We start from the raw sequence: 56,052 nt of genomic DNA, 5'->3' as shown, positions 1-56,052 counted from the left end.
GCATTCGTTGCCGTTATAGGGACAGTACCATCAGGCGAATGCGCTCAGATCGGTGGTGCCAGAAAAATTCTGAATAGGTACTGATATGAACCGCTAAATGAAACGCCCCGGAAACGCGTGATTTGAAAGGACTAAACAGTATCGCAAAAATCAATTGGAACGAACAGGCCGATCCGATTGTTTTAGCGGCCTCACAGACACGCGCAGTTTTGCAAAGGCCATTCGGGTAGAGCCGGTCATTCTAACGTACCTTCCAACACAACAGAGCGTGCGTTCCTGCCCGAGCCATCAAACCACATGGTCGGGACAACATTGTCGATGTCCCGCCGCCCCCGGGCTTCATACTGAAATTGGGCGTATGTTTTGCTGCCTTTGCCGTGATTTCTGTTTGGCTTGGACGGCAACCAATTGGTGTAACGCACCGGTTCACCGCTAAACCAACGCCAACCGGAAATCGCGCTGTCTTCTTTAGGGTCTTTTCTGAACCCAAAATAAGGTCCTGCCTTGTAGCTGGTTCTTGTTTTGCTGTCGTACCCGACCTCGAAGAAGGCCGGGTCACTTGCGATCATTCGAACGACGAACGCGTTCTCTGCGGAAGATGTGATTGCGGCCAGATCCAAGCCGCATTGCTGCGCTTCTCTGCGCGCATTCTGGACCGTACCGGAATACATCAGCACAACGTAAAGGCTCCCACCAAAGGTTCCATAGACGCTTTTTCGAAGCCCAAGGCACTTGAGGATCTGAGTAATTTCTTCGGATTCACCCAGCTGTTCAAGCTCGGGTATGCTGTGCCGGACCGCAAAGGAGTTGCTTATGAAACTCTCATCTGTTTCGATCTGGGGCCTGAGCCCTAGGCCGAAAAGAACTGCGACATCCGCATATCCAGATTGTTCCAACCCATAGTTTGCCTGAAACGCCCTGATGCCAGCTCGAGTCCGCGGCCCGAATACACCATCAGGAACACCTACTTCAAAGCCATTGTCATTTAGGCTTTGTTGCAACTTCCTTTTCTGCGCGAGATCCGGCAAAAGCGCAGCCTCTATCGCACCCAAATGCCCGCTGTTTTTGATCCAGGCAGGTGTGATTTCAACCATTCTTTGAAGTGTTTCATAAGCCGTCGCGGCCGCGATGGGCTGGGATCTTGAAACCAAGTCCCAGCCCCTGATTGTGTTTACCTTCATTGCGGCAGCCAGCGCGCTTTCCTGTGTTACCGGCGGCTGTGAAGCCGGAGCAACAGACCCTTGTAAATCCGGCGCAGGCAACGCAACTTTTTCGATCTTTGGAACCAAAAAAATGTCTTTGCCTGGCAACGAACCGTAGACAAAGGGTTCCTGGTATCCGTCAGTGAGAGAAATTACGCGGTCGCGAACTTTGCGAAACAGTTTTCCAAGTTCCAGACCAGGTTGTTCAATGTATTCCAAAAGAGCCTGGGCATAGGGGCTATTTCGGCCGTCGCCATCCTGCGCCAGTGTTCCGCCACGGGCTGCATAACCGACTACGACACCGCCCGGCTCGACAGCAGCCAATCCGCTCCCGATCGACCGGGTAATCGAGCCCTGTTTCATATTTGCGAGAAAGGGGTTGTTGCGGCATGCGTCAACAATCACGATATTCAGAGCGGATGAACCAGCAATAGATTTTACAATAGCGTCCAGACGAATGGCTTCGAATTCCACGTCGCGGTCGCTACGCAATGCTGCATTCACTGGAATCAAATAGTTTGTGTTTTCGATTTCAATACCGTGGCCCGCGAAATACACCAATGCGACTTCTGCATCTGCTGCGGCTTTTGTGAAGTTGCGCAATGCAATTCTCATATCTGTGTAGTTCAAGTCTTTTTGCAGCGTGACCGTAAATCCAATTCGCTTCAATGCATTGGAGATATCTTGGGCATCGTTGGCTGGGTTACGCAGGTTTGGGACGTATTGATAGGCAGAATTGCCAACTACAAGCGCTACGCGCTTCCCGTTGGCTTCTGCCGCAAGTGGCGCGATCAAGATCAAACCAATCGCCAACAGGTACCAGATGTGACGGCGCCATTTGCACATAGAGATCATAATTATTGACTCAACTTTGAAACGATTAACGCCTCACCTTAGCACGAAATAAAGCCGCAACCGAAGTCAGGGTCACTTAATGCAAAGCTGATCAGAAGCTGCTATCTATTTAGATGCGCGACTTCGCTTAGGTTTACGGTTTCCGGGCAAACTGAGACTGGTTCGAATTCGTCTGACAGCAAGCTTTATTGCACAAACCCCGATCTGTTGGTCGGGCGCTGAGGTCAGACAGTTGGTTTGGTCCGAGCTCAGAGCCCTAGGGGTAGAAGGCACCCAAGGCGTTTCTCTGATGTCAAGCGGATCTGCCTTTCGCGAGGGAGCGGTAGAAATCTTCAAAAATCGCATCCCGCGCCACGTCATAGGCCTCGAGCATCAGGTGGCGCGACGGGTCATTCTGCCAATAGAGTTCGGCGTTCAGATGTGGCGAGTTTGTCAGATGGGTCGGCACATAAGCAGCATCGAGCATCCAGGCCACATTGATGATGTCCCAGATCACCCATGTTTTCGTGTCCGGCTCGGATATCGCGTATTTCACATGCAAGGGGTTGTTGGTGTAAAGATGCCATAAGTAATCGCCGATTGCTCCGCGACCTTTGACAAAAGCCTCCATTTCCGGCTTGGAAATCGTCAGCTGTGCGCCGACATGGTAGCCTGGTAAGTACACATGCGGCACGCCACACTCGAACAGCAATCGCGACGACAGCTGATCTTGCACGAGGTTCAATGACGGTTCATTGCAAAACGGCGCATAGCTGGGAAAGCCTGAGGTCCAGACCACAACGATATTGTCGATGATGTCCGGCGCCATTAGCAGGGCGGAGCCGATGTTTGGCAATGCTCCCATGGCGAGGACATAGACCGGCCCGTCTTCGCGGTTACGTGCCTGTTTGATGATGAATTGGGCCGCATCCGAATCCACCGGCGCGTCATAGGACGGCAAATGCTGTGTCGAGCCATGGAACACTCGGCCTTCGGAGGCGACACCACAGGCGTCAAAAACGCGTAGGATTTCATCATAAGAACGCGCTTCGCCTACATCCGGCGTTACAAATTCAATGTCATCCGCCGTGCGTCCATCAGCCAGCAATCGCTGCGCCCATCCTGCGAAGGGGCCTACAAATTTGCTGTCATGGTCTGTCCCACTTCCCTGTTGCAAGGCAGCGACAGCATCATAAAGACCATCGCGATGGTGCAGGAATGAATAGGGCGCGGCTGTGACACCTTCGAGGTTCAGGCGATCTTGCGACAACAGCGCCCAGGCCACGGCGTATTGATCATCGATCTCGTTGGCGGTGTCGGTGTCGATGATAACGCGTGGCATCGCACCCGGTCGATCCAGCCGGGTTTTCATCAACTCGGGGTCCAGAGGGGTGAACCGTTCTACGGCCTCATTCAAAGTCATCATGTCTTTGCCTTTCTAGTTGCCGAAGCCTTTGCCAAATGCCTCTTCTTTGATGAACCGCTCGGTCACGACCAAAAGAATGATGCCGGGGACGGTCACAACCAATGTGATGCCAGCTGCGGACGCATCCAACGTCCCGCCCGCGATCTTTGAGAAAAGCAATGTGGGCAAGGTAATGATTTTGCCCTGACCCATGAAAAAGGTCAGAAGGAAGATGTTTGTAGATACCAGAAACGTGAACAGCGCACCGGCAACAACGCCCGGCAACAGCATGGGCAGTGTCACCATGCGCAGGATCTGCCAGCGCGATGCGCCCAAGATCATTGCCTGTTCCTCGAAGTCACGGCCCAGCCCCTGATAAACAGCGGTGAGCATGCGGATCATATAAGGGATGGTCGGGATCAGGTGGACAATGATGATCCCCGTATAGGTCCCGGCCAGTCCGATCTGGATAAAGATCATCAGCAGCGCGATGCCAATGGCCGCCTCGGGCACGATGAGAGGCATGGAGAGGAAGAACTCAAAAGCTGGTTTGCCGCGGAAGCTTTCACGTGCCAAAACGCGCGCTGCGGGCAGGCAGATGATCAGACAGATTACCGTTACCGCGCATCCGATGAAGACGGTGTTCAGCGTAGCTTCCCACACCTGGCTATAGGGCGAGATCACGTAATCCCAGGCCAGGGGCAGCACGGATTTCTCACGTTGCTCCAGCCACCATGTGCTTGGCAGCAGATCAGGCCAGGCCCAGCGGAACGCAAAGCTTTGGATGATCAGCGGGATGAACGGGCCCAGTATGAACCCCGCTACCAACCATAAATAGACCTTCTGAAACGGTGAAAGCCGTTCGCTAAGCGCAGTGGCATTTGCGTTCCGACGCGCCATCTTCACTGCCTCCCGATGCGGCGTTCATAGCGCCGGTAGATCGCAAGATAGCTATAGAGGATGCCACCTGCGATCAGGGCGATGGACACAACTGTAGCCATCCCCTGCAACTGCAGTGTGTAATCCGCGTCGTTAAAGTATCGCCAGGCGACCACCGGCAACGTGTCAGGAAAGCCGCCGCCAAGAATGAACGGCGCTTCAAAGGCCCCGATGTTGAAGGCAAAGATGATGAGCGTTGATGAAATGATGCCTGGCAGGATTTGCGGCAGCGTCACCAAGAAGAAGATCTGCCGCTTGTTGGCACCCAGGATCGCTGCGGCCTCTTCCGTCTCGCGCCCGACGCCCAACAGAACGGCGTAGATGGTCAGGGCAACGAACGGTGTCTGTTTCCAGACATAGACGGCGATAATACCCCACCCCATATGCGTCTTCAGGATCTGCGGAAACTGCGCCGGGTCGTCGATCAGACCTGCAAAAGCCATCAACCGCGACAGCATCCCGCCGTTGCCCAACATGATCACAGCTAGAGCAATGCCGACAGTGTAGGGGATCATCAGCGGGAGTTTATAGAGGTATTTATACAGCGTTTTGGACGGAAAGGTTCGCACCAGCGCAAGCGCCAGCAGAATGCCCAGGATCAGCGAAAGAATGGTCGCCGCAACGGCATAGTAAAGCGTCAGCCAGAGAGATTGCCAAAACGAGGCCTGACTCCAAAGTGCGCCGAAATAGGAAAAATCCGGAAAGGTGTTCACACCAAACCAGGGCGCAAAGCCCAGCGATTGCATCACGCCAAGCACAAGGGCGCCGCAAAACAGCACCGTCAGGACAAGCACAACCGGCAGCAATTGCAACAGCATCAGCCGCCGTTCCCGACGCAGCCGTGCCAGCTCATTTGGTGCGGAATCACCCATTCTCAAATCCTTGTTCGAGCCCCCCGCTTGCGAAGGGGGCTCTGTTTGGGTGTTCTTAGTTCAGGTTTGCAACTGCGCGTTCCACGATCACGTCGATCGGGTCGGTGCTTTTGCGCTCGATGTATTCCAGCCAAGTGGCTTCGATAACATCAACCAGCGTTGCGTTGGTGTCGGGCGCGGTGTTTGCGTCCAACTCTTGCTGAGTGATGCCGACAAAACCCGGTGACGCCGCGGTCAGTTTGGCAACGTCCTCTTCGGACAGACGCCACGGATCGATACCAGGTGGCATACCGGCAACTTCAAGCTTGGAGGCCTGAGCTTCGACCGAGGCCATGTAGTTGGCCATGACCAGCGCGGCGGCGGGGTTCGGCGCGTTCGCGGGAATGACAAGATAGTTCTTGTTCTTGATCATATTGCCCTCGGGGAAGATGAACTGCTCCGCCCCTTCAGGGTAGGTTCCATCCCGCAAACCGATTGCGACACCGTAAAGGCCGAACTGGCACGAGAAATCAATCTCACCGTTCAGGAACAAGCCATTCAGGGCCGACGGGTCTTCGGGATATCTTGCACCGCTTCCTGACGCGCCCAGTAGCAATCCGTCCAGCTCTTTCAGGTACTCCATGCCCGGTGTGATCAACCGCGCCAATTCTGCAGCGCCGAGATCGTCAATCGAGTTCTGGAACGGAACCGCGCCATTGCCGTCCGGGTTATGGGCATAGATCGCGGCCTGAACGAAGGTGTTGCCGATGAAATGGGGCGGTTTGACATAGGCGAACTTGCCAGGATTGGCTTCAAGATAGCCTTTCAGATCCGCAAACGTGCTCGGTATGTCTTCTTTCGCGACCCGCGCAGTATTGACCGAGCACACATATTGCTGGCCTGACCAGGGCATCTCGGATGCGTTGGTTTCGACACCAAAGTCGCGCAGGTTCAGCAATGCACGTGGATCATCGGCATTCCATTCGATGTTCGCGCTGTTGGGAAGCTTGTCGGCAAAAGCGCCAAACAGAGCGTTCTGGCGTTTGAGCGTGGCAAAGTTTTCACCGTTCACCCAGATCGCGTCAACGCTGCCTTCGCCCAGACCTTTGCCAGAGCCGAGCTCGGCCAGAACCAAATCAACAGCGTCCTTGGTGCCGGTTATGCGAACAGGGTTGAGCTTGACACCCTCTGCCTCAAGCCCCGGCGCGGCAAAGCGATCCATCCAGATGTTGATCTGATCGCTGCCACCCCAATAGTAGAGGTTGATTTCGCCCTCTTCCTTGGCGCGGGCCTGAATTTCCTCCCAGGTCGCTGAGCCGGATGTCACGGCATCACGGAAAGCCTCGACATCCTGCGCATAAGACGCACTCGTCACCAACCCTCCAAGCAGGGATAACGTAAGAAGTGTTTTCTTCATGGTCTCCTCCTCTGATTTCTTTCCACTAGTCGTTTTTCTGAATGACCCAGATCCGCTCGGGCGGGATGGTCAGCCAGACGTCTTGCCCGACGTCGATAACGCGGCGGGATTGTTCTGTGACCTGAACCGTCTCGTGGCCGCAGGTGACCCCGTAGGTGATGTTGGCGCCAAAGAAATCTCGGGTCGCGATGGTGCCCCGAAAAACGTTTTGCACATCCGTTGGTTCGTCCAGATGCAGGTCGATCGCCTCGCTTCGTAGCATCACCGAGCGCGTGCCATTCTGCGACGGGGCGTCAAAGGTCAACGCGCCAAAATCCAGCGTTGCGGTCTTGTCGTTGATCTGCGCCGAAAAGACGTTTGTGGCCCCCATGAAATCGGCAACCTCAACGCTTTTGGGGTGTTTGTACAAGGTATCTGGCTCGTCAAACTGGGCGAGATTGCCGTTGAAGATCACGGCCACCCGGTCAGCAAGTTCCATAGCTTCTATCTGATCGTGGGTTACAAAGATCGTGGTGATTCCCAGCCTCTGCTGCAGGTTTCGAATAAAGCGTCGCATCTCGCCGCGCAGTTTGGTGTCGAGATTTGCCAGCGGTTCGTCCATCATCAGGACAGAGGGGTTGGTGATCAACGTACGCGCGATGGCCACGCGCTGCATCTGTCCGCCCGATAGCTGCGCGGGAAACCGATGGCGAAATTGTTGAAGTTGTACGACATCGAGAATTTGCTCCAGCCGGTCTTCGGCCTCGGCCTTGTCGGTACCGCGTACCTTGAGCCCGAAAAGAATGTTCTTTTCCACGGACATATGAGGGAACAGCGCATAGCGCTGGAAAACCATGCCGACATTGCGGTTTTGCACCGGCACTTCTGAAACGTCCTTGCCGTCAAAGCAAATCTGGCCGCTTGTCGGAATTTCCAGCCCGGCAATCATCCGCAGCGTTGTGGTCTTGCCGCAGCCTGACGGGCCTAACAGGGCCACAAGCTCTCCGGACGCGATGTCGAGATCGATATGGGAGATCGCGGTGAAATTGCCATAGTCCTTGCGGACTCCTTTGAGGTGAACAGCCGTCACAGGCCAGCTCCTTGTGGCAGCCCGTCATGGGACGGTATGATCGGCAACAAGGACATCCCGCACCATTGGGCAAACTCCTCGAAAACGGCGCGGTGGCGACCGGGAACAAGGATAAAGTGATGTTCCAGTCCGTGTTCCATAACCGTTGTCACGATGTCACGCGCTGACCAGGCGCCCTTTGCGTCAGAAAAATCTCCGATCCAACCGCGACACCCGGTAAAGCCCGGGGATGGGCCTTCGGCAACTGCACCTTCCAGCACAAAACGCGCCGTGCCGTGGCGCGAGACGCGCAGGATCGTACAATCGCCATGGGCAAACTCGTAATCCGCGATAGCACCGTGAATTGGCCCGGCCTCGGTGCCGCGTCCGATCATCGGATGGTTGATCCACGCAACCGCTTTGTCCGCCATATACAGCGGCCCACCGCCGCCATGCCACATCAAGATCTGATCGCGGTCGAAATCGGGTGAGGTCATGTCCAGCAAACAGCCCACGCGACCAGTCAGAGACTTGGCCACCAGCTGCGTGACAGCGCCCAGAACATCGCCCTCTGACGCGATTGGCAGCGCATCGTTTTCCTCAAGCCAACTGAATGCCGCACCGGGATGCATTCCGGGATGATCCTGCAAGGCGGGCCAGTCGGACACCGTCAACGCATCATAGCCACCCTCTACCGCGATCTGCCGCAAGGCCAGAACCGCGCGGGCAGTCAGGACCATCTGGTCATCAGAAACGCCGCGCACCTCTGCGGCTCTGGTCATGGCTGACAGCTCGGCGGCCACATCCACATCGGATTGAGTGGCCATCAGGTCGGTCATGCGGTGGATATCCACATGCTCGGTCCAGACGCCAAGCTGACGGAGCAATGTGTCGGATGACACCTCCATATTGTAGAAGGTCATGGCCAGTCCTCCGACGACCCCGATCCGCACACCGTCCAGCGCCTTGCGCGCGGTAAGCGCGCGGATGGTTTGGCTCATCCGCTGTCCCAGGTGTTCTTCGTCGGGCGCGCCCAGATACCACTGCACCGGGAATTGGCGGGTGTCCCGCACACCGCGCAGGATCGACATCGACATGTTCAGCGATACAAAATTGTTAAGCTGTATATCCTCGGTCAGCGTTGGTTCGGGCGTGGCCCAGACACCCATGGGCAGGTTTTCCCGCGCCACTTCTCGCACTACGTCACCCATGGTGAAACCACCGTGCAAAAGCAGCAGAAAATCCGCGCCTTTTGCACGCAACTCATCCACCGCACCGCGGGCTTCGACCCCATTCATCGGAACTGTTTCGGCAACCACGACTGAGGCGTCGTAGGAGGCGGCAAGTCTACTTAGCCAATCAGAGCAAGCCTCGAACACACCGTGCTTGACGGGGAAGTAGCTTGGTAGAGACGCGTTGATTAATCCAATCGTCAGCGACATGAGTATCGCCCTTCCTACGCGGTCTGGCGCGGGGCGGCCCCGGCCAGATCAAAACTGATGGGTCCCTGACGGAACACCTGATCAAAGAAAACCGGCGCCCCGTCGGCGTCAAAGGCAGTGCAGGCCTGCGACAGAATTGGGGTACCGGCGGGTATGTTCAGAAGTTCGGCAATTTCCGGTTCGGCAAGCAGGCTGTCCAACGTCTCGCACGCGCTGGTCCAGGCCAGTTCGAACACTTGCTGCAAAATTCTGAGAATGGATTGGCTCTGCCCGGTTTCCGGAAAATGATCGGCTGAGATATGCGGCACCAACCGGCTGGGGATCCATGTCTGGGTCAGCATACCGGGCACATCATCGATGGTGCGTAGCCGTTCAACCAGGACCAGCGGTTCATTGAAGAACTCGTTGACGGCGGCTGGCACTGTCTTAGCCTGGACCTCAAGGCGCAGCAGCCGTGCCCCAGGCACACGGCCTTCGCGCAGAACCTTGTCGGTAAAAGACACAAGGCAGGTCGAGGTCGGTGGCGACAAGGTCGCTACGTTGTATCCGCTGCCTTGGCGCGATGTGAGATAGCCGTCGCGCACCAGAATTTCCAAAGCCTTGCGGATAGTGACCCGGCTGACGCCAAAGGCAGTTGACAGCTCGCTTTCGGTGGGCAGACGCATTCCAATTGCATATTGCCCGGTCTGAAGCCGGTTCAGAATTTCATGATGAACCTGCTTGTATTTGGCCACCTCCATCATGTCAGCGCATCCTTCAAGGCATCCAACCGTTCGCGGCCGGTTGACTGCATCCATCGGGCCATCGCAGCAGGGCCTTCAGCGCCAAAAATGTCGATTGCATCGCTCCAGATAGCGCGCCCGCACATAAAGCCGTTTGCATTGACCCCCGCTTTGCGTGACAGGGCCAATGCATCGCGGAATTGTTCGAACGTGACCCCGGCGCTGAGGTAAAGGAGCGGGATGTCGCCCGCCGCCCCAGCGGCTTCGCGGAAGGCAGTCATGGCTTCGGCTTCGGACATGGTGGAGCCGACTTTGGCGATGTTGATGGGAATTTCGACCTTCAGGACATCAATATTGAATTCTGGAGCGGCAAAAGTGCGGGTGGCCGATCCGACTAGCGCCGGTTTGGCGATCGCATATTCGGCAGAGCTGCTGTCGGGAATGGCGCGATCATAGACGAGCGGTTCGAACAGAAATGTCACCCCGTGTTCGCGACATGCGGCCCCGATCTGCGCCACCAGCTCCTGCTTGCGCTGATTCAGCTCCGCCGGATCGTTCGGCCCGTAGTAGAGAAAAAACTTCAGTATCTCGGCACCCAGAACCGGATAGTCGGCAACGCTCAGATTGTCCGGCAGTTTGGTCATCCGGTCGTCGTCTGAGATGTGGTACACGTCCGCCTCATAGGCCAGCATTCTGATGCAGTTTGTGTCAAAGGACGGCAACAGCTCTCGGCCCAGCGAGGCATCAACCAGCATGGTGGTGGCAAACGGGCTGAGCGTTTCAACTGTGATACGTTTGAAATCCAGCAAATCATCCGGACGCGCTTGTGAACCGCGCGCCTTGCGCAGGGCGGCCTCGAGCCCGCTGCCCTGATCAACGGCAACACCATAAACAGGACCATCAAAGATGCTCATGTGGCCTCCATCCTGATCTGCGGGAAAAACGGCGTGTCGGAGGGTGCCAGCCAGTACCGCAACATATCCTCAGTGGGTTCCAAGAAGGAAATCGAGAACCCGCCCATTTCCTGGGTTGTGACATAGCTGCCGATCATCGGCGCAATCGCGCGGATGCCGTGTTCGGCCAGCGCGGTGCGGGTTTCCTCCCAAACGGTCAGCTGCTCCATCATTGTGGTGCCACCCATTCCGTTGACGATCACGCAAACCTTTGCGCCCCTTTGCATGGGGCGGTCGGCCAGCAGAGCGTCAACCATCTGCCGGACCAGATCGCGCACGGGGCCTGTTTTGACACGCCCAACCCCCGGTTCACCGTGAACACCCATACCGAGGAAAATTTCGTCGTCAGGCAGTTCGAACATGGGTTTCCCCGTCAGGGGTGACACCGGCGGTGTGATCGCCGCTGCAAGCGTCACAAGCCGCTCGCGCACGGCTTTGCCCAGGGTCATCAATGCCTCAAGCGACTGGCCTTCCTCGGCCGCTGCCCCAAGGATCTTGTAGATGAACATCGTCCCCGGCGCACCGCGCCGGTCCTGTTTGCGCTCTGGCGGTGCGGCGGAAATGTCGTCATACATTGGTAGGGGAAGGGTCTGGACGCCCAAATCCTGTGCCATCATCGTGGCTGCGCGCCCGTTGATCATGTCACCGGAATGCTGCGATATCAGGAGGATCGAGCCCGCCGCGCCGGTCACTTCGGAAATCCCGTCAAGGATCAGATCTGCCGAAGGCGCTGCAAAAACATCTCCAACGATATTGGCGTCCAGCAGCCCGGCGCCGACAAAGCCCATGGCAATCGGCTCATGTCCCGAGCCGTTGCCGATCAACAACGTGACTTTCTCATCGGCGTTCTTGCGGTTCGCAGATCCGCGAATGATCACGCGGGGATCGCTCTGGCCGCGTTGCACTTGGGGAAATGCGCTGACAAAGCCGTCCAGCATATCCTCGACCATCGTCTCTGGGGTGTTGAACAGCTTTTTCATGGCGACACCTCCGCAAGGGTCTCCAGAAAAATCACCACCGAGGCAGCGCCGGGATCCATATGCCCGCGCCCTGCATTCTCGACATATTGCGCGCGGCCCCTACGGGCGGACATGTCCACGGTTGCGTCGCGCCCCTTCGTCGCGGCAGAGATCATGGCTGCCACTCCGCTGTGCTGCGCGGCAAGCGCCGGGGACAGGGCGTCGACCATGCTTTTGTCGCCCGGTGCCACGTCCCCCAAATCGCAGATACGGTCGCATGCTCGTGTCAGGTTCAGGGGTGCACCTGTGTCCAGGTGCGTTTCTATTTCAAGCAAGATCAGACCGAACAAAGTGCCCGATGCCCCGCCCGAGGCGCGCATGAAGGCTTTTGCGCGTTTGCCATCTTCTGCCGTCGTTGCCTTTGTCAGGCCACGCAGCATGGTTGTCCCGTGATCGCCATCCCCTATGGCAGCGTCCAGCGTGTTGAGATGGTCGGCTTCACGGGTATAGCGGGCCTGCAGCAGTTGAACGAAACGGTCAGCTGACATCGCCAAAGACCTTCTTCAAATAGGCCAACGTTTCCACGGCAGCGCGTGTTGGGTCGGGCTCGATATCGCGCCAGATGTTGAGATCGCGGCTTGACGCATGTCCGGCCATCACGAACATCTCGGCCACGATACAGCCTTTGTAACCGATATCTTTCAATGCCTTGGCATCAGCGGGGAAATCATAGCGGCCCAAGCCCGGCTGCCCCCGGTCATTGTCCGACACATGATAGTGCACCAGCGTATCACCGGCCGCGCGGATTGCTGCAGGTGGGTCTTTCTCTTCGATATTCATGTGGAAACTGTCGAGCAGCACACCGATGTGATCCGATCCTGTCGCGCGAGCAATTGCGCAGGTCTCTGCCGCTGTCGAGGTCAGGTCGCTTTCGAACCGGTTGAGCGCTTCGATCCCAAGGTAAACGCCCTCGGCTTCCAGAACCGGAGCGACACGCGCCAAAGTCTCCGCTGACCGAGACGCGCGGGCGGGTTTGTTGGCGGGGTCGAAAACACCCCAAGGTGCGGCGACCACGCCGGCGAGGCTTTTGGATCCCAATCGCGCGGTTGTCCGGATCGCATCGCTCAGCACAGCTACTGCGTTTTCACGGATGGCCGGATCTTCTGAGGTCGGGTCCGTATCGGGCCCGAGGCCGGTTGAACATGTTACGGTCAACCCACACTCGATGGCCTTTGACCGGATCTTGTCAGCCCGATCAAGCCCGACGCCAAGCAGCGAGAGTTCGACAATGTCATAGCCGATTTGAGCAACAGTTTCGAAGATCGGGTCCGGATCGTCGGTCCAGGCCTTCATCCACAATCCCGAATGGATACCGAACTTCACGCCAACTCCCCCCAACCGTTGCAATCACATTAGTAGTAACAAATTGATTATGTCAACAGATCGCTAGCCTGGATCTGTTGCGGGCAGCCGTGTGATCAGCAGAAGGCTGAGAAACAAAAAACCGATGCAGGCCTGAAGGGTCAGCCGCATATCACCGCTCTGGTCGTACAGCCATCCCGCGCCCCATGGCCCCAGCAAGCCGGCAACGCCCCATCCGGTAAAAACCCAGCCAAACGCGCTCGAAAACGCCGGGGCTGGAACGCGTGCGGATACCAACAACGGTGTTTGTGCGGCGATCTGGCCATATGACAGCGCCACCAGAAAAATCAGCACCGTCATCATCATCTCTGACACGCCAGGCACCAGTAATGCGGACAATGCCGCCATCGAAAGCAGCACGGCACCGACAAAGCCGTGCAACGGTCCAAAACGGGTTGCCACACCGGCAGCCGAAAGACGCCCCAGAGTATTGCCTGCGGCAACACCGAAAACTGCCATTCCCGCAGTATGTGTGCCGGAAGGCAGCAGTTTCGGGGCAAGGCCCAGAACAATCAGGCCAGCGCAGGAACCGGTGGCGAAGATAGCCCAAAGCAAAAGGATCACGCGGTTTGGTTTGATGACCTCTGACCGCACGGTTGTGCGGATCGCGTTGGTGTCCAATGCGGGTTTCGTCACTGACGAAACCGCAGCGATTAGAACCATGCACCCCAATACAGGCAATAGCGCGCCGAGCGACCAGCCAAGCCCGATCAGCCAGACACTCATCGGGCCAAAGACAACTCCGCCCAATCCGAACGCGGCGACGCTGACGGGAACAAGGAGCGTTGGCAGGCGCGAAGCTGCAGCAACACCCAGTGCGTGATTGTAAAGCGCCCCCGCAGCAAACCCAAAGCCGATGCCATAACCCAGCACAAACACCTCAAAAGCCTGCGCCCGCGCAGACAGCAGCAGACTTGCAACTGCCAGGCCCGAAATAGCAGGCAGGCATGCACGTGCTGGCAGTTTGGCTAACAGGGCAGGGCCAATCAGAACACCAAACGTAAAGCTGACCAGCGCAAACGAGAACACCATGGATGCGGAGGCGTTGCCGACGTCAAACGCGTTTTGAACAGCGGGCAAAAGGCCGGACCAGCCGTAAAGACTGCCACCGCCAAAACATCCCAATACCGGCAGGGCCTGGCTAAGCCAATGGACATTCCGAGTCGTCAACGCTCGGCCCTTTCAACAATTTGCTATTACAGACTTGTATGAACAAATTTACTGAGTCAATCTCCCTCCGGGGAGGATCGCCTATTGGTACTGGTCATCGGTGCAGCATTGACGCCTTTCAACCGGCGGCGCGACGGGTCTGGCTTTCGGGATTGGGCTGCGCAGGCGTTCAGCGATGCACTTGTGATGGCCGGTTTGGAGCCCGGCGATATTGACGCGCTGATTGTTTCTTCGGAAAGCGATTTTTTTACGCTTCAACTTAACCCGGCTTCTGTGATTGCCCAGGATATTGGTCTTTGCGGTGCAGAGACGTTGCGGGTTGAAGGTGGGGGCGGTTCGGGTCAATACGCGGTTCATGTAGGTGTCGAACGCATCCTGTCTGGACGGGCGCAGAGGGTTGCTGTCATGGGCGTAGATCCGTCAGCCAGTGTGCTGGACGGTGACAGCATTCGCGAGCTCTATGGCTATTCTTTCGATTTCTGGACCGATGGCCTTTCGGGTATCACCGCAACTGGCCTTTATGCCCTGTCCTGGCAGGCCTTTGCGGCCGAATATGGTGCAGCAGGGACCGATCTGGACCGCGTCGCCACCAAAAACCGTTGCAACGCCTGTGAGAATCCCGGCGCGCATCTTCCTAGAAAGCATACGGCGGAGGAATTTGAAGCCTCTCGAGTGATTGCATCCCCGTACAAACGCCTGCATTGCTCGCCCCTTAGCGACGGGGCGGCTGCGCTGATCCTGTCCGCGCGCGAAGCAGCACCTGCCGTGCGACAAACCCGTGCGCCTGCGATCACCGGCATTGGTGCGGCATCCGATCTGCCCGGCTTGGGTCATCGCAAATCTCTGTGTCGTTTCGAAGCCAAATCACTCGCGGCGAAGCGCGCCTATGAAATGGCGGGTATCAGCGCCTCGGCGATTGACCTTGCAGAGGTTTATGACGCCTATGCAGGTGCTGAGTTACAAGCGATTGCGGCGCTCGGCCTGTCCGCTGATCCGGTTGCCGCTTTGCGGGAAGGTCGGTTTGATGCGGATGGCGCCTGTCCCATCAATCTGTCCGGTGGTCTGATCGGGCAAGGTGCGCCGGTTGGGGCAACGGGGGTCGGACAAGCCGCCACCTGTGCGTTGCTGCTGGAAGGCCGATACCACAAGGGTCTGCAGCCAGAACGTCCGCTCGGCCACGCGTTGGCCGATACACATGGCGGCGTCGGTACAAGCTGCGCCGTAACTGTGCTGCGGGCAGGGGGGCAGGCATGAAGCATCAGGTTTCACTTGATTATTCCCTGGCCGAAGGATGGCTTGCGCCGTGGATCGAAGGGTTGCGGCAGGGCAAAGCCATCGCATCGCATTGCAAAACATGCGGCGGCGCACAATTTCCGCCTCTTCGTGTTTGCCCCGATTGCCGAACACCTTCGGACGGCTGGGTCACACTGTCCGGCCGGGCTGCGATCCAATGGCGCACCACGGGCGCGGATGGCGACTTTGCCGTGGCCAAATTTGAGGGCGCACATGGTGCAACGGTGCTGCGCAGTGCGCACCTACCGCCCGATGCGACGCACGGGCGTCTGCGCGCGTGCCCAGAAGGCCCGCCCATCCTGCAGCTTGAACCGGAGCCGGACCTATGAGCGACTATCTTGAATCCCTTGATCCGGAGCAGTTGGCTGCCCTTCATCTGGCACCAACCAAAGATGGTGGATACAAGATCACCTGGCCGGCGGATTACAACATATATCGCGCGACAGTTGGCCGTTTTCTGGGGCCCAGAGACCGGGACCGGACTGCGATCATTTACGAAGCCCCCGATGGCACGACCTCAAGAATGAGCTTTGCCGAGGTCGACGCGGCCGCTACGGGCCTCGCTGCCGCGCTAAGCGACCTGGGGTATGGCAAGGACGACCCGGTAGCGTTGCACACGGGTCAGCACCCAGACACAGCGATTGGACATATGGCAATTGCCAAAATCGGCGCGATCGCGGTGACGTTATCTCAGCTTTACGGGCCGGATACATTGGCCCATGCGCTGAATGATTGCCGGGCCGGCGTGATCCTGACCAGCCGATCCGCGTGGGAGCCTTTGCGCGATGAATCCTTTCCGCATCTGACCCATGTGTTCATGCGAGATCCGGGCGCTAACGACATTGATCTGGATGAAGCAATGCACGATGTGCCCGATACGTTTGAACCGGATTTCGGCGGCGCGGATGATCCTGCGTTGCTGATGTACACCTCCGGTTCGACCGGCAAACCCAAGGGGATCATGCACGGTCACCGGGTTCTTGCTGCCTATACCCCGTCGATCAACCTCTTCTTCAACCTCTCTCTGGACGACCCTGATGCCGTTTTCTGGTCGCCCTCTGATTGGGCCTGGGTTGGCGGTCTTCTGGATATGCTGTTTCCTGCCTGGATGGCCGGGCGTCCTGTGGCCACGTCACTAGAACGGTTTACGGCCAAATACGCTTATGAATTCATGGCCCGCCATAAAGTCACGCATACATTTCTGGCCCCGACAGCAATCAAACGGCTGGCGCAGCATCCAACGCCCAGAGAAGAATATGAACTGGCCCTGCGCGTGATCTGCACCGGTGGCGAAGCGCTGGCGTCAGAGACCCTCGCCTGGGCGGAAACCCGGCTGGGAGTGGTCTGTAACGAGTTCTATGGCATGACCGAGGTCAATCATCTGATCGGAAATTGCGCTGCGCTTTTTGAGCGCAAGCCGGGGTCGATGGGCCGCGCCTATCCCGGCCATCATGTCCTGCTTGTGGACGGCGACGGACAGGCAGTGGCGGATGGCGAGCCCGGCGAAGTTGTAACCCCGCTTGGTTCACCGACCCAGTTTCTTGGCTATTTCAACAACATGGAAAAGACCCAGGAGATGAAGCTTGGGGCTTACTGGCGCGCACATGATCTCGCCGTGCGCGATGCCGAGGGCTATTTCTGGTACAAGGGGCGTTCAGACGATTTGATTAAGTCTTCGGGCTTTCGGATCGGACCCGCCGAAATCGAAGAATGCCTTCTTTCTCATCCCGGCGTGGCCGAGGTTGCTGTGATCGCCAAACCTGACCCCGACCGCGGGTCCATTGTCAAAGCAGTGGTAAAGCCCCGTGCGAATGTCACGGCCGATGAGGGGCTGGCAGAGGCGTTGAAAGAGCACGTGAAAACCCGCCTTGCGGGTTACAAAGCGCCTCGCGAGGTTGAGTTTGTCGACGAATTCAAGATGACATCTTCTGGTAAAATTAGCCGTCGCGCTTTGCGCGAGGCTGAACAGGCGTCAGCAAAAACCAACCGCCTTGATACGGAATAGCACCCAGCGGTGTTTCTCTATTGCGGGGCTTCCTGCGCGATCTCTAAGGCAAGCTGCAGCGCTACCTCAAAAGTAGCAGTGTTTGCGCGGGCAAGCTCTGCCTGACTGTGATCGGGCAGCGGATCCAGGAAGGTGCGCCCGTCTGCCAGCAAATCCCACGTGCAAAGCAAGGCAAGGCTGGCGCACCCATATCGCGTGGCAACGGCGGCCACGGCGCTGGCTTCCATATCCACCGTTTGCAAACCTTCTTTTGCCCAAGCGGAACAGATCTCGTCGCTTTGCGCAAACAGGCTGGGCCAGGTGACGTGTGAGGTGTTCAGCGCTGTGCAACCGGCCGCGCGCAGCAGCGTTTCCGCCCGCGCGCACCACTTGGCATCGAAATCGACTTCGTTCCCGGCGCCGTAGTACTGAGAGACACCATCGCGTGCCGCCGCGCTGCGAGGAACCGTCACAGCGCCCGCTGGAATTCCGGGGGTCATTACTCCGCAGGTTCCAATCTGAATGATCAGGGCTGTGCCAAGTTGCGCAAAAATCTGGCTGGGCTCGACGGCCCGAGCTGCACCATATGCACAGCAATACGCCACGCGCGCCTCTCCGAAACTACCAGTGAAAATATCAGGAAACGGTAGCTCCTGAACGTCGTTAAGCCGTGCTAGTCGAGTCTCGCATGCCTGAGCGCGCCACCAGGTCCCCTCAAGGATTAAAACATGTGGAACATCCTCGGCTGAGAGACCCAAAGCGTTTTCCCAAACTGACCTGTCAAAATCCAAAATCGCCAAATTTCGGAACCTCGCTGTCAAACTTGTTCGATTTTTTCAAAAGAGCTTTACCGCGAAATGGTAACGACACAACCAATATCCGATTTCGAAGTATTGCTGGTCAAATGCACAAGCAGGTTGTCCAAGCAAGAGCGGCCACACATTCGTGCCATGTGGTGTTGTCGGCGTAAAAACCGATCCAGATTGCTTCTGGGATCCCGTGGAGCCGATTTCAGAACCTTCGATCCTGCTCAGAATGGAAATGACACTTGGATGAGGTTTCCGTTGATGGATCAGACGATACCAACCTTGCTAACCCATGAATGGAAACTCAGGTCATCCAACTGACACCAAAGGGAAAAATCGCCACCGCTGATGAAAGGGCTTTTTAAAGCTTTTCTCGGTCAGCTCGTCAGCTTGAATGCAAAGTCTTCCGTCAGCGAAAAGACATTTTCGTCAACTCCATGCTCTTTTTAGTGCCTTTGACGAAAGTCCTTTGGGCTAACTCCGAAGCGTTGCTTGAAAGAGCGGCTGAAATGGGCAGCACTGGAAAATCCGTGAGCAAATGCGACCTGTGTGAGAGTTGTTTCGCTGGTAGGTGATTTAATAAGTACGTTTGAAACTGCATCAAGCCTTTTGGCCATCAGCCTTGTCCGAAAGGTGTCAGGTTCCTCGGCAAAAAGGTGGTGAAGATAGCGAACTGATATCCCAACGATGCCCGCAATGTCAGAGGGACCCAGATCTGGATTGTGCAGGTGCCGGTTCATCACGCTGTCGATCCTTGCCAGCAGCGCCTCACGTGGCGAAGGTGCACTGCGACCGTTTTGGGCGAGCAGACCTACTTCCTCGACAAGCGTTGTTCCGAGCCGGGAAAATGTCGCTTCGTCCAAGCCGTCGAGCAGCGAAGCCAGCGACAGGATCCTGTCGCGTAGCAGCGTCCCCATCCGCCAGACACATCCATAGCACCAATTTCCAGCGCGTCTGATCCTGTGACGTCGCGGAGCAGTTCCCTTTTGATGAACAGCGTGGTTTTGCTGATCGGGCCTTCTGCCGAAAACCGGCAGGGTAATGACGCGTCCCAAATCATCATATCCCCGGCCGCCAAAGTGACAGTCTTGTCAGCTTGCTCAACGTGTTCGCGGCCATGTCTTAGTGCCAGCAGACCGAAATAAGCGTCATCACCCTTTCCGATCTCGCGACGATTGCGGCTGCCGTGACATGGGTCACAGGCGCAATCTACAATCGAAAAACCCGTGCCCATAGTCGAACCACATTGGATCTCGGCATTGGGCAGTCCAGTGCCGAAGACCACAACAATGCGACTTCTGCTGAGCTTTGTGGGTCTACCAGCGTCCAGGTTCGATAAGCGAACGCTGAAAAGGCAAATCGGGAATCAAGGATAACCCATGTCCTCGACCATCTGCGAAATGCTCGACCAGGGCTCGGTCTCCGCGCCTTTTCCCAGGGACTGCCTTATCATTGATGCGCTGAACATCGGCAACGTCTCTTTTGCGCGCTCAATCAGCTTTTGCGCAGTGGCATGGTCTCCGCGCCGCGCCGCCGAAAGCGCAGCTACTGCGGGAGGATGCCATACCTTGTCGTTTGCGAGCATCGCTTCACGTGATCTCTCTTCTGCGGCCTCGAGGTCGCCTTCACCACCACGGCAAACCAGCCCGGCTGCTTCAGTTGTCAGAAAGGCCCAAATCACCGGATCGTGCGGGCTCAAGCGTCGGGCTTTTTCCTCATGTGCAATCGTTGCATCCCAATCTGCCAAACCCAGCGATGCGATGCCCCGGGCGTGATGCAACACCGCATGATTGTCGTTCAGCGCAAGGCCGTTATCCGCCGCGATCACGGCTTCTTTCATGCGCCCTGTCGCGCCATGTAAGAGAGCGATTGCGCAGTAAGCCTCTTCCTCGCGTCGATCAATGTCGAGCGCTGACTGGGCCAATTCCAGCCCCTCGGCCATCGTAGCGGCTGGGTCTTTTACGACACCAAGCCGAAGCAAGAAATACCTTTGTCGCGCCAAAAGTGCCTTTGGCAGGGCGAAGCCCGGATCTGCTTTGATGGCCGCTTCAAATATCGGGTCCGACTCCGTCATTGCCTCGGGTGTGGCACGCGCAAATATCGCGTAGGCGCGTTGACAGAGTTCCCACGCTGAAAGGCTGTGGGTCGGTGCGCGCCGGGCGAGCATACGCTCATGGGCACCGATCTCGGGTTCGACGCCTGTAACGATGGCACCGGTGAGTTGATCGAGAATGTCGAACAGATCGTCTGCGGGCCGGTCCCAGTGGTTGGCCCAAACCTGTTCTTCGTCGCTCGCGCCGATCAATCGCGCGGACACGCGCAAACGGTTCCCGCCGCGGCGAACCGACCCCTCGACAACGTATTTTGCACCAAGTTTTTTCCCGAGTTCCGAGCCGTTCTGGTCTTTAGAATACACAGCGCGAACCGAGCTTGGAGAAATAACGACCAGCCGTCGAAAACGCCCCAGCGCAGCAGTGACGTCCTCGACCAATGCTGATGCAAGAAATTGTTGATCCGGGTCGTCAGTGTTGATTTCGAAAGGCAGCACGGCAACGCTGGGGACGTCGCGGCTGGTCTGTGAGGCGGGCAGGGGGTCGGCACCATCTACATTTACGCACCAGACTTCTACGGGATTTGGAATATTCTTAACGGATTGCAGCCCCAGCGACGTGATGGCAGTATCTATGCGTCCTTCGACCTGATCCCGCACTTGGCGCGAGATACAAATGCCACCAACCGGTGACAAACTCTCAAGCCGGGCTGCTATGTTCACGGCGTCACCCAGCACGTCGTCGCCATCGATCACCACATCGCCAAGGTTTATGCCAACACGAAACCTCAGGCGGTGCTCTTCTGGTTCCACGGCTTGCCGTGTTCGCATACCATCCTGCACTTTGAGGGCAGCACGTAGTGCGGCCACTGGCGAGGCAAATTCGACCAGAAACCCGTCACCCATTGTCTTCACGACCCGCCCTTGGTGTTCAGAAATTGCGGGATCTATCACCTCGGCTCTGGCGTCCCTCAACCGTTGAATCACGCCCTCTTCGTCTTCCGCCATAAGGCGCGAATATCCAGCGATATCCGCGGCCAATATTGTCGTTAATCGTCGTTTCATCGGAATTCTGACGCGACCTCGGTTCCGTGATTGTCGAAGCGTAGCTTAGGATGCAGATCAAGAACAAGAGGCTGCGCCTGGCTCGATCCAAGAGGTCTTGTCGGAAGGTCTTCGCTCAAGCGGGGCAGGCGGTGACGTGGCGTTTGCCAATGGCAAGACCCACCTCATTTGAATGGATCAATACCAGCCCTGAGATCATCTGCCTGACGGCGATGCGCTATACCCGGTTTCCGCTTTCATTTCGGAACATGGCAGATCAGTTCCATGAATGCGGTTTCGATGCCAGCTACGAAGCAGTCTGGTATCGGTCGAACAGGTTCGGCTCGATGTGTATTTCGGAGTCAGAAGGCAGCGGTTGCAATAAGTAAGCACCTCTTCGAAATGGAAGCGGCATGTTGATAAGGACTTGGTGAAGGCGAATAGCTGGCGACACTTTCTTTGGCGCGGTCGATCACCAGAATATCGACCTGGCCAAGGCGGTTTCAATCTTCTCGAAAGCCACCGCAACGGAGCCGGGTTCGGAAACATCCAATTGCGCGGCTTGGACGCCATATCCTATCTCATCAGCCGCTTCCCGCCCCTTTGCCAGATCGCGCGCACATCAGTACCGTTGATCCGTGGTCTTGGGCCAATTGGTGTGAAACCTCTTTTCCAATTCCGCGGTTGGCTTCGGTCACGAGTGCGATGCGCTGACCGGTGATGCTCCTTCCTTTAATTCGCCTCGGTGGCGCGCTGGCCAGCAAGAGCGACCAGACTACGATCTCCAGTCTCCCAAAGTGTGGTCATGGTCATCGACGTGACGCGCCAGCGGTCATCTGATTTCACAAGCTCATAGTCATAACGACCACCCAGCACCCACAATCCATCGTCAAGACGATGGGTTGCCGTGAAATCAGCCTGCGCTCTGGCCGATGAATCGGACAATGATGTGACCGTATGATTGGTTACCATATGATGGTTCGAGTCGAACCCGGGCAGAAAAGCAGACCATCCCGCCACAAGCTCGTCAGCGGGCTGCTTGACCGGGTCACCGCCCCATAGGCTGGTGTAATCCGTCGTGACAGTATCGGCAAACGCACCGCGCACTCGGGTCCAGTCGTGGCGGTCTGCGCCTGCTGCGATATCGGTGATCGCAGTCGAAATACTTGCGGGTTGTTCAGCGAAGGCAGCGGTTCCGATCACGGATACAGCAGCAAGTGTGGAAGTAAGCTCTTTGCGCATGAGGTTGCTCCGAATATGTCAGGGGGGACGCCGAATGATCATTCGGCGTCCAAATGGGGCTTAGTTATTCAAGCCGACGCGGAAGTGGTCGGCGATGGTATCTGCTGCGCGAGCGACATCCTCGGGGTTGTCGTAGAAATCGAACTGCGTGACGTCTTCCAGCCATTGCGCTGTCGCCTCGCCTGCGAAGCCAGCAAGGAAGGTCTGAACGCCTTGCGGGATCGCCGCGCTTTCCGAGTGCACGATAGCAAGCGGTTTGTCCAAACGCTGCGGATTGTCGGCAGGGTGATAGGTCAGCCAACCCTCCCAGCCCGCATTGTTCCACTTGTCATCATATTCCGGGATCGCCCCACGGTCGGCCTCATAGTAATATCCACCGATCGGCATCAGCACACCTTCGGCACCTTCGGGACCTGCGGCAGGGATGATCTGACCCCCTGCGGCTTCGGCCGCGTGGGACACCTCGATCAACCCGGCGACACCTTCTGCGCCGCCATAGACGGCCTCGACGATCTCTTGATTCTGCAGCCAGGGCGCAATCAGACCCAACCGCTGGACTAACGGGTTGCCGGAAACTGCATCGACCATGTACCCGGCCGAGGCGCAAATCCCCAGACCGTTGATGTGATCAGCGTCCACTTCGGGCAGGGTCGCAATAAATGCGATTGCCGCTTTGATGTCAGATGTCTTTGCTTCGGGGCTTTCAACAAATCGCACTTTGTTTGGCAAATCGCCTGATTTGCCCCAGCCGCGGAAATCAAAGGTGAAGGCGGCAAAGCCGCGTTCGGCCATCTCGCGCGCGTAGTTGGCGGGCATCTGTTCCTGAACCGATGTCCAGGCGCCTGTCACAACAACCGTGGGCAGCGGTTCTGATCCGCGCTCTTCGGGCAAGTACAACGTGCCGGACAACGTGGCGCCTTTGTTTTCGAAGGTTACGGTGCGGGTTTCAACCTGCGCAACAGCAGCTGTGGAGGCCATCAACGCTGCGGCGGTGTTCAGGGCGAGGGTGTTCATAGCGGTATCTCCCAAAGTTCTGTCTGGATGGGCACGAGCCCGATGACATCTGAGATACGCTGTCGGCGGCAGGGATACTTGCACCGGACTGCTGCGTTTTTGAAAGATCCTGCTTTACCCAGCTTTTGCAGCGCGGAATGCGCGCGGGGTCTGGCCCACCACCTGTTTGAAACTGCGCGTGAAATGCGCCTGGTCCGAAAATCCGCATGCCAGGGCGATATCGCCCAGTGGGCGGGCGGGATCATCCATCATCTTCATCGCCTGTTCGACCCGGTAAGCCATAACATATTGCATGGGGGTCGAGCCCAGCGTCTCTTTGAAAACGCGCGCAAAATGCGAGGGGCTCATGCCCGCCTCAGAGGCCAGTTGATCGACAGTGACAGTTTGATCCAAATGGTTCTGAACATAGGCTAGCACCCGTTGATAGTGCTGAGCCGTAAAGCGCGCAGACAGCTCAACCTCTTCAGCTCGGCGTTTGCCGTATTTCTGCAGAAGTTTGACCAAAAACACCCGGCTCATGGCTTCGAACATCACCGCTGAGGACATATCGTCCGTTGCCAGCGCATCGCGAAGGATAACGCCTGCGGCACATAAGTCGGGATCGGAAAACTGCGGCTGATCGTGAAACTGCTCCGGAGCTAGGAGCATGCCAAGTTCAGACTGCGCGAAGTGTCGGACTTTGTCCGGATGCAATGTAATCACGATCACGTCGGATCGCCCGTACCAGCGCCAACCGGACCGCATGCCTGCCGGGGTCACGATGACCTCGTCCTTGCAAAAGGTGAAATCCCGCAGTGTCCCATCCCGCCAATTCTGAACGCGATGTCCCTTTTCCTGCAGGTTCAGAAGAACATGATGTTCCGTAAACACCTCTTCCGGCATCCGGTCAGGTTCGGCCCGAAAATACCGCACCGACATCAGGCCCGCCGCTGAAGGGCGCTGCATCGCATCACTGTTCAGCAACGGTTCCGAAGGATAGATATCAGCATATCTTAGGGGCAATGAGCGGCTCCGGCTGGCAACATAGACAGATTTGCAGGTCTTGGCTGTGCAGACAACATTGGATACTGGTGCCAACAGATACCGGGTCAAACACCTTGCTGGCGTTTTAGGTGGTCGATATCCAACGTGGCTGGTCGAACGCCAATGGCAGTTAAAGTATCGTCGCGGATCAAGAATGTGAGACTACAGTGACCGAGACTGATCACCTGAACCACTGGTTGATTTCCGATGGTCGCCTGCTGGGCGACGAGAGGCTGATTGTCAAAGGCTATTGCGAAGGATTGACCGCTCTGGGCGTGCCCTTGGCCCGCGCACGGATCGCTCAGAACTACTCCAACCCTTTGCTCAGCGCATGGGGGATCATATGGACCCCAGAAGAAACCCGCCGATACACGGTGCCGACCACGGTTTTGTCGACCGGTGCCTGGCACGGCAGCCCTTTCGAATATGTGGTCACGCAGCGGCGACCGTTGCGCAAACGTTTGATTGATCTGGACCTTCGGACAGAACATCCCATCTACACCGAGCTGGTCGAAACCGGTGCCACCGATTTTCTGGCCATCCCGCTGGAACACGGCAACGGGTCGGTTCAGGGCACCAGTTTCACCTCGAATGCGGATGCAGGGTTTTCGGATGAGCACATCGGATTCATTGAAAACACGCGATACGCACTTGCTGCTGCTTTGGAACCCATTGCGATGCGTCATTCGCAAAAGAGCCTTCTTCAAACCTATCTGGGCCACGGTCCTGCCGAAGAAGTCGGCCAGGGGCATATCAAGCGCGGAGAGCACAGAACAGTTTCCGCCGCTATCCTATTTGCAGATTTGCGTGGCTTTACTGAGAAAGCCTCTTCCTGGTCCGAAGACGACTTGCTTAGCATGATGGGAGAGTACTTTGAGATGGTGGTAACACCCATCCAGAATAACGGGGGTGACGTTCTCAAATTCATGGGAGACGGCATACTTGCTGTTTTCAATGTCGATGATAACGCGGAAGCCTCATGCAGATCTGCGGTGCAGGCGGCAGAACAAGCTCTGGCCAACCTAAGCGATTACAATGAAACCGCCGCAGACAAGGGAACCGAGGCAATAGAATTTGTAATCGGCATCGATTTCGGCCGAGTTACCTTTGGCAACATCGGCAGCCCTGATCGCTTGGACTTCACCGTCGTCGGTCAAGCTGTGAACGTGGCAAGTCGTATTCAGGACCTGTGTAAGAAACTCGACGAAAAGATACTGGTAACACAGAGCGTTGCAGAGCGGATGACACGAAAAATGCAGTCAGCCGGCTATCATTCCATTCGCGGATTGTCCCATGAGATCGAGGCTTTCAAGCTCCAAGACTGACTGTTCCGAAGTTAGTTGCTCGGCGAACCGGGTTGGTTTTGTTTTGCCAATCACAAGGCTTCATCCTTTGCTCTGTCAGGCAGCGATGTTTGCGCGTTCCTTGATTTGACCAGACATCAGGGCAGTGATACGCATCAACTTCGAAATGTAGAACTCTGATTTCGCAAGCGTTTTTTTGGTTTCAATGTCCTTCCGTGTCGGCGTCTATTTCGGACGCGACAAAGCCATTTTGCTGGCGTGGGTATGGACTGGAGAAAGGCATTCGCAACGCCGCTTGCGTTACAGCCAACGCGCCACGGAATCGAACAATAAGATGAGGCTAACTCTCTCGTGGTTTGTTTGGAAACTGATCATAAGCCTCAGAAGATGAACAGTTTTCAATGATGCTCAAGACTTGCCCAGTTTCTCGAGAAGCTTTTCCGAGAGTGCTTCTCCAACGAGCCGAGCGGCGCGGGACAAGGGGCGACGCGCATCAACCGAAACGCTGATGGATTGCGGACGAAGAGCGGTATCCCATATGATGCTGCCGCTATGGCTCAGGCGCTGCGCGATGCGGCCGAGCACTCGGACGGTGTTATTTTCGTCGGTGGGCAGGGCAATCGGGTCACACCAAACGTCGCGGATACCTTTCCCGAACGCGCCTTCGCGATCGTGCAGGGTAATGTCGCAGGGTTGAACATTGCCAGTTATGACGTGCTGCAAGAGCAATCCGCCTTCCTCGCCGGGGTATTCGCCGCAGGCATGACGCGGACAGGAACCGTTGGCCATTTGTCCGGGCACCGCGTCGTGCCTGGCCTGAAGGGGCGCGCTGCGTTTGCGGCAGGTGTTCGCTTTGCCGACAAAAACGTCCGGCTTGTAAGCGGTTTTTGTGGCACACAGGATGACAGCGCGGTGACTGAGGCGTGGACAGCTGCCATTGCAGGCGAGGGGGCCGACATAATCTTCACAATGCTCAACGCGGCGCGGGATGGTGCAACCCGAGCGTGCCGCATGACCGGGATGCATCAGATCGGAAACGCCGCAGATTGGTGCCGAGCCGACCCCGAAGTGTTCGTGGCCTCGGCCATGGCCAGGATTGACCTGGGTGTGATGCGCGCCATTTCCGATATGCAAAGCGGGTTCCGCCCGAACGAGATCGTGCACCTCGGGATCCGTGAAGAAGCGGTTTCCCTGCCGATGGGACAGGATGTACCGCAGCCCGTCCGGTGGGAAATCGCGGCGCTTGCAAGGAAAATCGCCGAAGGTACCGTTCCCGTCGCGACAAGCTATGACGGCCCTGAATTCGAGTTTGCCGCATGACCGAAAATGCTATCAAGCCCGGTGGGATATCAATCCATGCTGTAGATGTGGCGCACGGGGTGCCTGCGGCCAACCTTTCCGTTCTGCTTATCCGCTGCGATCCTGACAAGACAGAGATTGCGCGTGGACAATGTGCAGAAAGCGGCCATTTTTCGCATCCGGTTTCCGACGGGGTCGGAGTGACCCGAGGCCTATACGAGATCACATTCGGTGTCGGAGCGTATTATCGAACGAATGGTATCGTGTTGCCCGAGCCTGCCTTCGTCGAAGATGCGGTTTTTCGTTTCGGGATCGACAGAATCTCCGAGCATTTCCACATCCCGTTCAAGTTTACACCCTGGGGGTTTTCTCTTTTTCGCGGAGGGGCATGAAACCCGATCTGTTTTTCGGACAGGCGCGAAACGCAGCTAAGCGGCAGCGTGTACTCGCACACTCGAATTTTATCAGTTTTGATGATGGGACCCGAAACGTGCAACTGCCTCGAATATCGAAAATCCGGAATGCGGGATGCAAGGCGTGCATCCGTGCGCAAGGTCTGCCTTGAGCCCCTTCGAATGGTGCTACCACCCAGATGGCAATGTTTTTAGCGGATGCCAAAGCATACTCGAGTTCCGGCAAGGGTTTTGAAACCGGCGGTCCAGTTCCTGACTATTGCGCGTCGTGAAAGATAATCCCAAGAGTGTGGCGCGTTCCGCTTTTGATGCGGCTGACACCGTGGCGCATTTTTACACGATAATCTCTCTTGGCACCCGAAACCGGTCGATCTCGCACTGCAAAAACGACTGCATCCCCTTGTTGTAGGGGCACGACCTCGGCACGGCTTTGCATGCGAGGGCGCTGTTCGGTCAAGACAAACTCACCTCCATCGAAGTCCAAACCGGGCCGCGACAGCAACACGGCAACCTGAAGCGGAAATACCAACGCGCCATAGACATCCTGGTGCAGACAATTGAAGTCACCGGGGACGTATTGCAGCAACAATGGCGTCGGGCGGACTTGCCCGGCCTCGTGGCATTGTTCGAGATATTCATCATGGTTTTCGGGGAACCGGGCTTCGAACCCCATCCGCGCGTTCCACGCATTGGCCACGGGAACCAGTAGGGGATATAGCTGCGCGCGCAAATCCTGGACCATTTGCGGCAAAGGGTAGGTGAAATACTTGTACTCTCCTTTACCGAACCCGTGGCGTGCCATTTGGATATGGCTGCGAAACGGAGTTTCTGAGGCATAAAGCGCGGCCAGATCAGCGCATTCGCCCGGTGCGAGCAAACCCGGTAGCTTTGCACAGCCATATGCGTTCAGATCCGCCGCCACTTCATTGGCTGTAGAAGATATCTTCATGCCACTGCTTCCCGTTTCAACAGAGAACGTTTGCGCGCGATGCCCCAGCGGTATCCCGACAGGCCGCCATCTGTATGCACAACCCGGTGACAAGGCACAGCGACAGCGATGTTATTCGCCCCGCACGCTTGGGCCACTGCGCGAAAGGAATTGGGCGCCCCGATCTTTGCGGCAATGTCACGATAGCTTGCAGTGGTGCCAGCGGGAATGTCGCGCAGCGCCTCCCACACCCTTTGCTGAAATGCGGTTCCGCGAATATCGAGAGGCAGATCAAAGCCGCGCGACGGATCATCGACAAAGCGGATCACATGGCCGATGACCTGTTGATAGTTCTGATCATCCCCAATCAGATCGGCATTCGGGAAGCGCGACTGCAGGTCTTCCAGAACCTGCTCTGGCGTGTCGCCGAACAATAGTGCACAGACGCCTTTTTCCGTGCTGGCAACGAGAACCGAACCGAGAGAGCTTTCTCCTATGGCAAACAGGATCCGGACATCTTTGCCACCGTTTCGAAAGCGGGTTGGTGTCATACCCAGCGTTTTGGTTGCGGTCTCATAGACTCGGCTGCTGGAATTGTAGCCCGCGTCATAGATCGCACTTGTGATAGAGCCCTCGTTGCGCGCCAGGTTCGCGCGGAAGTTTTCGATGCGATGGGCCTTGGCGTAGGCTTTTGGCGTCACCCCCAAGGTCGCTTTGAACTTGCGCTGAAAGTGAAACGGGCTGACGTGAAAGCGATTGGCCAGCTCCGACAGGCTTGGCTCTTCTTCTGCCTCTTCGATCACGCGGCAGGCTTGTGCGATCAAACCGACCCATTTGTCTTCGAGGCTATGGTGATCGGGTTTGCATCGCTGGCAAGCACGAAACCCGTGTTCTTCTGCGTCTTGCCCTGTTTCGAAAAATTGAACGTTTTTGCGTTTGGGCCGCCGGGACGGGCAATCTGTACGGCAATAGATTCCAGTCGACGAAACCGCGTAGTAGAAATGAGGTATGGGATTGGACACCCGGTTCAGGACATCGTCCCACATTTGTTCTGTATTCTGCATGATATCCTCCTTGAAAAAGCGTCGTTGAATGGTCGCCGGAACACTCGGCTCAGAAACTCCGATTTTTGCGATCAATGTGAGCGGCGGAATGTAAGGTTGATGCGTTGTGCACCCAGATCGGGATGCACACCTGCGCGAAGTGTCCGCACCCCGTGGTAGAACAACCGTGATGGCCCGCCCCAAACCAGCACGTCGCCATGCTGGACCGAGATCAATCGCACGGGATCTCGACGTTTCTTCCCTCCAAATTCGAATGTTGCAGGAAGACCCAGCGACACCGATACGATGGGGTGTGAAAAGTCGTGCTCGTTCTTGTCCTGATGCAAGGAAAGCCGCGAGCCCGGCTCGTAGCGGTTGATCAGACAGGCGTCTGGTGCAAAGAACGGATAACCCGCTTTCGCCGCCGCATCGAGCGCCAGCGCCATGAAAACGTCCGGAATAGATGGCCAAGGATGTCCCGTTACCGGATCTTGGCCAAGGTATTCATAACCGTTCCGGCTGCTGATCCAGCCGAAGTCACCGCAGTTGGTCATCGCAACGGACATTTGATGGCCGCCCGGCGTGATCATTTTACGAAAGGGTGCCTGTTGGGTGATTTGTTCCAAGGCGCGGGCCAATTCCCCAACACAGGGGAGCGCAAAACCGGGCAAAAACGACGCCCCCGCTGGAAGCTGTTGTGCGTCACTCAATTCGGCAAACAAATCCGCGAGCATTGTCCATCTCCTTTTTGTTCTTTCAGAGATGCGGTGAAACGGACCGCCAAGCAGCCCGTTTCTTGCGCATTAAGCTCACTCAGACTTTGTTGATCGAATTGCCGCCATCCACGATCATCGCGCTGCCGGTAACAAAGCTCGAGTCGTCCGAAGCCAGGAATAACGCGGCTTTGGCAATCTCATCGGGTTCGGCCATGCGTTTGAGCGCGTGGATTGACTCGTAAAAGCCCTTAAGCTCTTCGTTCGTGTCCCAGTCACCCGCCATCGCGGTTTTGGTACCCCCGGGCAGGAGCGTATTGGCCCGAATGCCTTCGGATCCATGTTCCGTCGCCAAGACCTGTGCCAGACCGATCAGCCCGGATTTGCTGGCTGCATAGGCCCCCATACCGGGAAAGGCCGCTGTGTGACCTACAAAGCTTGAGGTAAAGATGATCGACCCACCTCCGCTGCGCTTCATGGCCGGGATCTGGTGTTTGGCGGCGTAGAAGGCGCTGGTGAGGTTGGTTTTCAAAACCGCATCCCAGTTGCCCGAACTCATGTCGGGGATGGGCACAGCGTCTCCCATAGCTCCAGCATTATTCAAAGCCGCGTGGAGATCGCCATAAGTGTTCTCGGCCATTTCGACCAGTATTTTTGCGTAGCTTTCGTCGCCGACATCACCGGCAAGGCAAATTGCGCGCCCTCCGCTTTGATTGATCTGACCCATTATCGACATCAGCTCTTTTTCGCGCCGCGCACCCAGCACGAGGTTTGCCCCTTCCTTGGCAAACAAAAGGGCGGCGGCCGCGCCGATACCGCTGCTGGCTCCGGCGATGATTACGGTCTTGTCTTTGAGTTGCATTTCTTTTTGCTCCACATTGTTCATGTGCGAGCAAAAAACACGGTCCTTCAGCTCGGAAATATCCGGTTCTTGTGGTCAAAGTGAATTGGGCGGAATCTTTGCCTCAAAGCATGATGGCTTCGTCCTTTACTGCTGCAATTCAGGTCCATACCGTCACCGACAACAGGATTTCAGCTGAGCATTGCCGCCACAACAGTCGTTCATCAGGAATGACAGCAGCGACCCGATGGCTTCGAAGTCAACAAAGTAACGGATGCTTCGGCTTTGCCTTTCGCTTTGCACAAATCCCGCTTCGGCCAGTGCCGATAGGTGAAAGGATGCACGCGACGGGCTTGCCCCGACATTTTCTGCGATTTCCCCGGCACTCATCCCGCCAGGACCCGCGATCACCAGAGCTTTGATAACCTTCAGCCGATCTGCGTTGGACAACGCCTGAAACATCGTTGCCGCCGTATTCTCATCCATATTTCAAAGCCTCTTGAAATGATAGCGCTCAAGGTGCAATATACTTCAAGAATCATTGAAATGAAAGGCTCTGAAATGAACTTCTCTACCTTGCTGTCTGCTCTGAAATCCTGCGACCCCGACGCCAAACTCGTTTTCATGTCCGACGGTCGCGAAATAGGGGCAGGCTATCACGTAACCGAGCTTCGCCATTCCTCGTCAAAAGGGATCGACTGTGGCGGCAACATTGAAACTTGGGACGAAGCTCGGCTTCAGCTTCTGGATGGGGCCGGTGACAGCCATATGAGTGTTGGGAAATTCAGCACCATCGTTTCGAAAAGCCTTAAGAGCATTCCTGAACTCTCTCATGCCTCTTTGCAGGTTGAGTTTTCCCCCGACAATATCGGTTTGAATCTCAAGACGATCGATGCCCCAGAACCTTATGGAAACGCCGTCGTAATCCAACTTCATGACGCACGAGCGCTATGTAAGCCAGCGCAACGTAGCGCTTTGGTGCCGTCGGCGACCTCGGGTTGTTGCGGTTCGACCAAGGCTGCTGCAACATGCTGTGCCTAAAGCCATAATCTGTTCTTCGGCAGCGCCGTTCGCACCGATTGGCGCGAACTTGGCGCTGCCTAACGGGCAACTATTCTGACTCGGTCGAGACCGGTTCGAATTCGTCTGACAGCTGCTGATGTGCTCTTGCTGTCGTCAAGCAAAAGCCGCCATCACACCGCGCAGCTCGGCCAGCCCGCGCATCCGGCCAATGAGCGGGTAACCCGGCGTGCTATGCCCCCCCAGATCTCCCAGCAGTTCTTGCCCATGATCCGGGCGCATAGGGATTTGCCAGTCGTCACGTCCCTGGGCCTTTCGGCGGTTCTGCTCGGCCATCAGCGCGCGGATGGTACCGACCATATCGGTATCGCCTTCAAGATGCGCGGCTTCGAAGAAATCGGGTTTCTGCCTGTCTGCCCCTTCAATGCGTTTGGTATTGCGCAGATGCACAAAGTGGATGCGGTTGCCATGCCTGCGCACAAATTCCGGGCCGTCGAAATCGGCTGCAACCCCAAGCGATCCGGTGCACAGCGTCGCGCCGTTCGCAGGCAGGTCAACCGCCTCAAGCACCGCGGCATAGTCGTCGCTGCTTGACATGACGCGCGGCAGACCGAGCAGGGAGAAGGGCGGGTCGTCAGGGTGACAGCACAGGCGGAGGCCAAGCTCTTGCGCAAGGGGTGCGACCTCAGACAGGAAATCGATCAGGTTGGCGCGCAACCGGTTGGCATCTATGTGGGAATAGGTGCTCAGCAATGCGCGGACGTCCTCGACGCTCCATTGATCATTGGCGCCGGGCAGCCCGGCGGTGATATTATGTTGGAGCTGCGCTTTCGACGTGTCCGACATGGCCGAAAATCGTGTTTTGGCAGTGGCTTGTACCGCATTCGAATAGTCTTCGGCCGCGCCCGCGCGCTGTAGAATATGGATGTCGAAAACCGCGAAATCGGTCAGGTCAAACAACATGGCCGCACCACCATGGGGCTGTGGTGCGCGCAGGGCCGTCCGTGTCCAATCCAAGATCGGCATGAAGTTGTAGCACACCACCTTGATCCCGCATGCGGCCAGAGCTCTGAGACTGGATCTGTAGGCGTCGATATGCGCAGCCATATCAGCGGATTGCGTCTTGATGGCCTCGGACACAGGCAAGCTTTCAACGACATCCCAACCATAGCCCTCGGCGGAGAGCAGCGATTGCCGTTCCGCGATTGAGCCTTCGTCCCAGGCCTGACCCGGTGGGATGTGATGAAGGGCCGTAACGATACCTTCAACCCCGACTTGACGCAGATCGGCCAGGGCTATGGGGTCCTGAGGCCCGAACCAGCGCCAGCATTGTTTCATGGCTGCCATCCTTCGTACAGTGGGTGGTCGGGTTTGATGGGCAGGTCCAAGCGCTGACCCGTTCGGGCGGCGTGATAGATTGCCGTGACCAGACCAACTGAGGCTGCCCCGTCGGCAAGGCTGACCGCCGCGTTTGGCTCGGATTGCAGGGCTTTGCCGAGCTCGGTGAAAAACCCTTCAAAGCCAACAGGTTCTGGCGGGGCGCTTGCTAAAGCTGCGTCTATCTTGCCCTGATCTTCGGGGTTCCGGGCGACAAAGCTCCAGGGCGGTTGCCCCGGCGCATAGGGTTCGGTGCCGGATGTGGCTGTCAGATGTTCGAAAACGATCCGCAAGCGGGTCTCGTCCTTGGCGGCCCCCAGGGTGATGTTGCTGGTGCACAATGCGCCAGAGGCCATCTGAAAGCAAATGGCGGCGCAGTCCTCGGTTTCGATCGGGTTCACGCGCGTGGTGGTCATCGCCGAAAGCGACGCAACTTCGCCTGCGATATGGGTCAGCAAATCATGGTTGTGGATCGCGTGCCCCAGCACCGCGCCGCCGCGTTCGCCTGCCCATGTTCCACGCCATGGTACGGCATAATAGTCGGCCCCCCGGGACCAGTGCGTTTCAAGCGCGGCGGTCTGAACGGCACCCGTAAGACCCGTGCTTTGCAGGTGTCTCAGCTGCGCGAAGGACGGCCCCCAACGGTATTGAAACACAGGGAAAACGTGCCTGCGCGCCTTTCCCGAGGCGTCGATGATCTGCTGCACCTCGCGCATCGAGGTGGCCAGAGGTTTCTCGCAGACGACGTGTTTGCCAGCAGCAAGCGCCGCCAGAGTGATCGGGACGTGCAGATGGGGTGGCAGGCAGATATCGATAAGGTCGATGGTCGGATCATCAAGGACATCCTGAATGTCGGACACGGCCCGAAAACCTGAAACTCCTCGGATCTCTTCAATGCGCGCTGTGTCTTTGTCGACCACCGCACTCACCCGAAACGTGTCGCTCAGCCGTTCCAGGGCGTCCAGATGCTGCGTCCCGATCCCGGCGCCGAGGATGGCGACGTTGATCATCGGGCTTCCGCCATTTCCTGCGCCCGCAAGGCCAGTTCCATGACGGTAAAGCAATGGGTTTGGCTCATCGCCGTTTCGGTGCGGTTGCGGATATCGTCGGCGAGACGCGCGAAATAGGGCAGGCCCGCATCCGAGGCGTCGATCTTTTGGCAGACGTCACCATTGACCAGGATCAGATGGTCGGTACCCTCAGCGCCGCCCACATCGACGTATTTCCGCAGCTCGACATAGCCTTCGGTGCCCAATATCGTCAGCCGCCCATCCCCCCAGTTGGGCAGAGCATCCGGCGTATACCAATCCACGCGGATGTATCCGGTGCCCTGATCACTGCGCAGACTGACCTCACCAAAATCCTGCAAGCCGGGATCGCCCGGATTGGCATAGTTCGCGACAAATGCATTCGTGATCTGGGCGCTGTCAGATCCGGTGTAATGCAGGAACTGGTCGATCTGATGCGAGGCGATATCCGCCAAAATGCCCCCATATCGTTCGCGCTGAAAAAACCACTCGGGCCGGGTCGCGCGGTTCAGGCGATGAGGGCCCATGCCGATGGTTTGAACGACCTTGCCAATGGCCCCGGCCGCCACCAATTCACTTGCACGCGTGCTGACAGGTGTTTCAAATCGTTCGGAAAAATTCACTGACCAGATCCGGCCCGTGTCGGCAACCGCTGTCTTGATCTGGTCGAGTTGGGCAAGCGTGGTGCAGCCCGGTTTGTCGCTCATGACATCCATGCCGTGTTGCATGGCCTGCACCGTCAATCCGGCCCGATCCGCCGGAATCGCAGAGATCAAGGCAAGGTCCGCACCGCTGTTCAGAGCGTCCTCCAAAGTGTCGAGGCGCGGGATATCGGGAAAGCGCTTCACATATCCCGGCAGCGTTTCCGGCGTGCCCTCTGTCCAATAGCCGACGCAATCGACGCCCACTTTGCGCATGTTTTCGGTCATGCCATAGATGTGGCGGTGGTCCAGTCCGATGGCGACGCAGGTCAAACTCATTGGGTAACTCGTGTTATCTGGCCGCTTTGATTGGCGGATTGCATTGCATCGATCACCTCATGGGTGCGCAGGGCACTGCGACCGGTGGCCATGGGCGGTGTGCCAGAGCGTATGGCTGCGGCAAAATCCTCGATGACCGACTGATGCCACGCATGTGTAAACGCCATAGGGTCGGCGCCCCCGCCGGTTGAGGCGGTTTCGCCGGTTTTGGTTTCGGTGCCATCCAGAGAGGTCACCGTGAGAACGCCCGATCCCAGATGGGCCTTGGCGCGTGTGCCCTGAATGGTGATGGTTTCGGCGGCACCGGGAAAGTCAGCAGTTGTGGCCATCAACGTCCCGACCGCTCCGTTTTCCATCTCAAACAGGGCACCGGCCCAGTCTTCGGCCTCAAGATCATGCAAGGGCGTTGTCCGCATTATTGCCTGGAGGTTTGTTATGGGCCCCAGCAGCCACATCGCAAGATCCAGCGTATGTATGGCTTGCGAGATCATGACCCCACCACCATCGCGAGCATAGGTGCCGCGCCCCGGTTCGTCATAGTAACTTTGATCCCGCCACCACGGGACACGGATATCGACCGTGGCAATCGTGCCCAAAGCGCCTGTCTCCAGCACCTGCTTCAACGCTTGCGAGGCAGCGCGGGCGCGATGTTGAAACACGATCCCCAGCAGAACGCCTGATACTTCGCAGGTTTCAACGATTTCTGTTGCTGCCTTCAGTGTCCGTTCAACGGGTTTTTCCATAAGAATTGGTTTTCCGGCAGCGGACAGAACCCGGACCAATCCTTTGCGCTGATCTGGGGGCGTTGCGACGATGGCGAAATCGATGTCAGGGTCGTTTGCGATATCCTCAACTGAGCCGAATGCCCGCGTGCCATTCCGGCGGGCGAACTCTGCGGTGCGCTCGGGATTGCGCCCCAAAACGCCCGCAAGAGAAAGGCCTTGATCGGACGCTTTTATCGCAGCGACATGCGTGCCTGCGACCATTCCCAAGCCGATCAATGCGATGTTCATAGAGCCCCCCAAAAACTTGGTTTCAATGTGGGGTTTTGTTGGTGAAAGATGCAACCAAAAAAACTATGCTGGCAGGTGAGAATTTCTGTTTAGGAGGCTGAATTGACAGGTAATTTGGGGGAGGTAGCGGAAAACCTGTACCTCGGCATCAAGGATATGCCGATTGTTTCGCCTCATGGCCATTGCGACCCGGCGTGGTTTGCCTCTGACGCACCGTTTCCAAACCCGGCCGAGCTGCTGGTTGTGCCCGATCACTACGTGTTTCGAATGCTGTATTCGCAAGGTGTCCCGCTGCACGAGCTTGGGGTGGGACCAAAGGGGCGTAACACCGATCCGCGCGATGTGTTTCGTACCTTTGCCCGGCATTGGAATCTGTTTCTGGGAACACCGTCGCGGGTCTGGATCAGCTATGTCCTGCGTGAAACGTTGGGGATCTCCGAGGCGTTGTCCGAGGCGTCTGCTGACGCAATCTATGACCAGATTTCCGACCAACTGGCCCGCCCTGCGTTTCGTCCAAGGGCATTGTTTGACCAGTTCGGGCTTGAGGTTCTGGCCACCACGGATTCCGCGTTGGATGACCTGTCTCACCACGCCGAAATCCGCCGCAGTGAATGGGGCGGGCGGGTGATCCCAACCTTTCGACCAGATGGAGTTCTGGACGGCGCCGACCCCGGTTTTGTGCAGAACCTTGCGGCGCTTGAAACGCTCACAGATTGTGATCTGGGGAGCTACGACGGATATCTGCAAGCCCTTCGCAAGCGGCGTGCGTTTTTCATCGAAATGGGGTGCACCGCAACGGATCATGGTATCGAGCGCGTGCATACCGAGTGGCTGGATGAACCCGATGAACTCTATCAGCGGCTCAAGACGCAAAAAGCCTCGACCCAGGACGCGCGCCGGTTTTACGGGCATATGCTGATTGAAATGGCGCAAATGTCGGTCGAGGATGGGCTGACCATGCAAATCCACGCGGGCAGCAAGCGCAACACGAACCATGATTTGATGCGCGATTTCGGGCGTGACATGGGCGCGGATATTCCGATCGCAATGAACTGGGTGAACGGGTTGGAGGCGCTGTTGAACCGGGTCGGGAACATCCCCGACTTGCGCATCATCCTGTTCACTTTGGATGAGGCCACCTATGCCCGCGAGCTGGCCCCCATGGCCGGGCACTGGCCTTGCCTGCGGATCGGTCCTCCGTGGTGGTTTCACGACAGCCCTGCAGGCATCGCGCGTTACTTCGATCAAGTGGTGGAGACAGCGGGATACTTTAATCTGGCAGGGTTCAACGATGACACGCGCGCCTTTCTGTCGATCCCCGCGCGACATGATCTGTGGCGGCGTGGGGTTGCGGATCATTTGGCCCGGCAGATTGCGCGCGGCCATTTCGGGCAAAGTGACGCCGAAAGACTGGCCGGGCTGCTGACCACGGATCTGGCGCGTCAGGTATATGGGTTGCAAAACTGATGGGCAGAATTCTTCACTTCGGGCTTGGAAATTTCGCCCGCGCACATCTGCTGGACTATACGGCGCAGGCCGGGGGATGGGATGTGATCGGCGTTAGTTTGCGGTCATCTACGATTCGCGACGGGCTGGCCAAGCAGGGCTTTGCCTATGACTTGTGTGTACAAGGGCAGGGTGTAAAGCGCATCGAGGTGATAAGCGATGTCTTGGTTGTGCCCGAAGATCGCGCGGCGGTTTTTGAGGTGATCCAGACCGCAGATATCATTTCGGCGACGGTGACCGAAAAGGGGTATCATCTGGATGCAAGTGGCAAGCTGAACCTGCAAGACCCGGCGATTCAGTCGGATCTGTCAGGGCAGGCGGTTTCGACTCTGATCGGGTTCCTGGGTCATGGTTTGGCGCAAAGACAATCGCCGGTAACTGTGCTGAGCTGCGACAACCGGTTCGAGAATGGGGCGGTCCTGAAATCAGCGGTGTACGATTTTGCACAGGCTGCCGGGTTGGATTTGAACTGGGACATCCTGAGTTTTCCCAATTCGATGGTCGACCGTATCACCCCGGCCACGACAGACGCGGTGCGCGCGATCAGTGGTGACCCGATGGCCGTTCCGACCGAGGCGTTCTCTGAATGGGTCATCGAAGACCGCTTTGCAGGTGCGCGCCCGGATTGGCCGGGTGTGCAACTGACCGATGATGTGGCACCACATGAAAAGCGCAAACTGCGCATGTTGAACGGTGCGCATTCGCTCTTGGCCTATGGTGGACTCGGGCGGGGCCTGACCTATGTGCATGAAGCGGTGGCCGATCCGGTCTTGCGCCCTCTGGTGACCCGGTTGATGGCGGATGCAGGCAGCACTCTGCCTGCTGAGCTTCAAGAACAGGTTCCGGCCTATGCGCAAGCTTTGATCCACCGGTTCGAAAATCCAGAGCTGGCACACCGCCTCGATCAGATCGCGATGGATGGCAGTCAGAAACTACCCTACCGGTTCTTGCCGACCCTGCGTGAGACGGGGTCAGAAGCCGTTCGGGACGGGCTGCGGTTTTGGATCGCGTTTTGTCTTTCGGAAACGGCGCAGGGCAGGGCATTGAACGACCCACTGGCAGATGAGATCGCGACGGCCGCAAGACTGACGGATCCAGTGCCTGCATTGTTGAAACTGATCGGTGCCGAGGATCTTGCGCCTGCCATTCGGCAGAAATGAGTTGGCCCCATGGTGTGGACGAACTGCTAGGCTTTTTCTCGTTTCCAGATGATCAGCCCTGCGCTCATGATCAGGGCAGCACCGGTCAGGGTGCGGGCGTCCGGAACAGTGCCAAAGACCAGATACCCCCAAATCGCCATATAGATCAGGTAGGAGTAGGTGAACGGCATCAACTGGTTGGCTGTGCCGAACCGATGCGCATTGGTCAGCAATTGGTGGCCAACCCACCCGAAGACGCCCAAAGCGATCAGAATAAGCACTCCGCCGATATTATCAGGTTGAACCCAGAACCAAAGGGCGAAGGGCAGCAGAACAACCGTGCCAGTCAAACCCAGATAAAACTGCATCGTGTCAACGGCGACGACACCTGACAACTTGCGCGTCATGATGGAATACAGTGCCAGCGCTGTGGCATTGTAGACGATCAACAGCATCGCCGGATGAAAGACAGTGCCGAACGGGCGCAGGATGATCAGAACACCCAGAAACCCCAGTATGATTGCGCCGATGCGCCAAGGCCCAACTTTCTCTTTCAGCACAAAAACGGTCAGAAAACACACGATCACCGGGCTTGAGAACATGATCGCTGAAACGACTGCCAGCGACAGAAACTGAAGCACGTAAAAATTGAAGACGGTGGCTGAGACCAACAGTAACGCGCGGCTGATCACCTGCCACGGGTGATCGGTCTGAAAGCGGCGCAGCCCCAATCCACCTTTTGCAACAACGCCCAGAGAGATCACGAAGTGGCCCGCATAGCGCATGAAGGCCAGTTGAAACGCAGGAATTCCGGCCACGGCCAGCCACTTGGCGCCCAGATCGACGATTGAAAAGGCCAACCATGCCAACAGCATCATCAGAATGCCGAGGCGCGGAAGATCCGCTGTTGAACTGGCCGTGACAGGCATCACTCAGCTTTTGAAGCGATTGACATAATAGTCCACCATCTGACTGACCATATCGTCTGCTTGTCCGCTGTCACGCGCATCATTGAGTGCAGACAACGTGCCCTGTGACATCACGCTTGTAACGCCGGCCTCTTTGGCCATGCGGTCGTAATAGCCGAGATCTTTCGCCGCGTTCTTGATTGCAAAGGCCAGTTGGTTCGGGTCGCCCTCGACTCCGTAGGCCGCGACAAAATCCATCATACCGGAATGCAGCGGGCCTGCAGCCATCACCTCATGAAGCTGTTTGCGGTCAACGCCCGCCACATCCGCCATCGCCAAAGCTTCGGCCATAGCGTTGGCCACTGTCATGCCAAAGAAGTTGTTGATCAGTTTGATTGTATGCCCCGAGCCGACCTCCCCGAGGTAAAAGACGTTTTCGCCCAGATCGTTTAATACCGGTTCGGCCTTGTCATAGGCCGCTTTGTTGCCCGAGGTCATGATGTTCAGCTTGCCTTCCAGCGCATGCGCCGGGGTGCGGCCAAGCGGAGCGTCAAGATAGCTGCCTCCGGCGGCTGCAACCTCAGCCGCAAGGGTGCGCGTGCTGCCTGGAAGCGAGGTGCCGAAATCGATGATAATTGCACCGTCTTTCAATCCGGCGATCACCCCATCCGCACCGCGCATACGGCCTTCAACTTGATCCGAGGTGCCCATGCACAGCATGACGATATCGCTGGCCTTGGCCAGTTCGCAGGCATTTGCGGCCTCAGCCGCGCCCCTGGCAATCGCAGCATCCAGATGGGTGCGGTCACGGTTTCCCAGAACGGTGACGGAATAGCCTTTGTCCAAAAGGCGGCTGACCATGGCGCCGCCCATCAGGCCCAGACCAATAAATCCAATTGATGGTTTGCTCATTGGGTGTCCTTTCCATCCAAGACCTTGCGGTCAGCTATATCCTGCCCCGGCGGGTTGCGCGCGGAGCGTTTCTTCTATCATCGTGGCAATTTCGAGCGTGCGCGCGGCATCGGCGACATCGATCAACGGTGCCGCTCCATCGATCACTTCCAAAAAGTGATCCAGTTGCGCCGCCAAAGGGGGCTGATCTTGGATCGGAGTTTCCAGCGGTTGTCGCGTCGCAGCCGTGCCCCAATCCTGCCCCTGCCACAGCGTCATCGAGGGGTAACTGATGGCACCTCGGGTGCCTGTGATCCACATCATGTCTTGCCCGGTTGTGCCGATATTTGGGTTCTCACCGGTTCCCGCCTCAAACCCCCATGGGCTTGGGGCGGCGTCTGTGAAGCTGATGGTTCCGGTGGCACCCGTGTCAAAGGCCAACGCGATGGCGCCGCTTTCAATGCGTTCAGACCCGCGCAAAGATGCGCCGCGCAGGGCCGCGATCTGGGTAATCTCGCCGATGACAAAGCGCAGTACATCTATGTCATGCACAAGGTTGATCATCACGGGGCTGCCATCCGATGTGCGCCAGTTCTGTTGGAAATAGCTATCGGGTTTACGCATGGCCCACAGCAATGAGACATTGATGACCCGGCCAATTGCCCCTTCGGCGATCTTACCCCTCAGTTGTTGCAAGCTGCGGTGATAGCGCCGGTGATGACCCACCAGGCTTTGAACGCCCGCGCCTTGCAGTGCCGCTTGCAGTCGGTGGGCGTCCCCGACTGAACCGGCCACCGGTTTTTCGATCAGCACATGCCATCCGCGCTGGGCCGCCTCGATCCCGTGATCTGCGTGCAGATGGGTGGGCGTGGCAATGATGGCGCCATCGACATCTGCTTCGACCGTGCCCATGCAGGAAAACCGCGGGGCGTCGATCTGGATGGTGGGGTCGGGATCGGCCAGCCCCACCAGCGCGCAGTCAGGATGGTGCATCACAGCCTGCGCGTGGCGCATACCGATCAACCCGCCTCCGACCACCAGGATCCGCTTCACGTTACCGCTCCGATCTGCTGTGGCAGGGCCTCATAGCAGCAGCGCGATGATACCGGGCCAAATCAGCAGCACCGAAAGCGCCAGCAGCTGAATTCCGATAAAGGGCAGGAAGCCACGGAAGATATCTGTAAGGCTGATATGGGGCGGGGCCACCGACTTCAGATAGAACGCTGCAGGGCCAAAGGGTGGAGACAGGAAGCTGACCTGCATGTTCATACAGAACACAACGCCAAACCAGATTGCCACATGGCTTGGGTCAAGTTGACCAATAAGCCCGATCTCTTCGATGGGCAGGCGCAGCACGATGGGAAGGAACACCGGAATGATCAGCAGCACAATACCGACCCAATCCATGAAAGCCCCCATGAAAAGAAGGATCAGCATCATCACCAGAATGACCAACATCGTGGGCAGGTCCTGTCCGACAATCAGATCGGCCACATATTGCGGCCCACCCGCGATGGTATAGGCACCCGCCAGCGCCGCAGCACCAATGGTGACCCAGATGATCGTACCAGTGGATTTGAGTGTACGCATAAGGCTGTCCCAAACCAGTTCAAATGATCCTTCGCCCCTGAGAATGGCGATGATCAGAACGGCAAACGCGCCCATGCCCGCCGCTTCGGTGATCCCGGTGATGCCACCATAGATCGAGCCAAGCACAACACCGATGACGACAAGCGGCGCGACCAGACCTTTGCCCATCTCCCATCCGATCTTCGCGCGTTCACGCCCGAAGACGAAAAAGATCAACAACAGAGAGACGATGGTGATGCCTGCGAACCAGGGCAGGTATTCTACCGTTCCCAGCCGCGCAGGTTCACCTTGGCTTGCCGCGTTCGAGCCCGAAAGCTCGAAAAAGGCGGCGCGGATGAACAGGACGGTCGAAAAGCCAGCGACGACAATGCTCATGAACGCGGCAAAGAGTTTGCGCTTTTCGCCAGGTTCGGGGTCGTTGGGATCCGGTTCCGGCAAAGGTGCATGGTCCGGGTTCAGCTGGGTGCGAATGATGATGTAGAGAATGATCATCGAGGCCAGCATGAAACCGGGGATGAACGACGCGGTGAACAGCGACTTGATCGAGGTTTCCGTGATCAGCCCGTAGATGATCAGTACAATCGAAGGCGGGATCATGGTGCCCAGCGACCCCGAGGCACAGATCACCCCAATCGCGAGGTTCTGGTTATATCCCAACCGCAGCATCTGGGGCAGGGCGATCAGGCCCAGCAGGACCACTTCACCCCCAATAATGCCGGACATGGCGGCCATGATGACGGCCATGATCGAGGTCACGATGGCAATCCCACCGCGAGTCCGCGACAACCAGACATTCAGCGAGGAATACATGTCCTTGGCGATCCCGGACCGTTCCAGCAGCGAGGCCATGAAGATGAACAAGGGTACGGATATGAGCACGTAGTCCGTTAAGAGCCCGTATATTTTCTGGGCCAGGATATATAAGGGCCCGGTGCCCGGGCGCCCGGTGAGAATGCCGTCTCCGAAAGAGAACGGGTTCAAAAGCAGGGTAGGCTCGAACTTCAACACCAGAACCAGAACGGCCAGCGAAGCCGATGCCAGACCCAGGGGCATACCGATGGCCAAAAGCGCGATCAGCGCGACCATCAGGATGAGAGAGATTGTTCCAATGTCCATCAGTCTTGCCCCACCGCTTTCTTGATCATTTCTATTTCGTCTTCGTCTGGTTCATCGGTGTGGATTTCTGGCTCTTTGTTCCAATCTGCGATCAGGTTCAAAATCGCCTGCATCGCCACAAGCGTGATCACGATCAGCACCATAGGCTGCAAGGTCGCTGGTATCGGCGGGTTGAAGGCCGAGCCGTAAAGCTCCCATTTGTATAGCTTATTGACGAAAACCTGTTTGAAGCTGCCGTAGACCAGAAAGAACGCAAACAGCACGATAAGCACTGTCGAGATCGTATCGAATACGCGTTGAAGCCAACGAGGCACGGCATCATAGAGCAGGAAAATCCGAATATGGCTGCGTTGCTGCATGGCATAATAGCCGGACATCAGGAACACGAAACTGGCGAACCAAAGGGTCATCTCGTTGGCCCATTCGGTCGGCTTTTCCAGAATGTACCGCATGAACACTTCGTACAGCATCACAACGGTCATGATCGCGATCATCATCATGGTGACACGCCCGATGAACAGCGCGAAATGATCCATTGCCGTGGGGCCGTCAAACTCCATGGCGGCCGGTCGAACGGTCTTGGTTCCGATCACAGCGAGGATCGGTAATAGGATCAGCGCAGCAAGGTCGATGATGTCGATAAACCCGCCGAAAACACCGGCCATTTCGGGCGTCACGTCACTGCGCAGATAGATTTCGGTGACCTGGCTTTTGAGTGATTCAGACTCGTAAGGCAGCCAGTCCAGCAAAAAGGCTGGCAGGTGCCAAACCAGCCAACTGGCCGTGGCGACGAAGGCCAGGGGGATGAGCCACTCTATGAGCCCGCCTGAGTTTTTATGCATCGTTTAACCCTCGTCCCTATCCGTCGATCGTGTAATGCGTGATGAAGTCCCGATTTGGCTCGACCCCCAGTCCGGGGCCGGTCGGGATCGTGACGCGGCCGTTATTGGCCTTGACCTGTTTTTGAATTTCCAGCGGGACGGTCAGCAGATCATCCCTGAATTTGTTGTCTGTCGTGTCGAACTCCAGCATCGGCTCCCACGGGTGCAACCCACCCGGTAGCGCGGGCATGGACGCCAGAAGATGCAGGTTGGTCGCAACAGCGATGGCGCTGCCCCAGACATGATTGACCACAGGTGTGAAATGCGCGTGGCAAAGCGCCAGCACCCGAAGGTATTCCGAGATACCGCCCAAAGCGCAAACCTCGGGCTGCGCGATGTCTAGGCCCCGGTTTTCAAGAAGATGTCGCCAGGCCCAGCGGTTGAACACCGCCTCACCACCCGAAATGTTGATCTTCAACCCGGCGCGAAGTTCGCGATAGCCGTCAATGTCTTCGGGCGCGACGGGTTCTTCGAACCAATAGGCGTCCAGTTCTTCAAGCGCGCGGCCAACGTAGAACGCGTCCGAGGTTGTGTAAGCGTGATTTGCGTCGACCATGAACCGAAAACCGTCACCCACGCCTCTCCGAACGGCTTCGCAGAGTTTGACATCCGGTTTTGGACCGAACCCGGTTTTCATCTTGGTGGCGGTAAAACCCATCGCTTTGATCTGCGCGGCTTCGTCCTCGAAACGCCGTGCAAGATCATCGACCGGTTCATCCCGCAGCATCATGCCATAGCCATAGCAGGGCACGGAGTTTCGATGCGCACCGCCCAACAATTTGTGCAGCGGCAAGCCAGAAACCTTACCCGCAATGTCCCAAAGCGCGATGTCCACGCCAGACAAGGCCTGGATCGGCATACCGCTTTGGCCATGGTCTCGCAGAAGGTTATACACCTTGTGCCAGATCACGTCCTTGTCCAACGGGTCCATGCCAAGGACCATTGGTTGAATAACTTTCTCGACGATGGATTTGTTGGCAGCGGCCACATTGCCGGGGCCAAAACACTCACCCCAGCCGGTCATCCCCTCGTCGGTCTGAACCTCGACCAGATGGGTTGTGCGCCTGTCGTAGTACTGCTGCGAATAGCCAAGAACTTCCGGCATATCGTATTGCAGGACGTGGCTTGTTATTCTGGTGATTTTCATGAAATCGGGGTCCCGGCGCAAGTTCGGACAGGCCGTTCGCGCGGCCTATCCGTTGTCAGCCAACAATCAGCTGAAGCTTGATTATTGCATCGCGCCCATATCGCGCAGGAAGTTGATATGGCTATCCAAAAGCGCCTGGGCTTCGGGGGTCGTGGCAAACTCGGTCCAACCAACTTGAACAGCTGCGCGGTAAGCGGCCAGATCTTCCGGTGTCCATTCGTACAGCTGTACGCCTTTCGCCTTCAGGTCTTTTGCGGTTTGCGCGTTCTGCACTTCGTTGATTGTAGCGTTGTGCAGTGCCAGGCTGTCCATGGCGACTTCCATGATCTTCTTGTGGTGCGCAGGCATCGCGTCCCACACGTCTTTGCGGCATGCCAGATGGTCTGCCGGCATCGAGTGGAAGCCAGGATAGTTGGTGTGCCCAGCGATCTCATAAAGACCCAAGCCCACGTTGTTGGTCAGGTTTGCAGCATCCGCACCGTCGATAATGCCAGTTTCCAGCGCGGTGAAGATCTCGTTAAAGTCCATCACGATGGGTGATGCGCCAAGCTCGGCAAAAACCTTGGTGGCCAGACCCGGAGGTGAGCGGAATTTCCAATCCTTGAAGTCTTCGACCTTGGCAATCGGTTTGGTGGAAGACAGCGATTCCGGCCCCGGAATCCACCACCCGATGAACTCCATGTCATAGCCATTGTAAAGGTCGTTTACCGCGTCTCTACCACCACCATGCAGCAGCCAGGCCATTTGTTGATAGGGGTTCTGGTAGCCGCCGAGCAGGTCGCCCGCGAACTGGAATGCAGGGTTTTTACCGGTTTGATAGCCACCACCGGTCATGTCGCAGTCCAGAATCCCGGTTGCTGCAGCGTCAAAGGTTTCCACCGATTTGACCACTGATGACGAATAGAACATTTCAACTTCGATTTCGCCATTCGACATCTCTTGGATGTCTTCCACGTATTTGGCAGCCATCTGTCCGGACAGCGTTTCCGGCGAGAAATGCGTTTGAATTCTAAGCTTGGTGGTCTCCGCCACCGCGAAACCGGCTGCCATTGTTGTAGCTAGGGCCGCCACGGCAGCTGTTTTGACTATTTTCATATTGTCCTCCCAGACGTTGAGCGTTCCTTGGGAAAGGAGATCTTGCTGCCTCCCTTGCCGTTACGCAGTTTGACGTTAAGCCGAAGAAGCGGATGCAACAAGAAGAATTTGAGATTTTTAATAATTTCGAGATTATTGCCAAAAATCAAAAATACGTTTAGGACGGGTTCAAGCCCAAACGCAGAGGTGCGTTCCTAAATGAGTGAAGACGTCGATATTTATCAAAGCCTTAGAAGGCGTCTGATCTCTCGGGGATTCGAGCATGGAGCCAAGGTTCGAGCTGAGGAATTGCGAAAGGAATACAATTGCTCGGCCAGTACCGTTCGCGAAGTTCTGTTTCGATTGTCGACGGTTGGCCTTGTCGACTTTCAAGAGCAACGGGGTTTCCGTGTTCCCAAACGCTCGCCCAAGAAGCTTATCGAGCTGACCCATATTCGGATTTTGCTGGAAGCCGAGGGCACAGCGATGTCAATTCGCAATGGCGGAGTGGATTGGGAGGCAAGGCTAACGGCTGCCCATCATAAGCTTAGCCATATCGAAAAGCGCATTCATGCTGCCGAAGATCCAAGTGATCTGGTCGAGATTTGGTTTACGTCGGAAAAGGAATTTCACGAGACGCTCATATCCGCCTGTGGATCGGACACTCTCAAGCAGATGCATGGCCGGATCTACGCGCAATTCAGGCAACAACTGATGGTGGCTGATCGAAATTTCGGACATATCTCTCAGAACATCAGGCATCATGCCGATATTCTGAAGGCTGCTTTGTCAGGGGATGAGCAGTTGACGCGGGACAAGATCCACGACCACCTGAAGCGCCATCTCACGGGAAAGACGATGGGAGACTAACGGCCAAAGTCATCCACGAGATAGGCTTGGATGATGTCGTCGAAACTGGTTTCTGCTTTGAAACCCAGCGTCAATGCGCGTTTTGTGTCGAAGTTTCTTGGCCAGCCTTGGACAATGCTGTCGATTGTGGGGTCCGGTCGGTACTTGATCAGATTGGCCGTGTTTGCACCGGCCGCTTTTCGCAGCGCTTCGATTTGTTCTGCAACTGTGCAGCTGACGCCGGGCATGTTTAATGCCCGCCGACCTTTCAAACGCGCTGTGTCCAACTGTGCAGCATGTGTCAGAAAACCGGCTGCAGCGCGGGGGCTTGCGTGCCAATGTCGTACGGTGTCGGCCACGGGTAGGACAGCCTCGACCCCATTCAAAGGTTCTCGGATGATCCCCGAGAAAAACGAGGACGCTGCAGCATTGGCCTTGCCCGGGCGGACACATATCGTTGGCAAGCGCAGCGACAGACCATCGATGTACCCCTTGCGGCTAAAGTCCGAAACCATCAGTTCCGACGCGGCCTTCTGCGCTCCGTAGCTGGTCAAAGGGGCCGACAGAAATTCGTCGTCGATCTTCTCGGGAAAGGGGGCTCCGAATACGGCAATCGAGGATGCGAACACAAACCGGGGGCGGTATTGCCCCTCTGAGGCGTCATGTTCATCTTTCAGCGCATTCAGCAGCGCCCAACTTGCCATCAGATTCACATCCCAGCCCAAGGCAAAGTCGGCCTCGGCCTGACCTGAAACGATCGCGGCCAAGTGGAAAATCACATCGGGCCGCCGAGCAGCCAGGGCCTTGGCCGCAGTCGGAGCAGCAATATCGCCGACGATCTGTTCACCAGCTGCGCTGGGCGACGGGAAACCAAGATCAAAAAGCGTAACCCGCGCGTCGGGTCCAAAGGGGTTTTCGGTCGAAAGACGCTGCGCCAATTTCTGGCCGAGCATTCCACCGCCGCCGATGACAAGGATCTGTGTCATGACATGCCGTTCCGTTTTTTAAGTTCCAGAAACAAAGCCGAATGATCCCAATCGGCCCCGCCCATGTCTTCGATCAGATAGGCGAACCGGTCGCGTACGCTTTGCGTGCTGGGCAGTTCCAACCCCAAACTGCGGGCTTCTTCCAACGTGTTGTCCAGGTCCTTAACCTGAAATTTCGACAAGCCACCCGGTTCGAAATTACCTTCGGACATGCGTTCGCCATGCTGTTGCAAAATGACGCTATCGGCAAATCCGCCAGTCAGAGCTTTGCGCAGGGCTGCCGGGTCCGCGCCGCCTTGCTGGGCCAGCAGCGTTGCTTCGGCTACGGCGGAAATGGTCACGGCGACGATGGTTTGATTGGCCAGTTTGCACAATTGTCCGGCACCGCTGGGGCCTACGTGAACCGGGCGTCCCATCGCGGACAGGACCGGTTTGACCTGATCCATCACCTCGGCTTCTCCACCGACCATGATTGCAAGTGTCGCTGCTTCAGCCCCTTTGGTGCCGCCGGAGACCGGTGCATCCAAATGCGACACCCCAAGCGCCGCCAACTGGGCCGATTGGGCGCGGGCATGTTCTGGCTTGGCGCTGGACATGTCGATCCAGATTGTTCCAGGCGTCAGCTGTTCACAGAAAGACGCATCGCCCAGCAACGCACCGGTGGCGTAGCCATCGGACAGCATGGTGATGATGATATCGGCATCCTTTACCGCAAGCGCCGCGCTGTCGGCCACCTTCGCTCCGTCCGAGGCCAAAGGTTGGGCTTTTTCAAGGCTGCGGTTCCAGACCGTCAACGGGAAGCCTGCCGCCAAGAGATTTCGTGCCATCGGGCCACCCATAAGACCGGTTCCCAACAACGCCACGTTCGGTTTTTCGCTCATGTTTTTCTGTTCTCCTCAAACTGCGCCGCGCAGGGTTATGGTCAAACCCGCATCTCTGACTTACGCTAACGGCCTGAGGCCTACATGCCAGAAATCGTTTTAAACCTGCATAGGTTTCTTTGTATTTCAGGTGGCCAGGGGAACAAGCATCACCGATTCGGTTGCTAGATATGAGGTCGAAAAGTTTTTATGTCAGAACGACTTAAGGGAAAGCGAGTGCTGGTTTCAGCTGCCGCTCAGGGGATCGGTCGGGCCAGTGTAATAGCCATGGCGCGCGAGGGCGCGATGGTCTTTGCGACGGATATAGACACGCAAAGCCTATCTTCGATTCGCGACGAGAATCTCGAAAATATCGAAATTTTCGAGATGAATGTCAGGGATGACGTCAGCGTCCAAGAGGCAGTTGCGCGGGCCAAGCCGGATGTCCTGTTCAACTGCGCGGGCTTTGTTCATCACGGCACCATTCTGGATGCGACGGATGACGAATGGGACTTTGCGATGGATCTGAACCTGCGCTCGATGGTGCGCACGATCAAGGCTGCGCTGCCTGGGATGCTCGAAAGAGGAAGCGGGTCGATCATCAATATGTCCTCGGCTTTGGGGTCTATCATCGGCGCGCCGAACCGTTTTGTTTACGGTACAACCAAGGCCGCTGTTGTCGGGCTGACAAAGTCGGTGGCCGTTGATTTCATAACACAGGGCATTCGGTGCAACTGCATTTGCCCGGGCACGGTCGACAGCCCAAGCTGGCGCGATCGGGTCGACGCCCTTGGCAAACAACTGGGCAGCCGGGAAGAGGCCCTGGCGCAGTTTGTGGCGCGCCAACCGATGGGGCGTGTTGCCAAGGCAGAAGAGATCGCAGCTCTGGTCGTTTATCTGGCAAGCGACGAGAGCGCATTCACCACAGGACACACACATATCATTGACGGGGGCTGGTCAGGCCAATGACAAAAATATCCAAAGACGATCTGCGGTCGCGCAAGTGGTTCATGAATTCCGACAACCTGGAAATGACCGCTTTGTATCTTGAAAGATACCTCAACTACGGGCTGACGCGGGAAGAGCTGCAGTCTGGCAAGCCGATCATCGGCATTGCTCAGACCGGCAGTGATCTGAGCCCCTGTAACCGGCATCATATCGAGCTGTCTAAACGGGTGCGCGACGGGATCATTGCTGCCGGAGGGACATGTATCGAAATCCCGGTGCATCCGATCCAGGAAACCGGCAAACGGCCTACCGCCTCGCTTGACCGCAATCTGGCGTATCTGTCTTTGGTCGAAAGCCTGTTTGGTTATCCGCTGGACGGGGTCGTGCTGAATATCGGATGTGACAAGACTACGCCCGCGCTGCTGATGGCTGCCGCGACGGTGAACATCCCGGCGATTGCCCTGTCTGTGGGGCCGATGCTGAATGGCTGGTGGAAAGGCGAGCGGGCCGGATCGGGCACGGTCATCTGGAAAGCGCGCGAAGATCTGGCCGCCGGAGAGATCGACTCCAATGAGTTCATGGAAATCGCTGCCGCCTCGGCACCTTCGGTGGGCTATTGCAACACGATGGGTACGGCCACCACGATGAATTCGCTGGCTGAGGCTCTGGGCATGCAGTTGCCGGGTTCTGCAGCGATTCCAGCGCCTTACCGTGAGCGCGGGCAGATCAGCTATGAGACCGGAAAACGCATTGTCGAGATGGTCTGGGACGATCTGCGCCCCAGCGACATCATGACCCGCGCGGCGTTTGAAAATGCAATCGTCATCAACTCGGCCATCGGCGGGTCGACGAATGCGCCGATCCACCTGAACGCGATTGCCCGGCATCTGGGTGTGCCGCTGGACAACGATGACTGGCAAAAATTCGGCCATGACGTGCCGCTTTTGGTCAACATGCAGCCCGCCGGGAAATACCTGGGCGAAGATTATCAGCAGGCGGGCGGTGTTCCGGCTGTTATCGGAGAGCTGATCGAAGGCGGGCTGCTGCCAAACCCGGATGCGATCACGGCAAACGGGCAATCGATGGGGCAAAACTGCACCAAGCGCCGGTCACTGAATGCGGATGTCATCAAGCCGGTCAGCGACCCGGTCAAGGAGCAGGCGGGCTTTATCAACCTGTCAGGAAACCTGTTCGAAAGCGCGATCATGAAAACTTCGGTGATCTCGCCCGCGTTTCGCAAAGCGTATCTGTCGAACCCGGATGACCCGGATGCGTTCGAGGGCAGGGCGGTTGTGTTCGACGGGCCCGAGGATTTTCATCACCGCATCGATGACCCGTCCGAGAATATCGACGCAAACTGTATTCTGATCATGCGTGGAGCTGGGCCCAAAGGCTATCCCGGTGCTGCCGAAGTGGTGAACATGCGTCCGCCTTCGTATCTGCTGAAACAAGGGGTCGAGGCATTGCCCTGCATTGGCGATGGGCGGCAATCGGGCACTTCGGGAAGCCCATCGATCCTGAATGCCTCACCCGAGGCCGCAGAAGGCGGTGGTCTGGCCCTGGTGCAAAACGGTGACCAGTTGCGGATCGATCTGGGCAAGGGCACTGCTGATATGCTGGTTCCGTTGGAGGAGCTGCACGAACGGGCCCGCGCGCTTGAGGCTGCTGGTGGCTATGCCATGCCACCCAACCAATCACCCTGGCAGGAGATTTTCCGAGAAAAAGTCGATCGGTTGGATCGCGGCATGACCCTGAAAGGGGCGGATAAATACAGCGATATCGCGCGCAAATTCATGCCGCGCGACAATCACTGAAGGGGGGGACAGACATGAAACTTGTACGTTACGGGGCTGAAGGATCAGAAAAGCCCGCTTTGGTGGATGCGGCTGGACAGCTGCGTGATTTGTCGGCGCATGTGTCCGATATCACTGGGGCCATGCTGGACGATCAGACACTGGGTCAATTGCGCGCGCTGGATCCCGTAAGCCTGCCTGTTGTCGAAGGTGACCCTCGGATCGGGGCATGTGTTGGCAATATCGGGAAATTCCTGTGCATTGGTCTGAACTATTCGGATCATGCGGCCGAGACCGGAGCTGACATTCCAAAACACCCGATCCTGTTCTTCAAGGCAAACTCGGCCATCGTGGGCCCCAATGATGATGTGGTGATGCCGCGCGGGTCGACCCATACGGATTGGGAAGTGGAACTGGGCGTGGTGATCGGAAAGACCGCCAAATATGTCGCGAAAGCGGACGCGTTGGACTATGTCGCAGGGTATTGCATCGTGAACGATGTGTCCGAGCGGCACTTTCAGACCCAACTGACCGGTCAGTGGACGAAGGGTAAATCCTGCGACACCTTTGGTCCCACCGGACCTTGGCTGGTGACCCGCGATGAGGTGCCGGACCCTCAGAACCTGGGCATGTCACTGGATGTGAACGGTCGGCGCATGCAGACCGGAAACACCGCCACGATGATCTTTACGGTGGCGGAAATCATCGAACATCTGAGCCAGCTTTTCACCCTGCACCCCGGTGATGTGATCTCGACAGGCACACCACCCGGTGTTGGCATGGGGATCAAGCCCGAACCGGTCTTTCTAAAAAAAGGCGACGTGATGGAGCTGAGGATCGACGGGCTGGGTACGCAAAAGCAGAAGGTAGGCCAAGATGACTGATCTGTTGCAGATCGGCGGCATCACCGAACGCATGCGCGCGCGTTTGATGGCGGAGTTTGATATCCACCAGACAACCGATTTCAACGCCGAAGATATCACGCATGTCATCACAAACGGCCATGACGGGGTGCCGCAGGATCTGATGGATTCACTGAGCAATCTCAAGATGATTAGCGTCTATGGGGTTGGCTATGATGCGGTTGACGCGCAGACCGCTGCTCGGCGTGGGATCATGGTCACGCACACGCCCAATGTCTTGAACCAAGAGGTGGCAACAACGGCGGTTCTGTTGCTCTTGTCCTGTTACCGAGAGCTGTTGCGCGACGATGCCTATGTACGGTCTGGTCGCTGGGAAACCGAGGGCAACGCGCCTTTGACCCGGTCGGCTGATGGACGAAAGATCGGCATTCTGGGTCTTGGCCGCATCGGTCAGGCCATCGTTGACAAGCTGGAGCCCTGGGCACCGGAAATCTCTTACCACACGCGCAGCAAAAAGGATGTGCCCTACCGGTATTTCGACTCTTTGCGCGACATGGCCGATCATGTGGATGTGCTGATCTGCATCACACCTGGCGGGCCTTCGACAAACAAGCTGGTCAATGCCGAGGTCCTGCGCGCACTGGGGCCTGACGGAACTCTGATCAATGTCAGCCGGGGCTCGGTCGTGGACGAGGCCGCCTTGATCAACGCGCTTCAAAACGGAGAGCTGGGTTGGGCCGGTCTGGATGTGTTCGCAGAGGAACCGCGCGTGCCCCAGGCCCTGCGGGACCTCCCCAACGTCGTTCTTCTGCCCCACGCCGGTAGCGCCACGGTTGAAACACGGGCGGCAATGGGTGATCTGACTGTCGATAACCTGTTGCAGCATCTCAAAGATGGTTCGGTCCTGACTGCCGTGCCGGAATGCCAAGATCTGTAAAGGGTCGGTCTGACAGGTGCTTGAGTTTGTTGTTGCGGTTTTCTTCCTGCTGATCACGCCGGGGCCGGGGGTTCTGACCACTGCCGGTATCGGTTCGGCCTTTGGCTTCCGGGCAGGCCTGGCCTTTATGGCCGGTCTGATGGTGGGCGGGTTCATCAACATGATGCTGGTGATTTCAGGCGTCGCCGCTGCCGCTCTGGCCGTGCCTTTGCTGAGAACGGTGCTGCTGTTTGCCTCGGTTGGATATCTGCTGTTTCTGGCCTGGCGCATCGCCAGCGCGGGATCAAAGGTTGGCTTTTCGCCCGCTGCGGCCCCGCTTGGGTTCAGGAATGGCCTGATGCTGCAATTCATCAATCCTAAGGCTTATGTGGTCAGCACTGCGCTGTTTTCCGGCTTTGCCTTCCTGCCCGAAGCACCGCTGTGGGAGGTCATCCTGAAACTCATTCTGTTCAACATGATCTGGGTGCCGGTGCATCTCATCTGGCTGGGGATGGGCGCAAAACTGGGCAGTCTTGATCTGAGTGACAAAACTCATCGCGCGATCAACTTTGCGATGGCGTTTTGTTTGGGCGTGGTTGCACTGGTGGCGCTGGTCTCGGTGCTTTGATTGGCCAGGTCTTCATATGATCTCCTTGACGGAACGGCACAGAACTTCAAACTGAGCGCAGGCGATTTACACCATACGGTTCGATTTTTCACGGAGGACGTTTGATGAAGGTTGATGGAGTTCACTACCGGTCGATCTGGCGCGATGCGGACAGCGGAGAGGTGCGGATCATCGATCAGCGCTGGTTGCCCCATGCGTTCAAGGTCGTCACCTTGTCCTCGCTGGAAGATTTCGAGGTTGCCATCCGCGACATGTGGGTACGCGGCGCGCCTTTGATTGGCGCGACAGCCGCCTATGGGATCGCCGAAGCCATGCAGCGCGACCCCTCGGATCAGAACTTTGAACACTCAAACGCTGTGCTGTATGCCACACGCCCGACGGCGGTGAACCTGCGCTGGGCGCTGGATCGGTGTCGAGAGGTATTGCTGCCATTACCGACAGAGCAGCGTGCGGATGCGGCCTGGGCTCTGGCGCTTGAGGTCTTTGAAGAAGATATCGAGATCAACCGCCGCATCGGTGAAAACGGTTTGGCGCTGATCAAGGACATTGCGGCGCGAAAGAAAGACGGCGAACCGGTTCGCCTTCTGACCCATTGCAACGCGGGTTGGTTGGCAACAGTGGATTGGGGCACGGCAACCAGCCCGATGTATCACGCGCAGGCCGCTGGCATTCCGATCCACGTTTGGGTCGATGAAACCCGCCCCCGCAATCAGGGGGCGCTGACCTCATGGGAATTGGGCGAGCAGGGGATCAGCCATACCTATATCGTCGACAATGCGGGTGGGCATCTGATGCAGCGCGGGATGGTTGATTTGGTCATTACCGGCACCGACCGCACCACCGCGCGTGGTGACGTCTGCAACAAGATCGGCACCTACCTCAAGGCGCTCGCCGCGCATGACAACGGAGTGCCCTTCTATGTGGCGCTGCCGTCACCCACCATCGACTGGACGCTCAGCGACGGGGTTGCAGACATCCCCATCGAAGAACGCGCCGAGTTGGAAGTAAGCCACGTTCTGGGCATGACCGAAGGGGACGAGATTGGCGATGTGCGCGTCACGCCCAAAGGAACACTGGGCGGTAACCCAGCCTTTGACGTAACACCCAACCGGCTTGTGACCGGTCTGATCACCGAGCGCGGTGTCTGTGATGCCAGCGCCGATGGCCTCGCGGGTCTA

54 protein-coding genes (1 of these 54 running past the window's edge) are annotated in these 56,052 nt (G+C 57.2%); 16 read left to right on the top strand and 38 right to left on the bottom strand.

Annotated features, from left to right (window positions below):
* Window positions 1–236: 236 nt before the first annotated feature.
* The 13 genes from GOV38_RS05560 to GOV38_RS05500 all read right to left on the bottom strand — a co-directional run bounded on the left by GOV38_RS05560 (window position 237) and on the right by GOV38_RS05500 (window position 14,364).
* Window positions 237–2,003, bottom strand: coding sequence for a caspase family protein (locus GOV38_RS05560; RefSeq protein WP_171207914.1), 1,767 nt, complete (start codon window positions 2,001–2,003; stop codon window positions 237–239).
* Between the two features lie 346 nt (window positions 2,004–2,349).
* On the bottom strand, window positions 2,350–3,462 hold the full coding sequence (locus GOV38_RS05555; RefSeq protein WP_171102403.1) for a nucleoside hydrolase: 1,113 nt from the start codon (window positions 3,460–3,462) through the stop codon (window positions 2,350–2,352).
* A 12-nt stretch (window positions 3,463–3,474) separates the two neighbouring features.
* Window positions 3,475–4,341 (bottom strand): ABC transporter permease, encoded by an 867-nt coding sequence (locus GOV38_RS05550; protein WP_171128469.1) that lies wholly within the window; start codon window positions 4,339–4,341, stop codon window positions 3,475–3,477.
* Window positions 4,342–4,343: 2 nt separating this feature from the next.
* A complete protein-coding gene (locus GOV38_RS05545; RefSeq protein ID WP_171207913.1) occupies window positions 4,344–5,252 on the bottom strand; it encodes an ABC transporter permease in 909 nt (302 codons plus the stop codon).
* A 55-nt stretch (window positions 5,253–5,307) separates the two neighbouring features.
* Window positions 5,308–6,648, bottom strand: coding sequence for an ABC transporter substrate-binding protein (locus GOV38_RS05540; protein ID WP_171128473.1), 1,341 nt, complete (start codon window positions 6,646–6,648; stop codon window positions 5,308–5,310).
* Window positions 6,649–6,673: 25 nt separating this feature from the next.
* Window positions 6,674–7,717, bottom strand: a complete 1,044-nt coding sequence (locus tag GOV38_RS22530) for an ABC transporter ATP-binding protein (protein WP_217352061.1) — start codon at window positions 7,715–7,717, stop codon at window positions 6,674–6,676.
* Window positions 7,714–9,138, bottom strand: a complete 1,425-nt coding sequence (locus tag GOV38_RS05530) for an L-fucose/L-arabinose isomerase family protein (protein ID WP_171207912.1) — start codon at window positions 9,136–9,138, stop codon at window positions 7,714–7,716. The genes GOV38_RS22530 and GOV38_RS05530 overlap by 4 nt, the downstream gene beginning before the upstream one ends.
* Window positions 9,139–9,152: 14 nt before the next feature.
* Complete coding sequence (locus tag GOV38_RS05525; RefSeq protein WP_171207911.1) at window positions 9,153–9,881, bottom strand: GntR family transcriptional regulator; 729 nt, start codon at window positions 9,879–9,881, stop codon at window positions 9,153–9,155.
* A complete protein-coding gene (locus tag GOV38_RS05520; RefSeq protein WP_171207910.1) occupies window positions 9,878–10,774 on the bottom strand; it encodes a tagatose 1,6-diphosphate aldolase in 897 nt (298 codons plus the stop codon). Before GOV38_RS05520 ends, GOV38_RS05525 begins: the two co-directional genes overlap by 4 nt.
* Complete coding sequence (locus tag GOV38_RS05515; protein WP_171207909.1) at window positions 10,771–11,793, bottom strand: dihydroxyacetone kinase subunit DhaK; 1,023 nt, start codon at window positions 11,791–11,793, stop codon at window positions 10,771–10,773. Before GOV38_RS05515 ends, GOV38_RS05520 begins: the two co-directional genes overlap by 4 nt.
* Window positions 11,790–12,320, bottom strand: a complete 531-nt coding sequence (locus tag GOV38_RS05510; RefSeq protein ID WP_171207908.1) for a DAK2 domain-containing protein — start codon at window positions 12,318–12,320, stop codon at window positions 11,790–11,792. The genes GOV38_RS05515 and GOV38_RS05510 overlap by 4 nt, the downstream gene beginning before the upstream one ends.
* Entirely contained in the window at window positions 12,310–13,155 is an 846-nt protein-coding gene (locus tag GOV38_RS05505) for a sugar phosphate isomerase/epimerase family protein (RefSeq protein WP_171207907.1), read from the bottom strand. The genes GOV38_RS05510 and GOV38_RS05505 overlap by 11 nt, the downstream gene beginning before the upstream one ends.
* Before the next feature lie 63 nt (window positions 13,156–13,218).
* Window positions 13,219–14,364 (bottom strand): nitrate/nitrite transporter, encoded by a 1,146-nt coding sequence (locus GOV38_RS05500; RefSeq protein WP_171207906.1) that lies wholly within the window; start codon window positions 14,362–14,364, stop codon window positions 13,219–13,221.
* A gap of 84 nt (window positions 14,365–14,448) precedes the next feature.
* Here GOV38_RS05500 and GOV38_RS05495 point away from each other — a divergent pair, with 84 nt between their 5' ends.
* The 3 genes from GOV38_RS05495 to GOV38_RS05485 are packed head-to-tail and all read left to right on the top strand — an operon-like array spanning window position 14,449 to window position 17,662.
* The gene (locus GOV38_RS05495) at window positions 14,449–15,618 is read left to right on the top strand and encodes a thiolase family protein (RefSeq protein ID WP_171207905.1); all 1,170 of its coding nucleotides are present in this window, start codon (window positions 14,449–14,451) and stop codon (window positions 15,616–15,618) included.
* Complete coding sequence (locus GOV38_RS05490) at window positions 15,615–15,986, top strand: Zn-ribbon domain-containing OB-fold protein (protein ID WP_171207904.1); 372 nt, start codon at window positions 15,615–15,617, stop codon at window positions 15,984–15,986. Before GOV38_RS05495 ends, GOV38_RS05490 begins: the two co-directional genes overlap by 4 nt.
* Window positions 15,983–17,662, top strand: a complete 1,680-nt coding sequence (locus tag GOV38_RS05485) for an acyl-CoA synthetase (RefSeq protein ID WP_171207903.1) — start codon at window positions 15,983–15,985, stop codon at window positions 17,660–17,662. The genes GOV38_RS05490 and GOV38_RS05485 overlap by 4 nt, the downstream gene beginning before the upstream one ends.
* 17 nt (window positions 17,663–17,679) lie before the next feature.
* Here the strand turns inward: GOV38_RS05485 and GOV38_RS05480 are convergent, their stop codons facing one another.
* The 7 genes from GOV38_RS05480 to GOV38_RS05450 form a co-directional block, all read right to left on the bottom strand.
* Window positions 17,680–18,399: a hypothetical protein gene (locus GOV38_RS05480; protein WP_254430437.1), complete on the bottom strand. Its 720-nt coding sequence runs from the start codon at window positions 18,397–18,399 to the stop codon at window positions 17,680–17,682.
* Between the two features lie 494 nt (window positions 18,400–18,893).
* Window positions 18,894–19,364, bottom strand: a complete 471-nt coding sequence (locus GOV38_RS05475) for a helix-turn-helix domain-containing protein (protein ID WP_171207901.1) — start codon at window positions 19,362–19,364, stop codon at window positions 18,894–18,896.
* Window positions 19,259–19,681: a hypothetical protein gene (locus GOV38_RS22525; protein ID WP_171207900.1), complete on the bottom strand. Its 423-nt coding sequence runs from the start codon at window positions 19,679–19,681 to the stop codon at window positions 19,259–19,261. The genes GOV38_RS05475 and GOV38_RS22525 overlap by 106 nt, the downstream gene beginning before the upstream one ends.
* 132 nt (window positions 19,682–19,813) lie before the next feature.
* On the bottom strand, window positions 19,814–21,562 hold the full coding sequence (locus tag GOV38_RS05465) for an adenylate/guanylate cyclase domain-containing protein (RefSeq protein WP_171207899.1): 1,749 nt from the start codon (window positions 21,560–21,562) through the stop codon (window positions 19,814–19,816).
* A gap of 711 nt (window positions 21,563–22,273) precedes the next feature.
* Window positions 22,274–22,783 (bottom strand): nuclear transport factor 2 family protein, encoded by a 510-nt coding sequence (locus GOV38_RS05460; protein ID WP_171207898.1) that lies wholly within the window; start codon window positions 22,781–22,783, stop codon window positions 22,274–22,276.
* Between the two features lie 60 nt (window positions 22,784–22,843).
* Entirely contained in the window at window positions 22,844–23,797 is a 954-nt protein-coding gene (locus GOV38_RS05455) for an alpha/beta hydrolase (RefSeq protein WP_171207897.1), read from the bottom strand.
* A gap of 114 nt (window positions 23,798–23,911) precedes the next feature.
* Window positions 23,912–24,799: an AraC family transcriptional regulator gene (locus GOV38_RS05450; protein ID WP_171207896.1), complete on the bottom strand. Its 888-nt coding sequence runs from the start codon at window positions 24,797–24,799 to the stop codon at window positions 23,912–23,914.
* A 188-nt stretch (window positions 24,800–24,987) separates the two neighbouring features.
* On the opposite strand from GOV38_RS05450, the gene GOV38_RS22520 reads away from it, so the two are divergent.
* The 3 genes from GOV38_RS22520 (at window position 24,988) to GOV38_RS05435 (ending at window position 27,815) form a co-directional block, all read left to right on the top strand.
* Window positions 24,988–26,145, top strand: a complete 1,158-nt coding sequence (locus GOV38_RS22520; protein ID WP_171207895.1) for an adenylate/guanylate cyclase domain-containing protein — start codon at window positions 24,988–24,990, stop codon at window positions 26,143–26,145.
* 531 nt (window positions 26,146–26,676) lie between these two features.
* Window positions 26,677–27,444, top strand: coding sequence for a BMP family ABC transporter substrate-binding protein (locus GOV38_RS05440; protein ID WP_171207894.1), 768 nt, complete (start codon window positions 26,677–26,679; stop codon window positions 27,442–27,444).
* Complete coding sequence (locus GOV38_RS05435; protein ID WP_171207893.1) at window positions 27,441–27,815, top strand: hydroxyisourate hydrolase; 375 nt, start codon at window positions 27,441–27,443, stop codon at window positions 27,813–27,815. Before GOV38_RS05440 ends, GOV38_RS05435 begins: the two co-directional genes overlap by 4 nt.
* A gap of 277 nt (window positions 27,816–28,092) precedes the next feature.
* On the opposite strand, the gene GOV38_RS05430 is transcribed toward GOV38_RS05435, so the two are convergent.
* The 5 genes from GOV38_RS05430 to GOV38_RS05410 form a co-directional block, all read right to left on the bottom strand.
* A complete protein-coding gene (locus GOV38_RS05430; protein ID WP_171207892.1) occupies window positions 28,093–28,785 on the bottom strand; it encodes a 2OG-Fe(II) oxygenase in 693 nt (230 codons plus the stop codon).
* The gene (gene ada / locus GOV38_RS05425; RefSeq protein WP_171207891.1) at window positions 28,782–29,828 is read right to left on the bottom strand and encodes a bifunctional DNA-binding transcriptional regulator/O6-methylguanine-DNA methyltransferase Ada; all 1,047 of its coding nucleotides are present in this window, start codon (window positions 29,826–29,828) and stop codon (window positions 28,782–28,784) included. Before ada ends, GOV38_RS05430 begins: the two co-directional genes overlap by 4 nt.
* 71 nt (window positions 29,829–29,899) lie before the next feature.
* Complete coding sequence (alkB, locus tag GOV38_RS05420) at window positions 29,900–30,541, bottom strand: DNA oxidative demethylase AlkB (RefSeq protein ID WP_171207890.1); 642 nt, start codon at window positions 30,539–30,541, stop codon at window positions 29,900–29,902.
* 79 nt (window positions 30,542–30,620) lie between these two features.
* Complete coding sequence (locus GOV38_RS05415; RefSeq protein WP_171207889.1) at window positions 30,621–31,382, bottom strand: SDR family oxidoreductase; 762 nt, start codon at window positions 31,380–31,382, stop codon at window positions 30,621–30,623.
* A 153-nt stretch (window positions 31,383–31,535) separates the two neighbouring features.
* Complete coding sequence (locus GOV38_RS05410; protein WP_171207888.1) at window positions 31,536–31,847, bottom strand: helix-turn-helix transcriptional regulator; 312 nt, start codon at window positions 31,845–31,847, stop codon at window positions 31,536–31,538.
* A gap of 60 nt (window positions 31,848–31,907) precedes the next feature.
* Here GOV38_RS05410 and GOV38_RS05405 point away from each other — a divergent pair, with 60 nt between their 5' ends.
* The gene (locus GOV38_RS05405) at window positions 31,908–32,402 is read left to right on the top strand and encodes a DUF6428 family protein (protein ID WP_171207887.1); all 495 of its coding nucleotides are present in this window, start codon (window positions 31,908–31,910) and stop codon (window positions 32,400–32,402) included.
* Between the two features lie 135 nt (window positions 32,403–32,537).
* Here GOV38_RS05405 and uxuA read toward each other — a convergent pair whose 3' ends face one another.
* The 4 genes from uxuA to GOV38_RS05385 are packed head-to-tail and all read right to left on the bottom strand — an operon-like array spanning window position 32,538 to window position 36,779.
* Window positions 32,538–33,719 (bottom strand): mannonate dehydratase, encoded by a 1,182-nt coding sequence (gene uxuA / locus GOV38_RS05400; RefSeq protein ID WP_171207886.1) that lies wholly within the window; start codon window positions 33,717–33,719, stop codon window positions 32,538–32,540.
* Window positions 33,716–34,768, bottom strand: coding sequence for a Gfo/Idh/MocA family protein (locus tag GOV38_RS05395; RefSeq protein WP_171207885.1), 1,053 nt, complete (start codon window positions 34,766–34,768; stop codon window positions 33,716–33,718). Before GOV38_RS05395 ends, uxuA begins: the two co-directional genes overlap by 4 nt.
* The gene (locus GOV38_RS05390) at window positions 34,765–35,766 is read right to left on the bottom strand and encodes a Gfo/Idh/MocA family protein (protein ID WP_171207884.1); all 1,002 of its coding nucleotides are present in this window, start codon (window positions 35,764–35,766) and stop codon (window positions 34,765–34,767) included. Before GOV38_RS05390 ends, GOV38_RS05395 begins: the two co-directional genes overlap by 4 nt.
* Window positions 35,763–36,779 (bottom strand): Gfo/Idh/MocA family protein, encoded by a 1,017-nt coding sequence (locus GOV38_RS05385; protein WP_171207883.1) that lies wholly within the window; start codon window positions 36,777–36,779, stop codon window positions 35,763–35,765. Before GOV38_RS05385 ends, GOV38_RS05390 begins: the two co-directional genes overlap by 4 nt.
* A gap of 102 nt (window positions 36,780–36,881) precedes the next feature.
* Between GOV38_RS05385 and uxaC the strand changes: the two genes are divergently transcribed.
* The gene (uxaC, locus tag GOV38_RS05380; protein WP_254430436.1) at window positions 36,882–38,246 is read left to right on the top strand and encodes a glucuronate isomerase; all 1,365 of its coding nucleotides are present in this window, start codon (window positions 36,882–36,884) and stop codon (window positions 38,244–38,246) included.
* Complete coding sequence (locus GOV38_RS05375) at window positions 38,246–39,445, top strand: mannitol dehydrogenase family protein (RefSeq protein WP_171207882.1); 1,200 nt, start codon at window positions 38,246–38,248, stop codon at window positions 39,443–39,445. The genes uxaC and GOV38_RS05375 overlap by 1 nt, the downstream gene beginning before the upstream one ends.
* Before the next feature lie 26 nt (window positions 39,446–39,471).
* Here the strand turns inward: GOV38_RS05375 and GOV38_RS05370 are convergent, their stop codons facing one another.
* The 7 genes from GOV38_RS05370 to GOV38_RS05340 all read right to left on the bottom strand — a co-directional run bounded on the left by GOV38_RS05370 (window position 39,472) and on the right by GOV38_RS05340 (window position 47,052).
* Window positions 39,472–40,353 carry a DMT family transporter gene (locus tag GOV38_RS05370; protein ID WP_171128558.1) on the bottom strand — a complete coding sequence of 294 codons (882 nt, stop codon included), beginning with the start codon at window positions 40,351–40,353 and terminating at the stop codon, window positions 39,472–39,474.
* A gap of 3 nt (window positions 40,354–40,356) precedes the next feature.
* The gene (locus GOV38_RS05365) at window positions 40,357–41,244 is read right to left on the bottom strand and encodes an NAD(P)-dependent oxidoreductase (protein ID WP_171207881.1); all 888 of its coding nucleotides are present in this window, start codon (window positions 41,242–41,244) and stop codon (window positions 40,357–40,359) included.
* Window positions 41,245–41,274: 30 nt separating this feature from the next.
* Complete coding sequence (locus GOV38_RS05360; protein WP_171207880.1) at window positions 41,275–42,276, bottom strand: Gfo/Idh/MocA family protein; 1,002 nt, start codon at window positions 42,274–42,276, stop codon at window positions 41,275–41,277.
* A gap of 30 nt (window positions 42,277–42,306) precedes the next feature.
* Window positions 42,307–43,929, bottom strand: coding sequence for a TRAP transporter large permease subunit (locus GOV38_RS05355; RefSeq protein WP_171102373.1), 1,623 nt, complete (start codon window positions 43,927–43,929; stop codon window positions 42,307–42,309).
* Entirely contained in the window at window positions 43,929–44,771 is an 843-nt protein-coding gene (locus GOV38_RS05350) for a TRAP transporter small permease subunit (protein ID WP_171102372.1), read from the bottom strand. The genes GOV38_RS05355 and GOV38_RS05350 overlap by 1 nt, the downstream gene beginning before the upstream one ends.
* A gap of 16 nt (window positions 44,772–44,787) precedes the next feature.
* Window positions 44,788–45,957: a mandelate racemase/muconate lactonizing enzyme family protein gene (locus GOV38_RS05345; protein ID WP_171207879.1), complete on the bottom strand. Its 1,170-nt coding sequence runs from the start codon at window positions 45,955–45,957 to the stop codon at window positions 44,788–44,790.
* A gap of 81 nt (window positions 45,958–46,038) precedes the next feature.
* Window positions 46,039–47,052: a TRAP transporter substrate-binding protein gene (locus tag GOV38_RS05340; RefSeq protein WP_171207878.1), complete on the bottom strand. Its 1,014-nt coding sequence runs from the start codon at window positions 47,050–47,052 to the stop codon at window positions 46,039–46,041.
* A 198-nt stretch (window positions 47,053–47,250) separates the two neighbouring features.
* On the opposite strand from GOV38_RS05340, the gene GOV38_RS05335 reads away from it, so the two are divergent.
* A complete protein-coding gene (locus GOV38_RS05335; RefSeq protein ID WP_171102369.1) occupies window positions 47,251–47,901 on the top strand; it encodes a GntR family transcriptional regulator in 651 nt (216 codons plus the stop codon).
* Here the strand turns inward: GOV38_RS05335 and denD are convergent.
* Window positions 47,898–48,866: a D-erythronate dehydrogenase gene (gene denD / locus GOV38_RS05330; RefSeq protein ID WP_171207877.1), complete on the bottom strand. Its 969-nt coding sequence runs from the start codon at window positions 48,864–48,866 to the stop codon at window positions 47,898–47,900. The genes GOV38_RS05335 and denD overlap by 4 nt on opposite strands.
* The gene (locus tag GOV38_RS05325) at window positions 48,863–49,747 is read right to left on the bottom strand and encodes an NAD(P)-dependent oxidoreductase (protein WP_171207876.1); all 885 of its coding nucleotides are present in this window, start codon (window positions 49,745–49,747) and stop codon (window positions 48,863–48,865) included. The genes denD and GOV38_RS05325 overlap by 4 nt, the downstream gene beginning before the upstream one ends.
* Window positions 49,748–49,936: 189 nt before the next feature.
* Between GOV38_RS05325 and GOV38_RS05320 the strand changes: the two genes are divergently transcribed.
* The 6 genes from GOV38_RS05320 to mtnA all read left to right on the top strand — a co-directional run.
* Entirely contained in the window at window positions 49,937–50,695 is a 759-nt protein-coding gene (locus tag GOV38_RS05320; RefSeq protein WP_171207875.1) for an SDR family oxidoreductase, read from the top strand.
* Window positions 50,692–52,488 carry an IlvD/Edd family dehydratase gene (locus GOV38_RS05315; protein WP_171207874.1) on the top strand — a complete coding sequence of 599 codons (1,797 nt, stop codon included), beginning with the start codon at window positions 50,692–50,694 and terminating at the stop codon, window positions 52,486–52,488. The genes GOV38_RS05320 and GOV38_RS05315 overlap by 4 nt, the downstream gene beginning before the upstream one ends.
* A 14-nt stretch (window positions 52,489–52,502) precedes the next feature.
* A complete protein-coding gene (locus GOV38_RS05310; protein ID WP_171207873.1) occupies window positions 52,503–53,351 on the top strand; it encodes a fumarylacetoacetate hydrolase family protein in 849 nt (282 codons plus the stop codon).
* The gene (locus tag GOV38_RS05305; protein WP_171207872.1) at window positions 53,344–54,267 is read left to right on the top strand and encodes a 2-hydroxyacid dehydrogenase; all 924 of its coding nucleotides are present in this window, start codon (window positions 53,344–53,346) and stop codon (window positions 54,265–54,267) included. The genes GOV38_RS05310 and GOV38_RS05305 overlap by 8 nt, the downstream gene beginning before the upstream one ends.
* 16 nt (window positions 54,268–54,283) lie before the next feature.
* Window positions 54,284–54,874 carry a LysE family translocator gene (locus tag GOV38_RS05300; RefSeq protein ID WP_171128583.1) on the top strand — a complete coding sequence of 197 codons (591 nt, stop codon included), beginning with the start codon at window positions 54,284–54,286 and terminating at the stop codon, window positions 54,872–54,874.
* A gap of 104 nt (window positions 54,875–54,978) precedes the next feature.
* Window positions 54,979–56,052: the 5' portion of an S-methyl-5-thioribose-1-phosphate isomerase gene (gene mtnA / locus GOV38_RS05295; protein WP_171207871.1), read on the top strand. 27 nt of this gene lie beyond the right edge of the window; the window shows 1,074 of its 1,101 coding nt (coding positions 1–1,074); the start codon lies at window positions 54,979–54,981; its stop codon lies beyond the right edge, outside the window.

This window comes from Ruegeria sp. HKCCA5839 (assembly GCF_013035585.1).
Lineage (GTDB): Bacteria > Pseudomonadota > Alphaproteobacteria > Rhodobacterales > Rhodobacteraceae > Ruegeria.
This window is presented reverse-complemented; position numbering and strand designations above follow the sequence as displayed.

Excerpts from the sequence above, each read along its gene's own strand:
- GOV38_RS05555 (WP_171102403.1), bottom strand. The coding sequence starts at position 3,462 with ATGATGACTTTGAATGAGGCCGTAGAACGGTTCACCCCTCTGGACCCC.
- GOV38_RS05550 (WP_171128469.1), bottom strand. The coding sequence starts at position 4,341 with ATGGCGCGTCGGAACGCAAATGCCACTGCGCTTAGCGAACGGCTTTCA.
- GOV38_RS05545 (WP_171207913.1), bottom strand. The coding sequence starts at position 5,252 with ATGGGTGATTCCGCACCAAATGAGCTGGCACGGCTGCGTCGGGAACGG.
- GOV38_RS05540 (WP_171128473.1), bottom strand. The coding sequence starts at position 6,648 with ATGAAGAAAACACTTCTTACGTTATCCCTGCTTGGAGGGTTGGTGACG.
- GOV38_RS05530 (WP_171207912.1), bottom strand. The coding sequence starts at position 9,138 with ATGTCGCTGACGATTGGATTAATCAACGCGTCTCTACCAAGCTACTTC.
- GOV38_RS05525 (WP_171207911.1), bottom strand. The coding sequence starts at position 9,881 with ATGATGGAGGTGGCCAAATACAAGCAGGTTCATCATGAAATTCTGAAC.
- GOV38_RS05520 (WP_171207910.1), bottom strand. The coding sequence starts at position 10,774 with ATGAGCATCTTTGATGGTCCTGTTTATGGTGTTGCCGTTGATCAGGGC.
- GOV38_RS05515 (WP_171207909.1), bottom strand. The coding sequence starts at position 11,793 with ATGAAAAAGCTGTTCAACACCCCAGAGACGATGGTCGAGGATATGCTG.
- GOV38_RS05510 (WP_171207908.1), bottom strand. The coding sequence starts at position 12,320 with ATGTCAGCTGACCGTTTCGTTCAACTGCTGCAGGCCCGCTATACCCGT.
- GOV38_RS05490 (WP_171207904.1), top strand. The coding sequence starts at position 15,615 with ATGAAGCATCAGGTTTCACTTGATTATTCCCTGGCCGAAGGATGGCTT.
- GOV38_RS05485 (WP_171207903.1), top strand. The coding sequence starts at position 15,983 with ATGAGCGACTATCTTGAATCCCTTGATCCGGAGCAGTTGGCTGCCCTT.
- GOV38_RS05475 (WP_171207901.1), bottom strand. The coding sequence starts at position 19,364 with ATGGGGACGCTGCTACGCGACAGGATCCTGTCGCTGGCTTCGCTGCTC.
- GOV38_RS22525 (WP_171207900.1), bottom strand. The coding sequence starts at position 19,681 with ATGGGCACGGGTTTTTCGATTGTAGATTGCGCCTGTGACCCATGTCAC.
- GOV38_RS05465 (WP_171207899.1), bottom strand. The coding sequence starts at position 21,562 with ATGAAACGACGATTAACGACAATATTGGCCGCGGATATCGCTGGATAT.
- GOV38_RS05460 (WP_171207898.1), bottom strand. The coding sequence starts at position 22,783 with ATGCGCAAAGAGCTTACTTCCACACTTGCTGCTGTATCCGTGATCGGA.
- GOV38_RS05455 (WP_171207897.1), bottom strand. The coding sequence starts at position 23,797 with ATGAACACCCTCGCCCTGAACACCGCCGCAGCGTTGATGGCCTCCACA.
- GOV38_RS05440 (WP_171207894.1), top strand. The coding sequence starts at position 26,677 with ATGGCTCAGGCGCTGCGCGATGCGGCCGAGCACTCGGACGGTGTTATT.
- GOV38_RS05435 (WP_171207893.1), top strand. The coding sequence starts at position 27,441 with ATGACCGAAAATGCTATCAAGCCCGGTGGGATATCAATCCATGCTGTA.
- GOV38_RS05430 (WP_171207892.1), bottom strand. The coding sequence starts at position 28,785 with ATGAAGATATCTTCTACAGCCAATGAAGTGGCGGCGGATCTGAACGCA.
- ada (WP_171207891.1), bottom strand. The coding sequence starts at position 29,828 with ATGCAGAATACAGAACAAATGTGGGACGATGTCCTGAACCGGGTGTCC.
- alkB (WP_171207890.1), bottom strand. The coding sequence starts at position 30,541 with ATGCTCGCGGATTTGTTTGCCGAATTGAGTGACGCACAACAGCTTCCA.
- GOV38_RS05415 (WP_171207889.1), bottom strand. The coding sequence starts at position 31,382 with ATGCAACTCAAAGACAAGACCGTAATCATCGCCGGAGCCAGCAGCGGT.
- GOV38_RS05410 (WP_171207888.1), bottom strand. The coding sequence starts at position 31,847 with ATGGATGAGAATACGGCGGCAACGATGTTTCAGGCGTTGTCCAACGCA.
- GOV38_RS05405 (WP_171207887.1), top strand. The coding sequence starts at position 31,908 with ATGAAAGGCTCTGAAATGAACTTCTCTACCTTGCTGTCTGCTCTGAAA.
- uxuA (WP_171207886.1), bottom strand. The coding sequence starts at position 33,719 with ATGAAACAATGCTGGCGCTGGTTCGGGCCTCAGGACCCCATAGCCCTG.
- GOV38_RS05395 (WP_171207885.1), bottom strand. The coding sequence starts at position 34,768 with ATGATCAACGTCGCCATCCTCGGCGCCGGGATCGGGACGCAGCATCTG.
- GOV38_RS05390 (WP_171207884.1), bottom strand. The coding sequence starts at position 35,766 with ATGAGTTTGACCTGCGTCGCCATCGGACTGGACCACCGCCACATCTAT.
- GOV38_RS05385 (WP_171207883.1), bottom strand. The coding sequence starts at position 36,779 with ATGAACATCGCATTGATCGGCTTGGGAATGGTCGCAGGCACGCATGTC.
- GOV38_RS05375 (WP_171207882.1), top strand. The coding sequence starts at position 38,246 with ATGGGCAGAATTCTTCACTTCGGGCTTGGAAATTTCGCCCGCGCACAT.
- GOV38_RS05370 (WP_171128558.1), bottom strand. The coding sequence starts at position 40,353 with ATGCCTGTCACGGCCAGTTCAACAGCGGATCTTCCGCGCCTCGGCATT.
- GOV38_RS05365 (WP_171207881.1), bottom strand. The coding sequence starts at position 41,244 with ATGAGCAAACCATCAATTGGATTTATTGGTCTGGGCCTGATGGGCGGC.
- GOV38_RS05355 (WP_171102373.1), bottom strand. The coding sequence starts at position 43,929 with ATGGACATTGGAACAATCTCTCTCATCCTGATGGTCGCGCTGATCGCG.
- GOV38_RS05350 (WP_171102372.1), bottom strand. The coding sequence starts at position 44,771 with ATGCATAAAAACTCAGGCGGGCTCATAGAGTGGCTCATCCCCCTGGCC.
- GOV38_RS05345 (WP_171207879.1), bottom strand. The coding sequence starts at position 45,957 with ATGAAAATCACCAGAATAACAAGCCACGTCCTGCAATACGATATGCCG.
- GOV38_RS05340 (WP_171207878.1), bottom strand. The coding sequence starts at position 47,052 with ATGAAAATAGTCAAAACAGCTGCCGTGGCGGCCCTAGCTACAACAATG.
- GOV38_RS05335 (WP_171102369.1), top strand. The coding sequence starts at position 47,251 with ATGAGTGAAGACGTCGATATTTATCAAAGCCTTAGAAGGCGTCTGATC.
- denD (WP_171207877.1), bottom strand. The coding sequence starts at position 48,866 with ATGACACAGATCCTTGTCATCGGCGGCGGTGGAATGCTCGGCCAGAAA.
- GOV38_RS05325 (WP_171207876.1), bottom strand. The coding sequence starts at position 49,747 with ATGAGCGAAAAACCGAACGTGGCGTTGTTGGGAACCGGTCTTATGGGT.
- GOV38_RS05320 (WP_171207875.1), top strand. The coding sequence starts at position 49,937 with ATGTCAGAACGACTTAAGGGAAAGCGAGTGCTGGTTTCAGCTGCCGCT.
- GOV38_RS05315 (WP_171207874.1), top strand. The coding sequence starts at position 50,692 with ATGACAAAAATATCCAAAGACGATCTGCGGTCGCGCAAGTGGTTCATG.
- GOV38_RS05310 (WP_171207873.1), top strand. The coding sequence starts at position 52,503 with ATGAAACTTGTACGTTACGGGGCTGAAGGATCAGAAAAGCCCGCTTTG.
- GOV38_RS05305 (WP_171207872.1), top strand. The coding sequence starts at position 53,344 with ATGACTGATCTGTTGCAGATCGGCGGCATCACCGAACGCATGCGCGCG.